At 66.8% G+C, this 56914-nt stretch carries 57 protein-coding genes and 1 riboswitch (1 of these 58 cut by a window edge); of the genes, 31 read left to right on the top strand and 26 right to left on the bottom strand.

Going from position 1 to position 56914, the window contains the following annotated elements:
* A protein-coding gene (locus tag KIT25_25350) for an ABC transporter substrate-binding protein (protein ID UYN95291.1) crosses the window boundary here: on the top strand, positions 1–486 show its 3' end. The gene continues 1413 nt to the left of window position 1, outside the view; the window shows 486 of its 1899 coding nt (coding positions 1414–1899); the start codon falls outside the window, past its left edge; its stop codon occupies positions 484–486.
* Between the two features lie 46 nt (positions 487–532).
* Here the strand turns inward: KIT25_25350 and KIT25_25345 are convergent, their stop codons facing one another.
* The 4 genes from KIT25_25345 to KIT25_25330 form a co-directional block, all read right to left on the bottom strand.
* Positions 533–904 carry a hypothetical protein gene (locus KIT25_25345; protein UYN95290.1) on the bottom strand — a complete coding sequence of 124 codons (372 nt, stop codon included), beginning with the start codon at positions 902–904 and terminating at the stop codon, positions 533–535.
* A gap of 120 nt (positions 905–1024) precedes the next feature.
* Complete coding sequence (locus tag KIT25_25340) at positions 1025–1906, bottom strand: TauD/TfdA family dioxygenase (protein ID UYN95289.1); 882 nt, start codon at positions 1904–1906, stop codon at positions 1025–1027.
* A 143-nt stretch (positions 1907–2049) separates the two neighbouring features.
* Positions 2050–3327 (bottom strand): OprD family outer membrane porin, encoded by a 1278-nt coding sequence (locus tag KIT25_25335; GenBank protein UYN95288.1) that lies wholly within the window; start codon positions 3325–3327, stop codon positions 2050–2052.
* Positions 3328–3467: 140 nt separating this feature from the next.
* Entirely contained in the window at positions 3468–4004 is a 537-nt protein-coding gene (locus KIT25_25330; GenBank protein UYN95287.1) for a hypothetical protein, read from the bottom strand.
* A gap of 514 nt (positions 4005–4518) precedes the next feature.
* Here KIT25_25330 and KIT25_25325 point away from each other — a divergent pair.
* Positions 4519–4986 (top strand): hypothetical protein, encoded by a 468-nt coding sequence (locus tag KIT25_25325; protein UYN95286.1) that lies wholly within the window; start codon positions 4519–4521, stop codon positions 4984–4986.
* Positions 4987–5200: 214 nt separating this feature from the next.
* On the opposite strand, the gene KIT25_25320 is transcribed toward KIT25_25325, so the two are convergent.
* Positions 5201–5473, bottom strand: a complete 273-nt coding sequence (locus tag KIT25_25320) for a DUF4242 domain-containing protein (GenBank protein ID UYN95285.1) — start codon at positions 5471–5473, stop codon at positions 5201–5203.
* Between the two features lie 48 nt (positions 5474–5521).
* Here KIT25_25320 and KIT25_25315 point away from each other — a divergent pair, with 48 nt between their 5' ends.
* A complete protein-coding gene (locus KIT25_25315; protein ID UYN95284.1) occupies positions 5522–6553 on the top strand; it encodes an AraC family transcriptional regulator in 1032 nt (343 codons plus the stop codon).
* Between the two features lie 203 nt (positions 6554–6756).
* On the opposite strand, the gene KIT25_25310 is transcribed toward KIT25_25315, so the two are convergent.
* The 6 genes from KIT25_25310 to KIT25_25285 all read right to left on the bottom strand — a co-directional run bounded on the left by KIT25_25310 (position 6757) and on the right by KIT25_25285 (position 15112).
* The gene (locus tag KIT25_25310) at positions 6757–9576 is read right to left on the bottom strand and encodes a DNA translocase FtsK 4TM domain-containing protein (protein ID UYN95283.1); all 2820 of its coding nucleotides are present in this window, start codon (positions 9574–9576) and stop codon (positions 6757–6759) included.
* Between the two features lie 7 nt (positions 9577–9583).
* On the bottom strand, positions 9584–10789 hold the full coding sequence (locus KIT25_25305) for an aminotransferase class I/II-fold pyridoxal phosphate-dependent enzyme (GenBank protein ID UYN95282.1): 1206 nt from the start codon (positions 10787–10789) through the stop codon (positions 9584–9586).
* 690 nt (positions 10790–11479) lie between these two features.
* Entirely contained in the window at positions 11480–12709 is a 1230-nt protein-coding gene (locus KIT25_25300) for an ammonium transporter (protein ID UYN98063.1), read from the bottom strand.
* 171 nt (positions 12710–12880) lie between these two features.
* On the bottom strand, positions 12881–13219 hold the full coding sequence (locus KIT25_25295) for a P-II family nitrogen regulator (GenBank protein ID UYN95281.1): 339 nt from the start codon (positions 13217–13219) through the stop codon (positions 12881–12883).
* 200 nt (positions 13220–13419) lie between these two features.
* On the bottom strand, positions 13420–14736 hold the full coding sequence (locus KIT25_25290) for an ammonium transporter (protein UYN95280.1): 1317 nt from the start codon (positions 14734–14736) through the stop codon (positions 13420–13422).
* A gap of 37 nt (positions 14737–14773) precedes the next feature.
* Entirely contained in the window at positions 14774–15112 is a 339-nt protein-coding gene (locus KIT25_25285) for a P-II family nitrogen regulator (GenBank protein UYN95279.1), read from the bottom strand.
* A 182-nt stretch (positions 15113–15294) separates the two neighbouring features.
* On the opposite strand from KIT25_25285, the gene KIT25_25280 reads away from it, so the two are divergent.
* Entirely contained in the window at positions 15295–16095 is an 801-nt protein-coding gene (locus KIT25_25280) for a TorF family putative porin (protein UYN95278.1), read from the top strand.
* A 43-nt stretch (positions 16096–16138) separates the two neighbouring features.
* Positions 16139–17398: a UbiH/UbiF/VisC/COQ6 family ubiquinone biosynthesis hydroxylase gene (locus tag KIT25_25275; protein UYN95277.1), complete on the top strand. Its 1260-nt coding sequence runs from the start codon at positions 16139–16141 to the stop codon at positions 17396–17398.
* Between the two features lie 4 nt (positions 17399–17402).
* Here the strand turns inward: KIT25_25275 and KIT25_25270 are convergent, their stop codons facing one another.
* Positions 17403–17813 (bottom strand): response regulator, encoded by a 411-nt coding sequence (locus KIT25_25270; GenBank protein UYN95276.1) that lies wholly within the window; start codon positions 17811–17813, stop codon positions 17403–17405.
* 115 nt (positions 17814–17928) lie between these two features.
* Between KIT25_25270 and KIT25_25265 the strand changes: the two genes are divergently transcribed.
* Positions 17929–18309: a response regulator gene (locus tag KIT25_25265; GenBank protein UYN95275.1), complete on the top strand. Its 381-nt coding sequence runs from the start codon at positions 17929–17931 to the stop codon at positions 18307–18309.
* A gap of 58 nt (positions 18310–18367) precedes the next feature.
* Here KIT25_25265 and KIT25_25260 read toward each other — a convergent pair whose 3' ends face one another.
* A complete protein-coding gene (locus KIT25_25260) occupies positions 18368–19336 on the bottom strand; it encodes an OmpA family protein (protein ID UYN95274.1) in 969 nt (322 codons plus the stop codon).
* Positions 19337–19516: 180 nt separating this feature from the next.
* Here KIT25_25260 and KIT25_25255 point away from each other — a divergent pair, with 180 nt between their 5' ends.
* The 7 genes from KIT25_25255 (at position 19517) to KIT25_25225 (ending at position 26035) form a co-directional block, all read left to right on the top strand.
* Positions 19517–20323: a porin family protein gene (locus KIT25_25255; protein ID UYN95273.1), complete on the top strand. Its 807-nt coding sequence runs from the start codon at positions 19517–19519 to the stop codon at positions 20321–20323.
* Complete coding sequence (guaD, locus tag KIT25_25250; protein UYN95272.1) at positions 20320–21663, top strand: guanine deaminase; 1344 nt, start codon at positions 20320–20322, stop codon at positions 21661–21663. Before KIT25_25255 ends, guaD begins: the two co-directional genes overlap by 4 nt.
* A gap of 237 nt (positions 21664–21900) precedes the next feature.
* Positions 21901–22623 (top strand): PhoH family protein, encoded by a 723-nt coding sequence (locus tag KIT25_25245; GenBank protein ID UYN95271.1) that lies wholly within the window; start codon positions 21901–21903, stop codon positions 22621–22623.
* Positions 22624–22913: 290 nt separating this feature from the next.
* Complete coding sequence (uvrC, locus tag KIT25_25240; GenBank protein ID UYN98062.1) at positions 22914–24743, top strand: excinuclease ABC subunit UvrC; 1830 nt, start codon at positions 22914–22916, stop codon at positions 24741–24743.
* A 10-nt stretch (positions 24744–24753) separates the two neighbouring features.
* Positions 24754–25311: a CDP-diacylglycerol--glycerol-3-phosphate 3-phosphatidyltransferase gene (gene pgsA / locus KIT25_25235; GenBank protein UYN95270.1), complete on the top strand. Its 558-nt coding sequence runs from the start codon at positions 24754–24756 to the stop codon at positions 25309–25311.
* Positions 25308–25559 carry a MoaD/ThiS family protein gene (locus KIT25_25230; GenBank protein ID UYN95269.1) on the top strand — a complete coding sequence of 84 codons (252 nt, stop codon included), beginning with the start codon at positions 25308–25310 and terminating at the stop codon, positions 25557–25559. Before pgsA ends, KIT25_25230 begins: the two co-directional genes overlap by 4 nt.
* Before the next feature lie 2 nt (positions 25560–25561).
* Positions 25562–26035 (top strand): molybdenum cofactor biosynthesis protein MoaE, encoded by a 474-nt coding sequence (locus KIT25_25225; GenBank protein UYN95268.1) that lies wholly within the window; start codon positions 25562–25564, stop codon positions 26033–26035.
* Positions 26036–26387: 352 nt separating this feature from the next.
* Here the strand turns inward: KIT25_25225 and KIT25_25220 are convergent, their stop codons facing one another.
* The 7 genes from KIT25_25220 to KIT25_25190 form a co-directional block, all read right to left on the bottom strand.
* A complete protein-coding gene (locus KIT25_25220; protein ID UYN95267.1) occupies positions 26388–27350 on the bottom strand; it encodes a HesA/MoeB/ThiF family protein in 963 nt (320 codons plus the stop codon).
* Complete coding sequence (locus tag KIT25_25215; protein ID UYN95266.1) at positions 27347–27958, bottom strand: thiamine phosphate synthase; 612 nt, start codon at positions 27956–27958, stop codon at positions 27347–27349. Before KIT25_25215 ends, KIT25_25220 begins: the two co-directional genes overlap by 4 nt.
* Positions 27955–28725 carry a thiazole synthase gene (locus KIT25_25210; GenBank protein UYN95265.1) on the bottom strand — a complete coding sequence of 257 codons (771 nt, stop codon included), beginning with the start codon at positions 28723–28725 and terminating at the stop codon, positions 27955–27957. The genes KIT25_25215 and KIT25_25210 overlap by 4 nt, the downstream gene beginning before the upstream one ends.
* A gap of 2 nt (positions 28726–28727) precedes the next feature.
* Positions 28728–28925 carry a sulfur carrier protein ThiS gene (gene thiS / locus KIT25_25205; GenBank protein ID UYN95264.1) on the bottom strand — a complete coding sequence of 66 codons (198 nt, stop codon included), beginning with the start codon at positions 28923–28925 and terminating at the stop codon, positions 28728–28730.
* Positions 28894–29871, bottom strand: coding sequence for an FAD-dependent oxidoreductase (locus KIT25_25200; GenBank protein UYN95263.1), 978 nt, complete (start codon positions 29869–29871; stop codon positions 28894–28896). Before KIT25_25200 ends, thiS begins: the two co-directional genes overlap by 32 nt.
* Positions 29868–29984, bottom strand: a riboswitch (TPP riboswitch). Its footprint overlaps the gene before it by 4 nt.
* Before the next feature lie 26 nt (positions 29985–30010).
* Positions 30011–30943, bottom strand: a complete 933-nt coding sequence (locus KIT25_25195; GenBank protein UYN95262.1) for a branched-chain amino acid transaminase — start codon at positions 30941–30943, stop codon at positions 30011–30013.
* A 108-nt stretch (positions 30944–31051) separates the two neighbouring features.
* On the bottom strand, positions 31052–31696 hold the full coding sequence (locus KIT25_25190) for a glutathione S-transferase (GenBank protein UYN95261.1): 645 nt from the start codon (positions 31694–31696) through the stop codon (positions 31052–31054).
* Positions 31697–31770: 74 nt separating this feature from the next.
* Here KIT25_25190 and KIT25_25185 point away from each other — a divergent pair, with 74 nt between their 5' ends.
* The 3 genes from KIT25_25185 to KIT25_25175 are packed head-to-tail and all read left to right on the top strand — an operon-like array spanning position 31771 to position 34320.
* Positions 31771–32271 carry a MarR family transcriptional regulator gene (locus tag KIT25_25185; GenBank protein UYN95260.1) on the top strand — a complete coding sequence of 167 codons (501 nt, stop codon included), beginning with the start codon at positions 31771–31773 and terminating at the stop codon, positions 32269–32271.
* On the top strand, positions 32271–32969 hold the full coding sequence (locus KIT25_25180; GenBank protein ID UYN95259.1) for a response regulator transcription factor: 699 nt from the start codon (positions 32271–32273) through the stop codon (positions 32967–32969). Before KIT25_25185 ends, KIT25_25180 begins: the two co-directional genes overlap by 1 nt.
* Before the next feature lies 1 nt (position 32970).
* Complete coding sequence (locus tag KIT25_25175; GenBank protein UYN95258.1) at positions 32971–34320, top strand: two-component sensor histidine kinase; 1350 nt, start codon at positions 32971–32973, stop codon at positions 34318–34320.
* Position 34321: 1 nt separating this feature from the next.
* On the opposite strand, the gene KIT25_25170 is transcribed toward KIT25_25175, so the two are convergent.
* The 5 genes from KIT25_25170 to KIT25_25150 all read right to left on the bottom strand — a co-directional run bounded on the left by KIT25_25170 (position 34322) and on the right by KIT25_25150 (position 37453).
* Positions 34322–34663 carry a tRNA-binding protein gene (locus tag KIT25_25170; GenBank protein UYN95257.1) on the bottom strand — a complete coding sequence of 114 codons (342 nt, stop codon included), beginning with the start codon at positions 34661–34663 and terminating at the stop codon, positions 34322–34324.
* 110 nt (positions 34664–34773) lie between these two features.
* A complete protein-coding gene (gene phaP / locus KIT25_25165) occupies positions 34774–35211 on the bottom strand; it encodes a TIGR01841 family phasin (protein ID UYN95256.1) in 438 nt (145 codons plus the stop codon).
* 124 nt (positions 35212–35335) lie between these two features.
* Positions 35336–35923 carry a TetR/AcrR family transcriptional regulator gene (locus tag KIT25_25160; GenBank protein UYN95255.1) on the bottom strand — a complete coding sequence of 196 codons (588 nt, stop codon included), beginning with the start codon at positions 35921–35923 and terminating at the stop codon, positions 35336–35338.
* Positions 35920–36717, bottom strand: a complete 798-nt coding sequence (locus KIT25_25155; protein ID UYN95254.1) for a pyrroline-5-carboxylate reductase — start codon at positions 36715–36717, stop codon at positions 35920–35922. The genes KIT25_25160 and KIT25_25155 overlap by 4 nt, the downstream gene beginning before the upstream one ends.
* Before the next feature lies 1 nt (position 36718).
* A complete protein-coding gene (locus tag KIT25_25150; GenBank protein UYN95253.1) occupies positions 36719–37453 on the bottom strand; it encodes an enoyl-CoA hydratase/isomerase family protein in 735 nt (244 codons plus the stop codon).
* Between the two features lie 79 nt (positions 37454–37532).
* Between KIT25_25150 and KIT25_25145 the strand changes: the two genes are divergently transcribed.
* From KIT25_25145 to KIT25_25075, 15 genes are all read left to right on the top strand, one after another.
* Complete coding sequence (locus KIT25_25145; protein ID UYN95252.1) at positions 37533–37790, top strand: accessory factor UbiK family protein; 258 nt, start codon at positions 37533–37535, stop codon at positions 37788–37790.
* Positions 37791–37793: 3 nt separating this feature from the next.
* Positions 37794–39797 (top strand): hydantoinase/oxoprolinase family protein, encoded by a 2004-nt coding sequence (locus tag KIT25_25140; GenBank protein ID UYN95251.1) that lies wholly within the window; start codon positions 37794–37796, stop codon positions 39795–39797.
* Positions 39794–41467 (top strand): hydantoinase B/oxoprolinase family protein, encoded by a 1674-nt coding sequence (locus tag KIT25_25135; GenBank protein UYN95250.1) that lies wholly within the window; start codon positions 39794–39796, stop codon positions 41465–41467. Before KIT25_25140 ends, KIT25_25135 begins: the two co-directional genes overlap by 4 nt.
* Before the next feature lie 336 nt (positions 41468–41803).
* Positions 41804–42313 (top strand): YbjN domain-containing protein, encoded by a 510-nt coding sequence (locus tag KIT25_25130; protein UYN98061.1) that lies wholly within the window; start codon positions 41804–41806, stop codon positions 42311–42313.
* A 173-nt stretch (positions 42314–42486) separates the two neighbouring features.
* Positions 42487–43293, top strand: a complete 807-nt coding sequence (gene lgt, locus KIT25_25125; GenBank protein UYN95249.1) for a prolipoprotein diacylglyceryl transferase — start codon at positions 42487–42489, stop codon at positions 43291–43293.
* Between the two features lie 68 nt (positions 43294–43361).
* Positions 43362–44363 (top strand): SAM-dependent methyltransferase, encoded by a 1002-nt coding sequence (locus KIT25_25120; protein UYN98060.1) that lies wholly within the window; start codon positions 43362–43364, stop codon positions 44361–44363.
* A complete protein-coding gene (pgeF, locus tag KIT25_25115; GenBank protein UYN95248.1) occupies positions 44360–45127 on the top strand; it encodes a peptidoglycan editing factor PgeF in 768 nt (255 codons plus the stop codon). The genes KIT25_25120 and pgeF overlap by 4 nt, the downstream gene beginning before the upstream one ends.
* Before the next feature lie 54 nt (positions 45128–45181).
* On the top strand, positions 45182–46150 hold the full coding sequence (locus tag KIT25_25110) for a hypothetical protein (protein UYN95247.1): 969 nt from the start codon (positions 45182–45184) through the stop codon (positions 46148–46150).
* Between the two features lie 112 nt (positions 46151–46262).
* Positions 46263–47855, top strand: a complete 1593-nt coding sequence (locus KIT25_25105) for an ABC transporter substrate-binding protein (GenBank protein ID UYN95246.1) — start codon at positions 46263–46265, stop codon at positions 47853–47855.
* Between the two features lie 73 nt (positions 47856–47928).
* Positions 47929–49509 (top strand): ABC transporter substrate-binding protein, encoded by a 1581-nt coding sequence (locus tag KIT25_25100; protein ID UYN95245.1) that lies wholly within the window; start codon positions 47929–47931, stop codon positions 49507–49509.
* A gap of 108 nt (positions 49510–49617) precedes the next feature.
* Positions 49618–50559, top strand: a complete 942-nt coding sequence (locus KIT25_25095; GenBank protein ID UYN95244.1) for an ABC transporter permease — start codon at positions 49618–49620, stop codon at positions 50557–50559.
* A gap of 5 nt (positions 50560–50564) precedes the next feature.
* On the top strand, positions 50565–51494 hold the full coding sequence (locus KIT25_25090; GenBank protein ID UYN98059.1) for an ABC transporter permease: 930 nt from the start codon (positions 50565–50567) through the stop codon (positions 51492–51494).
* 109 nt (positions 51495–51603) lie between these two features.
* Positions 51604–53235 carry an ABC transporter ATP-binding protein gene (locus KIT25_25085; GenBank protein UYN95243.1) on the top strand — a complete coding sequence of 544 codons (1632 nt, stop codon included), beginning with the start codon at positions 51604–51606 and terminating at the stop codon, positions 53233–53235.
* Between the two features lie 130 nt (positions 53236–53365).
* Positions 53366–53581 carry a dodecin domain-containing protein gene (locus KIT25_25080; GenBank protein ID UYN95242.1) on the top strand — a complete coding sequence of 72 codons (216 nt, stop codon included), beginning with the start codon at positions 53366–53368 and terminating at the stop codon, positions 53579–53581.
* Positions 53582–53649: 68 nt separating this feature from the next.
* Entirely contained in the window at positions 53650–55257 is a 1608-nt protein-coding gene (locus KIT25_25075; GenBank protein ID UYN95241.1) for an acyl-CoA dehydrogenase family protein, read from the top strand.
* Positions 55258–55300: 43 nt separating this feature from the next.
* Here KIT25_25075 and KIT25_25070 read toward each other — a convergent pair whose 3' ends face one another.
* Positions 55301–56638 (bottom strand): MATE family efflux transporter, encoded by a 1338-nt coding sequence (locus KIT25_25070; GenBank protein ID UYN95240.1) that lies wholly within the window; start codon positions 56636–56638, stop codon positions 55301–55303.
* Between the last annotated feature and the right edge of the window lie 276 nt (positions 56639–56914).

The following is a 56914-nucleotide window of genomic DNA, read 5'->3' as shown; positions in this document are numbered from 1 at the left end:
AAAGTCGGCATCAAGATGCTGACCAAGCCGCAGACTCGCGAGAATTTCCGGCTGAGGGCGTTCTCGGGCGAAGCGATCATGACAGCCTTCGCCGGAGTCGTGACCGCCGTGCCGACGGCGGACACCAGCCCCAAGGAATTCGCGCCGACCATGCAGGGCGGGTTGCAATGGTCGCGCTGGGGCATGTTCACCGAATCCAAGGGCACGAAAGGCGAGCAATGCGACCTGCCGTCGGCCTGCAAGCTGCTGGACTACGTGCACGAATGGGAGACCGCCGTCGACTCCGCGGCACGCCGCAAGGCCTGGGAAAAGATCCTCGCCACCAGCGCCGACGAGGTGTTCAGCATCGGGACGGTGAACGGGATTCGCCAGCCCATCGTCGTCGGACCGAAGATTCGCAACGTTCCCAAGCAGGGGTACCACGCCTGGGATCCGGGCGGGTACATCGGACTCTACCAGCCCGATACGTTCTGGATCAGCCCGTAGGGCCGCCCGTACCGTCGGGGCCTGGAGCTGGATGAGTTTGGGTCGGCTACTTCTTGGTGAGCGGGCCCTCGAAAAGGCAGTAGCCGTCGAGCATGATCGTCGAGGCGCCCTCCTTGAGGGAGCCGACGACGTCCATCCTGTTGCCGCCGCCGACGATGGCCGTCGTCTTGAACTTCATATCGGCACCCAGCGTCGCCTTGAAGTTCCGCTCGGGGCGGCCTTCCTGCTGGAAGCGTCCCTGCACGTCCGTGCCGACGACCGTGACGTCGATGGTCATCTTGTAGCCTGGGCACTTGCCGCTTCCGGGGACGTTCAGGCCATATCCTGTCCAGGTGAAAATAGCCGGCTCGGCCAGCGCCAGCCCGACAGGGAGGAAGGTTGCCAGGGTGGCTGCGGCTACTCTTTTCAGCATCGACATTCCCCCAATAGAACGAAATTCCCACCGGGCATCGCAGTAAGCGCCCAGCGCTCGACCGACTGCGCGCCAAGGCACCGTATCCGCATTGAGCACTGCACGTCCATCCCCTCACGCCGCCCCTCAGAAGGGACGGTCGCCGCGCACCAGCATCCGATAGAGCCGGCGATGCTGGCTGTGATCGTAATCGAAGCCGGCCTTATGCAACGAGGCGCGGTCGTCGATGATCAGCAGGTCGCCCTTCTTGTACTCGTGCGCGTAGCAGAATTGCGGCTGGGTGATCCGGTCGGTCAGATTCTGCAGAAAATCCTGGGTCTCCTCGGGCGACAGACCGGTGACGGTCTCGGTCTTGGCCTTGTGAAACCACACGGCCTTGGTGCCGGTCTCCGGGTGGGTGCGGACCAGGGGATGGATCGTCGGCGGGTTTGTTGACTCGCGTTGGGCCTTCACGATGTCCGGATTGCCGGTCGTCATGCGCGCACTGCTGATCAACGTATTCTCGGTTTTCGCGTCGGCGATCTTGCGTTTCACGTCGTCCGGAAGCGCTTCGTAGGCCGCACGCGCGTTGCAGACCGATGTCGCGCCGCCCCTGTCCGGCACAGCGACCGCATAGAGCATGGTGAACTTGGGCGGCAATTCCTGGTTGGTGTGGTCGGTGTGCCAGGTGGCATTGGCACCGACTTTTGCCGGCTGGCCCTTGCTGTCCAGGTGACGGTTGTCGAGCACGCTGATCAACGGAAACCCGTCGACCAGATAGCGCCGGTTCTGGTCCTCCATCAGCTCGCCGAACAGTTCGCCAGCGGCCTGCAACTGGGCCGGGGTGAGATGCTCCTGGCCGCGAATCACGAGGACCACGTTTTCGACGACAGCGTCGTAGAGCTTCTTGTGCGTCGCGCCGTCGACGGGTTGCGCAAGGTCGATGCCCGTGACGATGGCACCGATGTGCTCCTTGACCTTCTCGATCTTCAGGGTCTGGGTGGGTATCGTCGACGCGCCAGCGCTCATGATCCGGCTCCTCAGGCTTTTGCGTATTCCAGGCGGAAGCCTTCGCCCCAGCGCTTGATATGGCCGACCGAGGGCGAGGGGAAGTGCATCGTGCAGCACAGCGTGTCGGTGTCGCAATAGCGCTCGAGGAAATTCCGGCGCCATCAGTGTCGGCCTCGCCCTTTCCACGTCAGCTCGTAATTCAGGATCAGTCGATATTCGGTGTACGAGTTTACGTATTGCGCGAAGTAGCGATCGATAAAGGCCGCACGACCACGCAGCTGCAGAGGTTGCAGCCATTCGGGCAGGGGGAGCCTGTCTGCCCGGAACTGCAGGTCAAGATTGTATTCCCAGTCCTCGCGAAGGAGCCCGCCAGTACCCGGTATCAATGCATTGTCGCCGTAGGTGGCCGACGCCATGAGGGTGAGGCCAGCAAGGCCGACTGCGGCAAAGTCGTAGCCGGCACCAATCTGCCAGGCGCGTTCGCCGGCACGATCGAAATCGAGCACCTGGCGCTTGTTGTAGCCGATCCAGACGCCGTAGGGCGAACGCCAACGGGCCGCGGTGCCCACTTGCGTGTAGGCCAGCCTCAATGACAGCGGCCCCCAAAGCAAATCCGCCTGCCCGCCCGCCCAGAACGTGCTGAAAGGCTCGCCGGTGAGGAGATTGGCACCAGTGCTGCCTTGTACCGCAACCTGTCCCTGGAGCCTGAGCGTGAGGTCGTCGGTGAGAGCGATGGTTCCACCGGCATCTCCATAGCTCGACCACATGATGTCGGGCACGACATAGGCCGCCGCACGCAGTCGAAGCTTCGAGAGATCGCCGTATTTCAGGCTGCCCAGCAGCATGCCGGCATTGACGTTGGGCGCGCCGGCGACCTCGGCCATGTTCGCGAAACCCGATTCGTCGCGTGGCTTCATGGCGGCAACGTAGCCGGCGAAATAGCTGAAATCGTCGCCGAGCTTGCCACGCAGGGCATAGGCCTCGAAGGTGTTGGGGATCATCCGGTTGTCTCGAGGATTGACCTCGAGCTCGTCGATCCGCTGGCGATACACGGTCGCGACCTGATTGCTCCAGCGCACGGAGGCATAGGCCTCGCCCAAGGAAAAGAAGCCATAGCCACCGCGCTTCAGAAGCCTCGTTCCGTCGGAGGTCTCGTAAGGGCCGCGCGGTGCCCAAATCGGCTGCGTCGTATACCCCACCGCCCCGAGCTGAAGTACATCGTAGAACCAGCCGCTCTGCAGGCCTACCCATCCACCTCCCGCCATGCTGGCAAAATGAGGCATGGTCGGGCGGCGCCGATCGAAAAGGTAGCTGCGTAGATGCAGGGTTGCGGCGGCGTCGTCGTGCAGGAAACGCTTCAACTCGAGCGCCAGGCTCTGCCCTGCCGCCGGCTGGCCCAGGCAGACCCCCAATGCCGTAGCCACCAGAAGCCATCTCATATTGGTGCCCCCCTTGGCCCCTCTCGGACGGCAACTACACGCTTGGCAACGGCGTCGGAACCGCGGCCGAGCTCCCAATCGCATGTCAGGACCCGCGCCAGGCAACAGAGGTTTCTATGAGGGTAATACCGGCAGGTTTTCTAGGTCACGGGCTCGACGGCGCCGTTGAGCTCCATGATGCCCAACTCGACAACGAGCTTGGGATGGCGCTTCAGCGTCTCGACACGATACTGGTGCAAGACCTCAGTGTGCATCCTGGTCTCGAAGGCCCGATCGCTCTTGATGCGGTCGCCGTAGGCGACGGCGGCGGCGCCGCAGTCGCGATGCGTGATGGCGACCACGCGCTTGACGTTGTGGAGCTGGACGGAAATCTGGAGGTTGTCCCAGAAGGCCTTGTGCCAGTCCTTGAAGGCCGGCGCGACGACGCCGATGGGGCCGCCTGCGATGCTGAACTGGCTGTAGAGGTTCTGCCAGCCGCGGCTTGCCATGTAGGCCCAGGCGTTGGTGGTGAAGCGCGGATCCATGCACTTCAGCAGCATGGCCTCGTAGCCTTTGTTGACGGCAAGCGCCGGTTGCGCTGCCGCGACAGCGGCTACCCCCAATCCCAGACCAAACAAGCTCCTGCGACCGAGTATGGCGAGACAGCCGCAATCCTGAGTGTGAACGTGCGATTTCATTTGACGGTTACTCCCCTTGTTGTGCCACGCCGCGCTTGTCGTTGTGATTCACATAGCGGGCGATCTATCGGACTCGTGTCTCCCCCGCGGTCAGCAGTGCACCCGCGAAAGACAGTGAAAGAGCGCGAATCCGAAGCCCCTACTCATTTTGCCGGCGTTCGAGCGGCGCGCCAAGAAATTTGCAGCATGCCTCAACGTCCGCCTGCAATAGGCAGGCACGCCGTTCAGTCTCTGCGTTCATTGAGCTTGGCTTGGTCCGACGGCACTGGGCGATGATCGGACTCTTGTCCGCCGGCCAACAAGAGTCCTGCGCCGATAGGCATCGACTCTCGCGAGAAGCTGCGCGACATCGCCGAGCGGTTCTGCAAGGAAATGCTGGTGAGCCGGGCCGAGGCGGAGGGTAGCCACGCCATTTTCCAGCGCATACGACATGCCACTCGCCTGACAGCGTTTGAGACTACGTAATTGGTCGGGGAACTTCCCGCGCCGGAGGCTGTAGACTCATCGTTCGACGATGAGATCGCGCGACCTCACCCTCGCCCTGTTCGCCGCCCTGATGTCGACGGCCCTCGCCTTGGCGCCGGCACTCGCCCATCTGCTCGAGCTGCCCAACAAGATCAGCCTGCCGCGTACAGACTACTTCACCGTCCAGCAGATCTACCGCGGCTGGAGCATGCTCGGCTGGCTTCTGCTGGTCGAGCTCGTCTCGATCGTCGCAGTCATCGTGCTGGCGCGGGGCGAGCGTCCGCTGCGGATCGCCGGGATCGTCGCCCTCTTCGGCCTGCTCGCCGCCCAGGCGCTGTTCTGGACCTTCACCTGGCCTGCCAATCAGGCGACGGCGAACTGGACGCAGCAGCCCGAGAACTGGGAGCTGCTGCGTCGGCAGTGGGAGTATTCGCATGCCGGCGGCGCATTGTTGCAACTCGCGACCCTGACGGCGCTGATCATCGGGGTGCTGGGCCGGCCACGATCCATGCCTTGATCCGGTCCACCGTCTGCCGCTCGATGCCGTTGCAACCATGATGGGAGAAATCCTCGCAGTATCGTCGCCGATGACGAGGCGCCTATGACCAGGCCAACGGCCAACGGATGCCGCCGTCCCCGTCCGAGCCATGCTTCCGGACCGTGCATGGCTCGGCCGTCAAGGAGGCGTCAGCGGCGGATTTCTCCCTACCGGCACGAGCCGGAAGCCGCGATCACTCGGCGGTCGCCGGCTCGATGACGTTGCGCACCTGAGAGATGCGATTGGCAGGGAAGCCGGACTGCGTGGCGTGATCGCGAATCATCGCCTCGCTCTCGGCGAGATAGACGCAGTAGATCCTGTCGTCGGTGACATAGCTGTGAATCCACTGGATCCCGGAACCGAGCTTGCCCAGCACGGCGCACGACTTCTGCGACGCGGCCTTGAGGTCGGCCGGGCCGGATTTGCCGACGCCCGGCATGTCGCGTTCGATGACGAATTTGGGCATGATGTTCCTCCTTGGTTGATGGCGACAGCATCGGCGGAGCCGCTTCAGATGACCATGATCCAGACGCCGAGAGATGTGACCGAGACGCCGCCGATAGCGCCAGACCCGACGGAGCTGCTGTCGGACGTGCTCGCGCGGATCCGGCTTTCCGGGGCCATCTTCCTGCGTGGCGAGTATTCGGCGCCGTGGGCATTCGATTCACCCGAGTCACGCGATCTGATCCAGCTCCTCGCGCCCGACGCCCAGCGCCTCATCCTGTTCCACATCATGCGACGGGGACGTGCCTGGGCCAGCGCGAATGGGCAACGGGTGGAGGTGAAGGCGGGGGACCTCGTGGTGCTGCCCCACGCCCACCGCCATCTGATGGGCAGCATGACACCCGTGAGGCCGATTCCGATCGCGGAGCTGCTGCCACCGCCGCCGTGGGAGGGAGTGCCGGTCTGCCGCTTCGATGGCGGCGGCGAGGATACCGAAGTCGTCTGCGGCTATCTTCGGTGCGAGGAGCCTCTCTTCAATTCCTTCCTGCGCCAATTGCCCCCCATCTTCCGCGTGAGACCGCCCCTCGGCCCGACGACGGAATGGATCCAGGCCTGCATCAACTACGCGCTCGACGAGCGCAGGCATTCGCGCCAGGGCGGCGCGGCGCTCCTGGCCCGACTGCCCGAACTGATGTTCACCGAAGCGCTGCGTCTGCACTACGAGGAGTCTCCTCCCGATACCGGCTGGCTTGCGGCCATCAACGACCCGGTCGTCGGGCGGGCGCTGGCGCTGCTGCACACGGAGCCGGCGCGCAAATGGACCGTCGAGAGCCTGGCCCGGCGCGCCGCGACCTCCCGATCGGTGCTCGACGAGCGCTTCCGGACCCTGCTGGGGCAGCCACCCATTCGCTACCTGGCCGAATGGCGCATGCAGCTCGCGGCCGACCTGCTCCGGACGACGCGGCTGAAGCTCGACGCCGTCGCCGAGAAGGCGGGCTACGGCTCCGAGCAGGCGTTCAGCCGGGCTTTCCAGCGCCATGTCGGGCGCTCGCCCGCGGACTGGCGCGAAGCGGCTGCTACGCCGTCGAGCGGGGCGGATTGAGGCCGGGGAAGGGCGGACGACAGGCACGGTGCTTGCTCCCGCCCTTCGTGACGGTCGCTTAGGCCGCTTTCGTCGCTATCGCGACGAAAGGGCGATGCGCCCTCCTCGTCAGGATGAGGCGATATCGAGAATGGCCTCCGCGGGTCGGGTAACCCCGACCCCTGTGTCGCGCGTCTTCACAACGCAGAAGATGACAATGGGCGCTACCGCGCCCGATCATCGATGTCGCGGGCGAGCACCTCGCGCTTGCCGACGTGGTTGGCCTGCGAGACGACGCCCTCGCGCTCCATGCGCTCGACGATGCGGGCAGCGCGGTTGTAGCCGATCTGCAGGTAGCGCTGGATGAAGGAGGTGCTGCACTTGCGCTCGCGCGCCACCAGGGCCACGGCCTGGTCGTAGAGCTGATCGCTCTCGCTGTCCTCGCCGTCGCCTGGCAGTCCGGCGCCGCCCTCCTCGCCGTCCGGATCGTCGGTCACCGACTCGATGTAGGCCGGCTGGCCCTGGGCGCGCAGATGGCGCACCACCTCCTCGACCTCGGTGTCGGAGACGAACGGGCCGTGGACGCGGGCGATCTTGCCGCCGCCCGCCATGTAGAGCATGTCGCCCTGGCCGAGGAGCTGCTCGCCGCCCTGCTCGCCGAGGATGGTGCGGCTGTCGATCTTCGACGTCACCTGGAAGGAGATGCGGGTCGGGAAGTTGGCCTTGATGGTGCCGGTGATGACGTCGACCGACGGCCGCTGCGTCGCCATCACGACGTGGATGCCGGCGGCGCGCGCCATCTGGGCGAGCCGCTGCACGGCCGCCTCGATCTCCTTGCCGGCGACCAGCATCAGGTCGGCCATCTCGTCGATGATGACGACAATGAAGGGCAGCGGTGTGGTGTCGATCTCCTCGTCCTCGAAGACCGGCCGGCGGGTCTCTGGATCGATGCCGGTCTGCACCTTGCGGGTGAGCGGCACGCCCTTCTTGTGCGACTCGGCGAGCTTCTCGTTGTAGCCGGCGATATTGCGCACGCCGACCGAGCTCATGGCGCGGTAGCGATCCTCCATCTCGCGCACCACCCACTTCAGCGCCACGATCGCCTTGCGCGGCTCGGTGACGACGGGGGTCAGCAGGTGCGGGATGTCCTGGTAGACGCTGAGCTCCAGCATCTTGGGATCGATCATGATGAAGCGGCAGCGATCCGGAGGCAGCCTGTAGAGAAGCGACAGGATCATGGTGTTGACCGCCACCGACTTGCCCGACCCCGTGGTGCCGCCGATCAGCAGGTGCGGCATGCGCGCGAGGTCGGCGATGACGGGATCGCCGCCGATGTCCTTGCCGAGTGCCAGCGGCAGGTTGAGGCGATTGTCCTCGTAATGCCGGGTCGACAGCAACTCGCGCAGGAATACCGTCTCGCGCCGCGCGTTGGGCAGCTCGATGCCGATCACGTTGCGGCCCGGCACGGTGGCGACGCGCGCCGACACCGCGCTCATCGAACGGGCGATGTCGTCGGCCAGCCCGATGACGCGGCTCGACTTGGTCCCCGGCGCGGGCTCGAGCTCGTAGAGGGTGACGACCGGGCCCGGCCGCACCTTCACGATCTGACCCTTGACGCCGAAATCGTCGAGCACGGTTTCGAGCAGGCGTGCGTTCTGCTCGAGCGCCTCCTCGTCGATCTTGGTCTCGGTGCTGACCCGCGACGGCAGGGCGAGGATGTCGAGCGGCGGCAGCCGGTATTCGCCGACCCCGAGATCGAGCTCGCGCTGGCCGGCCCTGGCCGCCCGCTTGCCCTGCGCGGCACCCTGCTTGCGCGGGATGATTTTGGGTCCGGCGGCCGGCGTCTCCGGCGATGCCTCGTCGATGTCCAGCAAGTCGGGCGTGAAGGGATTGTCGTCGGCCTCTTCGATCTCCCCGGCAGGCGCCTCGGTCGCGAGATCCGGCGATGCCTCCGGCTCCTGCCCGTCGAGCGTCGGGAGGGACGGCGACGGCGTGGAGAGGGGCTCGGGCCCGTCGCCGGCAGGCGACGGCGCGGAGGGACGGAGGCGCCCGAGGATGGGTTCGATGCGCGTGCCGGCGAGTCGATCGAACAGAGTGCGCTCGCGGATCGAGTCGGGCGGCGGCATCGGCGGCAGCGCCGGCTCGAGCGGCACGGGCGCATCGGGAATTTCCGGCGCCGGTCGCTCGATCGGCGCGTGCGGGGCGTCGACGAGCAGCGAATCGCGCGGCGGCAGCGGGGCGCCTTCGTCCGGGATTTCACCGAGGCGCGCCTCGAAGCGAGAGGGATCGTACTGGCTGGCATCGATCTCGCCGGGAATCTCGGCGTAGCCGATCGGCGGGGCCGGAGGCTCGGATTCCTCGTTCGCCCCCTGCGGCCGGCCGCGCCACAGGGAAACGCCGGCCTGGAACAGCCACAGGCTCCACAGGAACGGCGCGCGCAAGATGCGGAAGATCAGCGGCAGATCCGTGCGGTTCATACCGAGCGCCGGCGCCATGGCGATGAGGGAGAGCGCGACCGCCGCCGGCTCGATCAACGCCAGGCCGCCGCCGCTCGAGTGCGTGAGCAGCACATCGCGGAAGTAGCCGATCAGGGCGAGGCCGACCAATCCGCCGGCCCCGGCGTGCGTGGCGGCACCGCCGACGTCGCCCATGCCCACGCAACCCACGCTCATCAGCAGCAGGGCGAGCAGCAGCAACGACAGCCGCAACCCGAAGAAGCCCAAATGGTGCGTGCGCACCATGCGCACGCCCCAGGTGATGAAGGCGACGGGAACCAGGATGATCGCCAGCCCGAAGGTCTGCAGCAGGACGTCGGCGGCATAGGCGCCCGGCAGGCCCATCAGATTGTGCGGCGCGCTGCCGGTGGCGTGGTTGAGCGACGGGTCGGCCGGATTGTAGGTGAAGACCGCCATCAGCATCAGCACGCCGAGCGCCGCGACGGCCGCGCCCACCAGCTCCATCGCGCGGCGGCGCAGGAAGTCGCGCCCGCCCTCCGGCAGGATCGCCGTCTTGTGGGAAGAGAGATCGTTGCCGATCAGAGCCACGGCCGCCTCACAGCACCTCGGCGAGGCGACTCAGCCCCTCGCGCGTCGTCTTCTCGTCATGCACCAGCGCGACGCGGATGTAGCGATGCGCGGTGTTGACGCCGTTCGTCTCGCGGCAGGCATAGGCGCCAGGCAGCACCTTGACGTGCGCCTTGCCCCACAGCCGGCGCGTGGCCTCCTCGCCGTCGCCGACATCGAGCCACAGGAAGAAGCCGCCGCCCGGCGTGTAGTAACCGAACCGGTTGTGCAGGATCTGCTCGGCGACGCGGAAGTTGCGGCGATACCATTCGCGCGTCTCGAGCGGGTGCGTCTCCTCGCGCCACAGCGCCGCCGACGCCTTCTGGACGGCGATGGGGATCTGCGGGCCGCCATAGGTGCGCCAGCGCAAGATCATGGCGACCAGCCTGGGATCGCCCGCCACGAAGCCCGAGCGCAGGCCGGCCGCGTTGGAGCGCTTGCTGAGCGAGTGGAAGACGGTGAGGTTACGGAACGGGTCGGTGCCGCCCGTCTCGTCGATCTCGAGCGCCGCCTGCAGCGCGCCCGGCGGGGGCTCGGCGTTGTAGATTTCGGCGTAGCACTCGTCGATCGCCAGCACGACGTCGTGGCGACGGCACAGGCGCAGCAGGTTCTTCAGGTACTCCCTGTTCGCAATGGCGCCCTGCGGGTTGGCGGGCGAACAGAGATAGGCGACGGTCATGCGCTTCCACAGCGATTCGTCGAGGGAATCGTAGTCGGGCAGGAAGCCGGTCGAGGCTTCGGCGTTGACCAGCAACGGCTCGGCGCCGGACAGAACCGCACCGCCGAGGTAGGCTTGATAGAAGGGATTGGGCAGGGCGACGATCGGCTTCGCGCCAGCCTTCCGTTGCGGCGTCGCCACCGTCGAGATGATGTAGACGCCTTCCTTGCTGCCCGCCGTGGGATGAACGTGACGATTGGGATCGAGCAGCCCGGGCGGCAGCCGGTAGCGCCGCGTCAGCCATTCGCAGATCGCCAGATTGAGATCGGGCAGGCCCTGGTTGGGCGGATAGCGGTTCCAGCCGTCGACCTCGTCGGCCACGATCTTGCGGGCAAAGGCCGGCATGGCGCCCTGCGGCTCGCCGACCGACATGTTGATCGGCGACAGGTGCTGCGGCGGCGTGATCGGCGCCAGAAGAGTGTTCAGCCGCGCAAACGGAAAATCGGTCAGCGTCTCGGTGAGGCGCGGATTGAACATCGGTACCTTCCAATGGGCCGCCCCGAAATGCGCCCGAGGCGACCGGGCAACACGCCGTACCGGGCGAGAGGGATCGGCCGGATCGACTTGACGTGCATTCTATGAAATAAAATTATCAATAACAACAATGAATTAGAGCGCTTTCTTCAAGTTCTAGCGCCGATTTTTCAGGACAGCGCTAACCCTAGCGAAGGCCGGGCATGAAACGCGACAAGCGGGGTGAGACAGCAAAACCCCAAGGGGTGCAGTCCACTCCGACCCCCGTCGCGGAAATCGCGGAAATCGCGGAAATCGATCTCGGAAACCTCGGAAACCTCGCAAACCTCCGGCGGGGTGTCACCGGACAACCGACGTCGCGGGCACCCGCCCGAGATGCCTTCAGGGTGGTGTGCTTACTCTCTGCCGGAATGCGTTGCGCAAACTGCGGGAACTGCGGAAACCTCCTGTCACGTATCGGGAGGGCGGGTCGGCGGGCGATTGGCGAAACAGAACGTCGATACGGGAAATCCCGCGCGGCCCTCGCGGCCGGGTGTGGTCATGGTGCTCATGCACGCATTTTACCTCGACGCGCCCTTGAGGACCTAATCGGGTCGATGGATTCCGTCCGATGCCGATGGCGTCTGCATCGGAAGGCGATTCGACCCCCCGATTCCGGCGCCGGCCGCGAATCTGACTCTCTTCCGTGCCCCGCTACTGCACGCGCTCGCCGTGCAGGGCGGTGTCGAGACCTTCGGTTTCCTCGTCGCGGGTGACGCGCAGGCCGACCATGGCGTCGACGATCTTGAGGATCACCCAGGTCGCGACGGCGCAGAACACCGTGACGATCAGGACGGCGTAGATCTGGACGATGACCTGGCCGGCATTGCCATCGACCAGGCCGACGGCCTGGCCCTTGTTGACGTCGTTGATGACCTGGGTGGCGAAGACGCCGACCAGGATCGTGCCGATGATGCCGCCCACGCCATGGACGCCGAAGACATCGAGCGAATCGTCGTAGCCCAGCTTGTTCTTCAGGATGACCGAGGCCCAGTAGCAGACCGCGCCGGCGGCGATGCCGATGACCAGCGCCGCCCACGGCTCGACATAGCCGGCCGCGGGCGTGATGGTGCCGAGGCCGGCGATGGAGCCGGTCAGCATGCCCAGCACGGAGGGCTTGCCGCGGCTCGCCCATTCGATGGCCATCCAGACCAGCGCCGCCGTCGCCGCCGAGATGTGGGTGTTGAGCATGGCGCTGCCGGCCAGTTCGCCCGAGGACAGCGCGGAGCCGGCGTTGAAGCCGAACCAGCCGACCCAGAGCAGCGACGTGCCGATCAGGGTGAGCACGAGATTGTGCGGCGCCAGGTAGTCCTGGCCGTAGCCCAGCCGCCGGCCGAGCACGTAGGCGCACACCAGGGCGGCGACGCCGGCATTCAGGTGGACGACGAGGCCGCCGGCGAAATCGAGCACGCCCCACGAGCCGAGGAAGCCGCCGCCCCACACCCAGTGCGCCACCGGCACGTAGACGAACAGCAGCCACAGCGCCATGAACCACATCATCGCCGAGAACTTCATGCGCTCGGCAAAGGCGCCGGCGATGATGGCCGGCGTGATGATGGCGAAGGTCGCCTGGTACATCAGGAACACGTTCTCCGGCACGGTCCTGGCGAGATCGTGGGTCGAGCCGAGGAGCCCCGCGCCGAAGACCCGCGACAGGCCGCCGATCGCGCCGTCGAGGGCGCCGCCTGACGTGAAGGCCAGCGAATAGCCGACGACGAACCACATCACCGTGACCAGCGCGGCGACCGCGAAGGTCTGCACCGCGGTCGCCAGCACGTTCTTCTTGCGCACCATGCCGCAATAGAAGAGTGCGAGGCCGGGGATGCTCATCATCAGCACGAGCACCGTGGCCATCAGCAGCCATGCCGTGTCGCCTGTGTCGATCCTGGGAGCATCGGCGGCGAAGGCGCCGCGACAAAGCACGGTGGCGAGCGCCACCAGCGCGCCCGTGCGCGCGACCGTCCTGAGCATCCGTATCCCCGTGTCGTTCTTGTCGTTGTCCTGACGTCGCTTTGCGCGATCTGCGGGTATTTGTACGTCCGATGCCTGTGGAAGTTAAAGCGCGTTGGAGCCGGTTTCGCCGGTGCGGATGCGGACCGCCTGCTCGATCGGGGTGACGAAGATCTTGCCGTCGCCGATCTTGCCGGTGTGGGCGGCCTTCTGGATGGCCTCCACGGCGCGCTCGACCTGGCCGTCGTCGACCACGATCTCGATCTTCACCTTGGGCAGGAAACTCACCAGGTATTCGGCGCCGCGATAGATCTCGGTCTGGCCCTTCTGCCGGCCGAAGCCCTTGACCTCGCTCACCGTCAGGCCGGAGACGCCGATGCCGGTCAGCGCGTCGCGCACCTCGTCGAGCTTGAAGGGCTTGATGATCGCGGACACCAGTTTCATGCGTCGTCTCCTGCCGGCTGGGGCGTGACGACAGAGTGGCGCGCGCTGCGTTTCAGGTCAAACCCCGAGCGCGCCCGACGCAATTCCCGGCGCAAAAGAAGCGGCCCGACGGAGGACCGTCGGGCCGAGGCGCAACTGCCGCGACACGGCAGCGGCAGTCGAAGAACCGGAGGGAGGAGTCCGGTCCGGGGTCGAGACGGTCAGTGCACCGTCTCACCATGCAGGTTGATGTCGAGACCCTCGATCTCCTCCTCGGTGGTGACGCGCAGCCCGATCAGGGCATCGACGACCTTGAGGATGATGAAGGTGGCGATGGCGCACCAGGCGATGCAGACCAGCGATCCCCAGAGCTGGATCAGGATCTGGCCGGCGTTGCCGTCGATCAGGCCCTTCTTGCCCTCGCCGCCGATCGCCTCCATCGCGAACACACCCGTCAGGATGGCGCCGACGAAGCCGCCCACGCCGTGCACGCCGAACACGTCGAGCGAATCGTCGTAGCCCAGCGCCTTCTTCAGGCTGGTCGCCGCCCAGAAGCAGGCCACGCCCGCGACCAGGCCGATGACCAGCGCGCCGAAGGGATTGACGAAACCGGAGGCCGGGGTGATGGCGACCAGGCCGGCGACGGCGCCGGAGATAATGCCGAGTACCGACGGCTTGCCGCGCGTCATCCACTCCGCGAACATCCAGGCGAGCGCCGCCGCGGCGGTGGCGACCTGCGTCACCGCCATCGCCATGCCGGCGTTGGCGCTGGCGCCGACCGCCGAACCGGCGTTGAAGCCGAACCAGCCGACCCACAGCAACGCGGCGCCGATCACCGAGTAGACGAGGTTGTGTGGCGCCATGTTCTCGGTGCCGTAGCCCTTGCGCTTGCCGATCACCAGCGCGCAGACCAGCGCGGCGACGCCGGAGTTGATGTGCACCACGGTGCCGCCGGCGAAGTCGAGCACGCCCCAGTCGCCGAGGAACCCGCCGCCCCACACCCAGTGGGCGATCGGCGCGTAGACCACCAGCAGCCAGATGCCGACGAACCACATCATCGCCGAGAACTTCATGCGCTCGGCGAAGGCGCCGGCGATCAGCGCCGGGGTGATGATGGCGAAGGTCATCTGGAAGGTCATGAAGACCGATTCCGGAATGGTGGCGGCCAGCTCGTGCGTGGCGTCGAGCGCCATGCCGCTCAGGAAGACACGGCTCAGTCCACCCAGGATCTTGCTGCCCTCGGTGAGCGCGAGACTGTAGCCCACGACCATCCAGAGGATGGTGACGAGGCAGGTCACGGCGAAGCTCTGCATGACCGTGGCCAGCACGTTCTTCTTGCGCACCATGCCGCCGTAGAACAGCGCGATGCCGGGGATGGTCATCAGCAGCACCAGCGCCGTCGACGTCAGCATCCAGGCGGTGTCGCCGGTGTCGAGCTTCGGCGCCTCGGCGGCGGCTTGCGCCATCGCCAGCGCCGGCATGAGCAGGGTGCCGACCGCCCCGAGGCCGGTCACCAGTGAGCGAACTATGCGTGTCATCGTCTTCCCTCGAGTTTCTGTTGAAGTGTCGGCCGGACTACAACGCTTCGGTGCCGGACTCGCCGGTGCGGATGCGGATGGCCTGCTCGATCGGGAAGACGAAGATCTTGCCGTCGCCGATCTTGCCGCTGTTGGCCGCCTTGCGAATGGTCTCGACGGCGCGCTCGACCAGCCCGTCGTCGACGACCACCTCGATCTTGATCTTGGGCAGGAAGCTCACCGCGTACTCGGCGCCGCGATAGATCTCGGTCTGGCCCTTCTGCCGGCCGAAGCCCTTGACCTCGCTGACCGTCAATCCCTGGATGCCGAGCGCGGTCAAGGCGTCGCGCACGTCCTCCAGTTTGAACGGCTTGAAAATAGCCATCACCATCTTCATCCCGGTTCTCCCTCCACCGACGGCCACGCGCCGCCCCGATATGCTCGCCCCCTCGCGAGCAAAGGGCATGCCAAGAGCGCGAAACGGGCGACGGCCGGCGCCCGGGCGGGTCGGCGGACTCTGGCATGTCTCTTGCGGCCAACCCGGCACGGACAATCAACAAAGACGCGGGGATGACAAAAATGCTCAACAAAGTTGCCGCCACGTGCGTAACGGTGGCCACTATCTGTGCAGCGACGGTCGCGGGCGCACAGGAAGCGGAGACCTGGAACGGTCCGTTCGGCGGGACCTTCACCGCCGGCATCGCGGTGACCAACGACTACTCCTATCGCGGCATCTCGCAGACCCAGCGCCAATGGGCGGTGCAGCCGACCTTCATCTACGAGACCGCCACGGTCGCGGAGAGCGTGCCGATCAGCGCCTATGGCGGCTTCTGGGCGAGCAACGTGAGCTTCACCGGCGGCACCAATGTGTACGCCGAGGTCGACATCCTCGCCGGCCTGCGCGCCAAGGCACTCGACGGCAAGTTGACCGGCGACCTCGGCTACATCCGCTACAGCTATCTCGGCTCGGACGCCGCGCCGCTGTTCATGGACTTCAACGAGTTCGGCCTGGTGGTAGGCTACGATTTCGGCGTCGTCGCGCTGTCGGGCGCGGTGCGCTACAGCCCGAACTTCTTCGGCGACTCCGGACGCGCCTGGTACAAGTGGGCGCAGGCGACGGTGCCGCTGCCCTTCATCGACTTCAACGAGAACATCTCGTTCAAGGTATTCGGCACCCTGGCCAGCCAGTACGTCGAGAAAAACGCGAACTACGGCATCCCGAACAACGACTACTGGGACTGGTCGCTCGGCCTCACGGTCACGGTCTACGGCTTCGACCTGTCGATCGCCTACGTCGACACCAACATCGACGTGCCCGGCTGCCTCAACACTTACAATTGCGAAGCGCGGGCCATCTTTACCGTCAGCAAGACCTTCTGAGCGGCCCATTGCGGCACCGTCGACCGGCTGCCATGTATGAGACATGGACAGCCGGTTCGACATCGCCATCGTCGGCGCGGGCCTGAACGGCAGCCTGCTGGCGCTGGCCGCCGGCGAGGCGGGATTGCGAACGGCGCTGATCGACCGCGTGCCGCTGCGGTCGATGACCGACGCGGGCTTCGACGGCCGCACGACGGCGATCGCCTACACCAGCCAGCGCCTGTTCGAGGCGCTCGGCATATGGCGCGACGTTGCCGGCGAGGCCGAACCGATCCTCGACATTCGCATCTCCGATGCCGGCCACGACGGCAAGCCCAGCCCGCTCTTTCTGCATTTCGACCATCGCGAGGCGGCCGAGGACGATCGGCCGGCGCAGCCCATGGGCTGGATCGTCGAGAACCGCTTCCTGCGCGCGGCGATGCTGCGCCGGCTCGCGGACTCGGCCAACGTCGAGCTGGTGGCGCCCGAGGAAGTGGTCGAGACGCAGCGCGACCAGCATCGCGCCGGGATCGTGCTGAAGAGCGGCCGTCGTCTCGCCGCACGGTTGGTCGCCTCCGCCGAGGGCCGCTTCGGCACGGCCCGCGAGGAGGCCGGCATCGGCACCAGCGCGGCGTGGTCGTACGGGCAAATCGCCATCGTGCTGGTGGCGCGCCACGAGCGGCCGCATCGCGGTGTCGCGCACGAGAAGTTCCTTCCCGGCGGGCCGTTCGCCATCCTGCCGATGACGGACGAGCCCGGCCCCGGACACCGTTCGTCGATCGTGTGGACGGAACGGGCGGAAACCGCGCGCCGCCTGCTCGAGCTCGATGCGGCCCGCTTTCAGGCGGAGTTCGCGCGGCGCTTCGGCGACTTTCTCGGGCGTGTCGAGCCCGTCGGGCCGCGCTGGTGGCATCCGCTGCACCTGATGCATGCCGAGCGCTATGTCGAGCAGCGGCTGGTCCTGGTGGGCGACGCCGCGCACGGCATCCATCCCATCGCGGGCCAGGGCTACAATCTCGGCGTGCGCGACGTCGCCGCGCTGGTGGAGGTGCTGGTCGAGGCCCGGCGACTTGGACTCGACATCGGCGCCGCCGACGTGCTCGAGCGTTACGCCCGCTGGCGCCGCACCGACAATCTCTCGATGGTCGCCGGCACCGACCTGCTGGTGCGGCTGTTCTCGAACGACATCGCGCCGCTGCGCCTGCTGCGCGATGTGGGCATCGCCGCCGTCAACCGCGTGCCGCCGCTGCGCCGCTTCTTCGTGCGCCATGCCATGGGAATGGTCGGCGACCTGCCCAGGTTGATGCGCGGGCAGCGGCCGTAGCCGGCTATTCGAGGAGACGCTCGATCAGGCGCACCAGCTCGGCGTGGTCGTAGGGTTTGGCGACGAAGATCGAGCTGCCGTTGCTGGCGCGGCGTCCGCCCGAGGTGGTGATGACCTTGATGGACGGATGGGCCTGCAGGATCCATCGTGCCAGGCCGTTGCCATCCATCGCGCCCGGCATGTTGATGTCGGAGAAGACGAGATCGACCCGCTCGCCGGCGCCGATCAACCGAACCGCCTCGTCGGTCGTCCCGGCCTCGACGACGACGAAGCCCGAATCCCGCAAATGGAGGGACACGGCGTAGCGAACCATCACCTCGTGCTCGACGACGAGGATCACGGCCGAGCGCCTGCGCCGCGGCTCGACCTGGGACTCGCGCTTTCGTTCGCTGGTCACGCCTGGCGTACCCTTCACTCGGCGGAACTCATCCCCACGACGCGGCACCGCCGGTCATTAACAGGTCGGCGGCGTCAAAGTTCCCCCGTCGACGATATCGCAACGTTCGCGGCCGGTCTTCCGTTCTTGCGCGATGAACGCCCGAGCCGCGCCGCCCGCGATCCTGGTGGTCGAGAGCAATGCCGTCGTCCGCGCGGCCATCGGGGCCTACCTGCGAGACTGCGGCCTGACGGTCGTGGAGGCGATCGACGGGCGCGAGGCGAGGACGATCGCTTCCTCCGGCATGGCGATCGACGTCGCCTTCATCGACCTCGCCCCACCGGGCGAACTGCAGGGGTTCGAACTCGCCCACTGGCTGCGGCGCCACCGTCCCGACGTGAAGATCGTCCTGACGTCCGGCATCTCGAAGACGGCGCGCGAGGCCCACGAACTCTGCGGCGAGGGATCGGCGCTCAACGCCCCCTTCTCGCCGCGCGAGCTCGAGCAGAAGATCCGCTGGTTGCTGGCGCAATAGGGAACGGCCGGGGTGTCGGCCCGGCCGTTCCTCGTCGACGATGGACGATGTCCTCGCCTTACTGGATGACGATCTCGACGCGCCGGTTCTGTGGCTCGCGCACCCCGTCGGCGGTTTGCACCAGGGGCTGCGCCTCACCGCGGCCGACGACGGAGATGTCGGTGGCCGGCACGCCCTCGCGCACCAGCACGTCCTTGACCGCGTTGGCGCGGCGCAGGGACAGCGCCATGTTGTAGCTGTCCGGTCCCGACTTGTCGGTGTGGCCGGTGGCGACGATGCGGGCGTTGCCGCGCGAGCGGAACGACTGCACCGCCTGACGGATGGTGTTCATGGCCTGCGGCGTGATGTCGGCGCGATCCCAGTCGAAGAAGACCATGAAGGACGGCGCCTGCGGCTGGGCCGGGGCGGGCGCCGGCGCGGCCGGCACGGGCGCGCGCTCGCCGAACTTGTAGGTCAGCCCGAGCATCACGCTGATGTTGTCGTTGGAGTACTGGCCGGGGTTGGTGGTGGCGTAGTAGCGGCCGTCGAGGTTGACGCGGAAGTTCTGGTCGACGTTCCAGCCGAGGCCGAGGATGCCCTGGTAGGCGAACTGCGTGCTGCACATGCTGCAACCCGGAGACAGCGACGGATCGACGAAGGCGATACCGGCGCCGGCGCCGACATAGGGCGTGATCATGCCGCCCGGCGCGAAGTCGTAGAGCAGGTTGGCCATGGCGGAGATCTGATGGATCCTGCCGCTGGTATAGGCGGTGCCGCCGGGGAAATTGACGAAGCCGCGGCCGTTGTTCTCGCGGTACATGCCTTCCAGCTCGATGCGCGGGCCGACGAAGTCGTAGCCCATGACGCCGCCGATCGCCCAGCCCATGTCCATGTCGTAGCTGCCGTTGTTCAACAGCCAGTTCAGGCCGCCCTGTGGCCCGAGGTAGAAGCCGGGCGAGGACTGGCCCGATTCGAACCAGGAAGATTGTGCCTGGGCCGTGACCGGCAGCAGTGCGAGCGCAGCGACCGCCGCGATGGCTTTCCTCATTCGTGTTCTCCTGTCCGCTAGGGTTGCCAACGGGGAACGGAGGGCCGGCGGGAGGCGTTGCCGTGCGGGGCGGGAGATGGCCGATTTGTGCCGCCGCTGTGGCGGGCCTGCAACACTTCACCGTCGGGCGACGTCGTAAGCGAGTTTCCTTTTGGCGGGTTTCGATGCGAACCTAGCAGCATGGCCCCGCTCGCTCGATGCCTGCGTCTCGCGATCGTACTGTTGGCGCTGCCGTGGCTCGCCGCCGCGGCGCAGGCGGAGACGGCCGGCCGGCCGTGGCAGGGCTTCTATGCCGGGCTCGCCGGCGGCGGCCGCCTCGCCGCCGTGGAATGGATGACCACCGGCGTCTGTCCGACCTCACGGCTGTGCGCGGGCGGGCCGGGCCTCGACGATCGCCAGCAGGGCTTCGACAGCGCGGCCCTGCGGGTCGGCGGGTTCGCCGGCCACAACTGGGCGGTTGCGGCGCGCTGGGTCGCCGGCCTCGAGGCCGATATCGGCTGGGCGAACAACCGGAACACTAGGGGGCCGATCCCGGGCACGGCCAACAGCGGCGGCATCCCGGCCGTGACCAACGGCGACACCGCCTCGGTCAACCTGAGCTGGGACGCGAGCCTGCGCGCGCGCGCCGGCAACCTCGTCCTGCCCGGCACCCTGCTGTTCGCGACCTTCGGTCTCGCCGTGCAACGCATCGAGGCGGTGGCGACCTGCAACAACGACGGCGCCAACACCTACTGCACGTCGCCGCCGGGCTCGCCGCACGACGAATCGATCCGCCGCTTCCTGCTCGGCTGGACGGTCGGCGCCGGCATCGAGCATCAGATCGGCGCGCGCTGGCTGGTGCGGCTCGAGTATCGCTATGCCGATTTCGGCAACGCGGGCCTCGCCTTCTTCTCGCAGAATGTCGGTGTCGGCGGCGACGACCGCATCTGGGCCAACGTCCATGTGCGCACCCACACCGCCGGCATCGGCATGGCGTACCGGTTTTGACCGCGACGCCGGCGACCTCGGGGGCGCTCCCGACCGCGATCCGGGGGCCGGCGCTCACCTTCACCGGCGATCCGTTCCGCGACGGCCTCGAGGCGACGATGCGGCACATTCCCGACGCCATCGTCGTCATGGCCGATGGCCGCATCACCCATTTCGGGCCGGCCGACCGGATCGCGGCGGAGCTGCCGGCCGGAATGGAGCCGCGGCGCTACGGTGCCGACGCGCTGATCTCCGCCGGCTTCGTCGACACGCACGTCCATTTCCCGCAGACGCCGATGATCGGCTCGCATGGCCATCAGCTGCTCGACTGGCTGGAGCGCTACACCTTCCCCACCGAGCTGCGGTTCGCCGATCCGACCTTCGCCCGCACGGTGACCCGGCTGTTCCTGCAGGAAAATCTGCGCAACGGCATCACCACCTCCTGCGTCTATTGCACGGTCCATCCGCATTCGGTCGACATCCTGTTCGAGGAAGCCGAGGCGCTCGGCCTGCGGCTCGCGGCGGGCAAGGTGCTGATGGATCGCAACGCGCCGGCGGCGCTGCTCGACACCGCGCAGTCGGGCTACGACCAGTCCGCCGCGCTGATCGCCAGGTGGCACGGCCGCGGCCGGCTGCTCTACGCCATCACGCCGCGCTTCGCCGGCACCAGCACGGCCGGACAGCTCGAGGCCGCCGGCGCGCTGTGGCGGCAACATCCCGATTGCCTGATGCAGACGCACATCTCCGAGAGTCGCCAGGAAGTGGCGTGGATGCGCGAGCTCTTTCCCGATCACCCGAACTATCTCGACATCTACGACCATCACGGCCTGTGCGGGCCGCGCGCGGTGTTCGGCCACGGCATCTGGCTCGAAGAGGAGGAGCTGCAACGGCTTCACGCCTGCGACGGCGCGATCGCGCATTGTCCGACGTCGAACTTCTTCCTGGGCAGCGGCGCGTTCGACGTGTTTCGCGCCGCCGATGCACGCCGGCCCGTGCGGGTCGGGCTGGGAACCGATATCGGCGCCGGTACCAGCTTCTCGATGCTCGCCACGCTGGGCGAGGCCTACAAGGCGGCGCAACTCAACCGGAGTTCGCTGTCGGCGGGCCACGCCTACTACCTCGCCACGCGCGGTGCGGCGCGGGCGCTGCAACTCGAGGACAGGATCGGCAGCCTCGGCGTCGGCATGGAAGCCGACCTGGTCGTGCTCGACATGCGCTCCACGCCGCTGATCGCCTTCCGCATGGATCAGGCGCGTGACTTCGCCGAGCAGCTCTTCGTGCAGATGACGCTCGGCGACGACCGGGCGGTGCGAGCGACCTACGTCGCCGGACGCCCGGTCTTCGAACGCGCCGGCACATGAATTTTCGGTTTCGACGCATAAATCTAGTGGCCCGACCTGCCGATTGAGGATACCCTTGGTATCGGTAGCTGAAGGAGGTGCTCATCCGTCCGAGGTCATGGTGCCCCGACGGAGTCCCGCTCGCCGATGGGTTTTCCATCGTGCGCCGTGTCAGCCGCACCTTTCCGTCCGCCGATCGTGAACGCCTCCGCTTGCGGGGGCGTTTTTGTTTCTCCCCAGAGCCCCCGGAGTACGCCTATGGCCAAACGCGCCGCCCGTCGCGCCAAGCTTCACGCCATCGATAGCGCTCGCGTCCACAACATCTTCGACCACGCTCCGGCCAACGATCGAGACCAAAGCTACCTCCGCAAGATACGTCCCCGCTCCGACAACCAGCGCCTGCTGATGGAAGCCATCGAGGCGCGGCCCCTGACACTCGCCGTCGGACCGGCGGGCACCGGCAAGACCTACCTCGCCATCTCGGCCGCCGTGGAGGCGCTGGAGGGCGGCTCGGTGACGCGCATTGTGCTGTCGCGTCCGGCGGTGGAGGCCGGCGAGAATCTCGGCTTCCTGCCCGGCGACATGCGCGAGAAGCTCGATCCCTACCTGCGGCCGCTCTACGACGCGCTGAACGACCGGCTCGGCCCCAAGCGCCTGCGCCAGCACCTCGACGACGGAACGATCGAGATCGCCCCCGTCGCCTTCATGCGCGGCCGCACGCTCAACAACAGCTTCGTGCTGATCGACGAGGCGCAGAACTGCACTTACGGCCAGCTCAAGATGCTGCTGACCCGGCTCGGCTGGCATTCCACCATGGTCATCACCGGCGACCCCGACCAGACCGACCTGCTGCCCGAGCTGTCGGGCCTGAGCGGCATCGCCCAGCGGCTCGAAGGCTTCGACGACGTCGCCGTCGTGCGGCTGACCGACAAGGACGTGGTCCGCCATCCCCTGGTCGGCCGGATGCTGTCGGTGCTGTAAAGCGACCGAATATATCCACAGATCGAAGCGCGACAGACGATCGGAACAAATAGAGAATATCAGCCGATGCACGAGCATTCTGCGTGCGTCGGCGGCCGCGAATTATTCAGCACGCACAATGCACTAGCTTCCGGGTGGCGGGCGCCTGCCACCCTGCCTACATTGAGTCAATACGGTGACACCGCCGAAGCAGTGTGTAGGCGTACGACTTCTTCACAGACTTCCCCACACCCGTGAACGAAACAGCCGACATCGAACAGACACCGGGCGAGGGCTCGCTGGCGGAAGGCATGCGGGCGATCGGCGAGTTCGTCCGCACGCTGCCGCGCAAGCCCGGCGTCTACCGCATGATCGCAGCCGACGGCGAAGTGCTCTATGTCGGCAAGGCGCGCTCGCTCAGGAATCGCGTCGCCGCCTACACCCAGCCGACGCGGCTGGCGACGCGGCTGGTTCGCATGGTCTCGGCGACCCGGACCATGGAGTTCGCGGTAACCGGCAGCGAGGCCGAGGCGCTGCTTCTCGAGAACAACCTCATCAAGCGCTTCCGGCCGCGCTTCAACGTGCTGCTGCGCGACGACAAGTCGTTCCCCTACATCGTCATACGCCGCGACACCGACTGGCCGCAGCTCGCCAAGCATCGCGGCACGCGCGAACCGGACAACGAATATTTCGGCCCCTTCGCCTCGGCCACCGCGGTCAACCGCACGCTCTACGCCCTGCAGCGCGCCTTTCCGCTGCGCTCGTGCTCGGACGGGGTCTTCTCGGCCCGTACCCGGCCCTGCCTGCAGTACCAGATCAAGCGCTGCACGGCGCCCTGCGTCGGCCGGATCGACAAGGCGGAATACGGCGCGATCGTCGACGAGGTGCGCGGCTTCCTCGGCGGCCGCAACCGCGAGGTGCAGCAGTCGCTCGGCGCGCGCATGGAGCAGGCCTCGGCCAATCTCGAGTTCGAGCGCGCCGCCGTGCTGCGCGACCGCATCAAGGCGCTGGCCCACATCCAGTCGCACCAGGCGATCGAGATCCACGACATCGACGAGGCCGACATCTTCGCCGCCCACGCCGAGGGCGGCCAGGTCTGCGTGCAGGTCTTCTTTCTGCGCGCCGGACAGAATCTCGGCAACCGCGCCTATTTCCCGAGCCACGCCAGGGAGCTCGATCCGCCCGAGGTGTTGTCGGCCTTCATCGGCCAGTTCTACGAGGCGCGGCCCGCGCCGAAGCTCGTCCTGGCGAGCCACGATCTGGCGAAGGCCGGCCTGCTGGAAAGCGCCCTGGCGCTGAGCAGCGGCCACAAGATCGAGATCCGCAACCCCAGGCGCGGCGAGCTGAAAGACGTGCTCGATCAAGCCGTGCTGAATGCACGCGAGGCGCTGGCGCGACGGCTGGCCGAGCGCGGCACGCAGCGCCAGCTGCTCGAGGGCGTGGCGCGCGTGTTCGGCCTCGACGCGCCGCCGGAACGCATCGAGATCTACGACAACAGCCACATCCAGGGCAGCGCGCCGATCGGCGCCATGGTGATGGCGGGGCCGGACGGCTTCGCCAAGAACGCCTACCGCAAGTTCAACATCCGGACCGAGGGCGCGGCGGGCGACGACTTCGCGATGATGCGCGAGGTGCTGAGCCGCCGCTTCGCCCGGGCGCTCAAGGAGAATCCCGATCGCGACGACGAGCATTGGCCCGATCTCCTGCTCGTCGACGGCGGGCAGGGGCAGCTCGAGGCCGCACGGCAGGTTCTCGCCGAGCTCGGCCTCGACGATGTCGCCGTGGTCGGCATCGCCAAGGGGCCCGACCGCGACGCCGGCCGCGAGCGCTTCTTCATGGCCGGCAAGCCGGCCTTCTCCCTCGAACCGCGCGACCCGGTGCTGTACTTCCTGCAGCGCCTGCGCGACGAGGCGCATCGCTTCGCCATCGGCACGCACCGCACGCGCCGCGCCGCCGACATGACGCGTTCGACGCTGGACGAAGTGCCGGGCATCGGCGCCACGCGCAAGCGCGCGCTGCTGCACCATTTCGGCAGCGCGCGTGCCGTGGCCGGCGCGACATTGGAGGACATCAAGTCGGTTCCGGGCATTTCGGGAGCGCTCGCCCAGAAAATTCATGACCACTTCAGGGGCGGTCGTTAAGTTGGGTCCAATGCTCAATTTGCCCAACATTCTGACGCTCTCGCGCATCGTGGCGATCCCCCTCGTCGTCGCCTGCTTCTGGCTGGAACGCGGCTGGGCGCAGTGGCTGTCGGCGATCCTGTTCGTCGCCGCCTGCGTGACCGACTGGTTCGACGGCTATTTCGCGCGACGCTACCATCAGATCTCGCGCTTCGGCCGCTTCCTCGACCCGATCGCCGACAAGCTGCTGGTCGCGGCGGCTCTCGTCATGCTGGTCGACAACGGCCAGCTGCGCGGCCTGCACGTGCTGGCCGCGCTGATCATCCTGGCCCGCGAGATCCTCGTCTCCGGCCTGCGCGAATTCCTGGCGGAGTTGCGCGTCGGCATGCCGGTGAGCCACCTCGCCAAGTGGAAGACCGGCGCGCAGATGGTCGCCATCGCCGTGCTGCTGCTCGGTGAGGCGGTGCCGAGCTGGATCACCCAGGTCGGGCTCGTCCTCATCTGGGGCGCCGCGGCGCTGACGCTCATCACCGGCTACGACTATTTGCGCACCGGCCTTCGTCACATGGCGGAGGACGCCAAGCCATGAAGGTCCGCTACTTCGCGTGGATGAAGCGGACGGTCGGCCTGGCGGAGGAAGACGTATCGCCGCCCGAGGGCGTGCGGACGGTGGGCGAGCTCGTGACCTGGCTGCGCGCGCGCAGTCCGGCGCACGCCGAGGCGCTGGCCGAGGGTGCCGCCTTCGGCGCGGCGGTGGACCAGCGCACGGCGCCCTTCGACACCTCGATCGTCGGCGCGCGTGAAGTCGCGTTCTTCCCCCCCTTCACCGGCGGCTGACCATGACGGTGCGCGTGCAGGAACAGGATTTCGACGTCGGCGCCGAGCTCGAACAGCTCACCGGCGGCAACAAGCGCATCGGCGGCCTTGCCGTTTTCGTCGGCTTGGTCCGCGAGGTGCACGTGCGCGAGGGCCTGCACCGCGACCCCATCGACGCCCTGACGCTCGAGCACTATCCCGGCATGACGGAAAAGGCCCTGGAGGAGATCGAGGCGGAAGCCGTCCGGCGCTGGCCGCTGGAGGCGACCCTGATCGTCCATCGCCATGGCCGACTCGAGGCGGGCAACCGCATCGTGCTGGTCGCGGTCGGCTCGGCGCATCGCGAAGCCGCCTTCGAGGCCTGCGAATTCCTCGTCGACTGGCTCAAGACCAGGGCGCCTTTCTGGAAACTCGAGGAGACGCCGGCGGGCGACAAATGGGTGGCCGCGCACGAAGGCGACGACCGGGCCGCCGCGCGCTGGGAGAAGGATCGTTAGCTGCTTCCCGGCAAAATTCGACGCACCGCGAGGCCCCGGGAATTCTTGGCGATTTTGGCAGGCATCGGCGGGCACCCGCTCGATGTCCCAGTGAGACATTGGCCAGTATATCCAATCGGATCAATGGCTTGAAATGTCTCACCGGGTGAGACATCGGTGAGACACTGGCCTGTGGATGAGTGGACGCCGAGGACTGCAGGGGACTGTGTGGATTCGTGGACGAATCGCCTCGGATGCCGATGCCATCGGCATCGAAGCCGTCCACGCCGGTGTGGACTCGCCCGCGGACGACGCCGATGTCCAAGCCACGGCACGAGCGAAGACCGGCGGGCTTCCGTTCCGTTGGAAGGTCCTAACCCAGTGCCACGAGCGCGAGGTTGGTCACGCCTGCCGCCTGCAGGCGGTCGGCTGCCGCGAGCGAGCGTTGGCCGCTGCGACAGCACAGCACGACGCGCTGCCCCCGATGCGGCCGCAGACGCGTGACATTGTCGACATCGAGGCGGTGCGCATTGGCAAAGGGCGAAACAGGCGCCTCGTCGAGGCCGCGCAGATCCACGACGACGTCGTCGGCCCGTATGGCATCGGCCTCTATGAAGGGGACGAAGGAAGCAGGCTCGGGACTGTCGGCGAAGCCGAAGCCGCCGAAGCTCGACCGCCCGGCATCGAAAGTCAGGACCCGCCCGAGCACGCTGGGTTCGAGACCGAGCAGGAGATGCAGCGCCAGGTGCGCCTGCAATCCGCCGAGCACGGCCACGGCGGTGCCGAGCACGCCGACCGTGGCGCAGGTGCCGCCATCGACCGAGACGTCGGGAAAGACCGCGCGATAGCTCGGGCCGCCGCCGCAAAAGGCCCCCGCATAGCCCGTCATGCCGATGACGGACGCGCTGACCAGCGGCTTGCCGGCGCCGTGGCAGACGTCGCTCAGGATATAGGTCACGGCGAAGCTGTCGGCGGCGTCGACCACGAGGTCCGCGCCGGCAACGAGACCCGACGCGTTCTGGGGCGTCAGTCGCTCGACCGCCGCCTCGATCGTCGTGTCGGGATTGAAGCGGCGGAGCCGGTTCCGCGCCGCCGCCGCCTTCGGCGCGCCGACATCGTCCATGCCATAGAGAGGTTGGCGGTGCAGGTTGGTCTCCTCGACGACGTCGTGATCGACGATCGTCAGGCGGCCGACACCGGCGCCCGCCAGGTACTGGAGGACCGGGCAGCCGAGCCCGCCGGCACCGACGACCAGGACGGACGCGGCCGCAAGACGCGCCTGCCCCGCCTCGCCGATCTCCGGCAACACGATCTGGCGGGCGTAGCGCGCAGTCATGCCGCCGTCCCGCGGGTCGCGGCGATCCACGCCGTCGCCTGGCCGATCGGATCGGCATGATTCACGACGTCGCCGACGACGGCCGCCACGTCGGCGCCGGCCGCGAGGCACTGCAGCGCCCGATCGAGGGTCAATCCGCCGATCGCCACCAGCGGCCGGTCGCCGATCAGCCGCTTCCATTCGGCGATGCGCGCCAGCCCCTGGGGCGCCCACGGCATCTTCTTGAGCTGCGTCGGCCAGATCGGCCCGAGGGCGACATAGTCGGGATCGATCGCCAGCCCCTTGTCCAGCTCGGCGTGGTCGTGCGTGCTGACCCCGATGCGGATGCCGGCGCGGCGAAGCGCCGCGATGTCGGCGTCGAGCAGGTCCTCCTGGCCGAGATGGACGAAGTCGCACGCCTCGGCGATCGCCACTCGCCAGTGGTCGTTGACGATGAGTTGCGCGCCATGGCGCGCGCAGGCGTCCCTGGCCTCGCGAACCTGCCGATGCAGCTCGGCATCGGTTCGATCCTTGACACGCAACTGAACGAGGCGCGTTCCCGCCGACACGAGCCGTGCGACCCACATCGAATCGGGCACCACGGGATAGAAGGGATCGAGCGCGATCATGCCAGGGTTGCCTTGCCGAACACCGGCGTCGAGGGAACGGCCATGTCGCGCGGTTCCATGGGGCGGGCGAGGAATGCCGCGCGACCGGCTTCGACGGCGAGCGCGAAGGCGCGGGCCATGGCTGCCGGATCGCCCGCCTCGGCGATCGCCGTGTTGAGCAGCACGGCGTCGCAGCCGAGCTCCATGGCCGCCGCCGCGTGCGAGGGCACGCCGAGGCCGGCATCGACGACGAGCGGAACATCGGGGAAGTGAGCGCGCAGCGACTTCAAGCCGTAGACATTGTTGAGGCCGCGCGCCGAGCCGATCGGGGCACCCCAGGGCATCAGCACACGGCAGCCCGCCTCGACCAACTTGTCGGCCACGGCGAGATCCTCGGTCGTGTAGGGGAAGACCTCGAAACCCTCCTCCACCAGGATGCGCGCCGCCTCGACCAGGCCATAGACCTCGGGCTGCAGGGTTTCGTCGTCGCGAATCACCTCGAGCTTGAGCCACGGCGTGTCGAACAGCTCGCGCGCCATGTGCGCCGTCGTCACCGCTTCCTTGACGGTGTGACAACCCGCCGTGTTGGGCAGGACACGCACGTTCTGCCGGCGGATGAACGACCAGAAGCCCTGGCCGCTCCGCTCGCCACCGGCTTCGCGCCGCAGCGACACCGTGACGACTTCGGCGCCCGACGCCCCGATGGCGGCCTCGAGCACGGCGGGTGATGGATAGCGCGCCGTGCCGAGCAGCAGGCGCGACGACAGCTCCACGCCGTAGAACGACATGATCAGCCTCCCTGCATGGGCGCGACGACCTCGACCTGATCGCCCTCGGCGAGCCTGACGCCCTGCCGCGCCGCCTGGGGAACGAAGCGGCCGTTCACCGCCGTTGCGATCTTCTTCCCGCCATAGCCCAGCGCCACGAGCGCCAGGGCAAGCGTCTCGGAATCGACCTCATGCCGATCGCCGTTGACGAATATCCGCATGTCTTGCCTCCAGATCGTCGGCGACGCGTCGCGCGAGGGCGGGCGCCAGCAGGAATCCGTGCCGGTACAGGCCATTCACGAACCAGGTCGATCCGATGCGCCGCACCGTCGGAATGTTGTCGGGAAAAGCCGGCCTGAGGTCGGCTGCCATCTCGAGGATTTCGGCCTCGGCGAACGCCGGATGGAGCGTGTAGGCCGCGTTCAGGAGCTCTACGGCCGAGCGCACCGATACACCCGCACGCGTCTCGCTCTCGATCGTCGTCGCGCCGATCATGAACACGCCATCGCCGCGGGGAACGATGTAGAGCGGAATGCGCGGGTGCAGCAGCCGCACGGGCCGCGACAAGGTCATCTCGCGCGAGCGCACCACCACCATTTCGCCGCGCACGCCGCGCAAATCCTCGAGCGTGTCGCGTGCGGCAAGGCCCCGGCAATCGACGACCGTGTGGCCCGGCGCCTCAGTGAATTCGGCACCGAAGCGGATCGGCATGCCCTGCGCCAGCGCGGCCATGGCGCGACGCGGATCGAGATGAGCTTCGTCGGCGAAGAACAATGCCTGCCGGAAACGACCGGCAAGGTCGGGTTCGAGCGCCGCCAGACGGTCGCCGTCGAGCCATTCGAAGCGCTCGGTGCGCTCGGCGAAGCGCGACAGTTCGGCGCGATCCCGGGGCGGCGCGATCACCAGGCTGCCCCTGCGGACCGTTCCGGGAAAGTGACGCATCCACCAGTCGATCGATGGCGCGCCGAGCGTGGCCACGACCGGTTCGGTCGTCGCGCGCTCGCACCAGGGCGCCAGCATGCCGCCCGCCTTCCACGAACAGCTCTCCGCACCCAGCGTTACACCGCGCTCCGCCACGTCGACGGCGAGACCGCGCTCGACCAGCTCGCGCGCCACGACCAGACCCGCGATGCCGGCACCGACGACAATGATTGTGGAGTGGCTCACCTGCAGACTCCCGTTCCTTCGCCGGCATCACCCGGATCAGGTTCAAAGGGTTCAGCCGCTCCGGCTGTCTCAGACCGGCTCCTTGCGGAAGCCGGACACCCCTCGGATGTCGTCAAAAGACTGCCGCGGGCCCCGCCTGTCAAGCGGCGGCCGAGGTCTCCAACTCCCGCAAGTGGACCGCCTCACCGAAGCCTTCGCAATCCGCTTGGCGGACCAGTTCCCGGAAGTCCGCGATCAGGGCGCGCGCAACGGGGCCCGCCTGGTAGTGATGGCCGTCGATCGAACCCACGGGAACGATCTCCGCCGCCGTACCGCAGAGGAACACCTCGCTCGCCAGGGCCAGTTCGTGCGGCCGCACCTTGCGGTCCTGGACGTCCCAGCCGCGTCGTCTCGCCAGCTCCATCACCGCGCGACGCGTGATGCCGTCGAGGAAATTCTCCGGCGTCGGTGTCACCAGCCTGCCTTCGATCACCAGGAAAATGTTGGCGCCCGTCGATTCGGCGAGATTGCCGTCACCGTCGAGCATCAGGGCATCGTCGAAACCCGCCTTCAGGGCACGATCCTTCTCGATGCCGCAGATGACGTAGAGGCCGGCGACCTTTGCCTGACCGGGCGCGAAGGCCGCCGGAGGACGACGGTATCGGGCCATCGTCACGTCGATGCCGGCATCGCGCGCCTCGACGGACAGCCGGCCGTCCTGGGCCCACGGTGCGATGGCGAGATGGACGGACGTGCCGATCGCCGACACTCCCATCACCTCCGAGCCGCGCCAGGCGATCGGCCGGATGTAACCCGACGTCAGGTTGTTGGCTTCGACGACGGCGCGCGTCGCCGCATCGATCTGCTCGCGCGTCCAGGGGATCTCGTAATCGAGCAGACGGGCGGAATTGATTAGGCGCGCGCTGTGCGCCGACAGCCTGAAGATCCGTCCCTCATAGATGCGCTCGCCTTCGAACACGGCCGAGCCGTAGTGGAGGGCGTGCGTCAGGACGTGGGTGGTCACGTTTCGCCACGGCACGATGCGACCGTCGAACCAGATGAACCCGTCGCGGTTGGCCATTGATTCAGACATTGCGATATCTCCCTCGAATGATTCCGAAAGCGTCTCGTAGACGCTCCAAAACGCAATCTTCAGGCGATATAAGTCAGTAATACTGATATTGTCAATATTATTGACATATTAGGTCAACAGAGGCGTCAAATCCGGATCGCCCTTGCGCATGGCGCGTCGATAGGCGTCCCGCTCTCCGATCCGCTGCAGGTAGGCGCGGATGGCGGGATAGGGCGCGAGATCGAAGGGCAGGAACAGCCGCATCGTGGTCAACGAGAAGACGCTCATGATGTCGGCGGTCGTGAACTCGGCGCCGGCGAGATGGTCGACCGCGGCGAGCCGTGCCTCGATCGAACGCAACACCAGATCGAACCGACCCTTCATGGCACGCAGGACGGCGTTGTCCGCCTCGAGATCGAGGCGCGCGAGGATCATGTTGCGGCCGGTGGCAGGTTGCAGCGTGCCGTTGGCGAAGTGAAACCAATAGAGGAACTGCGCGTAGTCGGGATGCTCCGGCGCCAAGACTAGCCGGCCATGTCCGTATCGGGCGACGATGTAGTCGACGATGGCCGCCGACTCCGCCAGGACCAGGTCGCCGTCGGCGATCACGGGCGCCGCACCCAGGGGATGCAAGGCCTTGTATTCCGGCGGAGCCAGCCGCGTGACCTTGTCGCGGTCGTAGACCTTCAACTCGTAGGGTATCGCCAGCTCCTCACACAGCCAGACGATGCGCTCCGACTGGGATTTGCCGAGATGATGGACGGTCAGCGGCATGAGGCCCTCCAGGGTGTCAATGTGGCGAGTCCGCTCTATAGTCGCCGCCGGGCCAACACGCCTCAATGTAAGACATGGTTGAATCCAGGACCCCCGCCAACCCGCTGTTTCTGCGCGAGGAGGAGCTTCGCCAGGGCATCGAGCTCATGTTCTATGCCTATCGCGACTTCACCTTCGAATCGGATCAGCAACTCAAGCGCTACCAGCTTGGGCGCGCGCATCACCGCGCCCTGTATTTCATCGGCCGACACCCCGGCCAGACCGTCGGCCACCTGCTCTCCATCCTCAAGGTGACCAAGCAGTCGATCAGCCGCGTCCTCAAGGACCTGCTGGAGCAAGGCTATGTCGAGCAGAAGAGCGGCCCGCGCGACCGGCGCGAGCGCCGGTTATGGTTGACCGAGCGCGGCGTCAAGCTCGAGCGCGACCTCACCGAACGGCAGAGCCAGCGCTTTGCCCGGGCGTATCGTGAAACCGGCGCCGAGGCCGTCGAGGGATTCCGCAAAGTACTGCTCGGCCTCCTCGATCCGGCCGAGCGCGCCGAGGTCGACGGGCGGGTGCGCAGCGGCGGACGCTGATGGACGCCGCGACCGACAAGCCGCACATACTGGTGGTCGACGACGACACGCGCCTGCGCGAGTTGCTGAAATCCTTCCTGTCGCGCAACGGCTTTCGCGTCACCACGGCAGGTCATGCCGCCGAGGCGCGTCAGCGGCTCGACGGCATCGGCTTCGACCTGATCGTGCTTGACGTCATGATGCCCGGACAAAGCGGGCTCGAATTCGCCGGCGAGTTGCGTGCTACCGACGACGTACCGATCCTGATGCTGACGGCGATGGGAGAACCCAAGGACCGCATCGCCGGCCTGGAGAAGGGAGTGGACGATTATCTCGCCAAGCCGTTCGAGCCGCGCGAGCTGCTGTTGCGCATCCAGAGCATCCTGCGCCGCGGCCGCCCCACGGAGCCGCCTCCAGAGGGTCAGCAGGTCGTGAACTTCGGCCCCATGCAGTTCGACCGCGAGCTCGGCGAGCTGACCCAGGCCGGCAAGCGTTTGCCGTTGACCGACGCGGAAAGCGCGCTGCTGCGCGCCCTCGCCAGCCGGCTCGGCCAGGTGCTCAGTCGCGAGGCGTTGTGCAAGGCCGTCGGCAGCGACATCAACGAGCGCGCCATCGACGTGCAGGTCACGCGCCTTAGGCGCAAGATCGAACCGGATCCCGGCTTCCCGCGCTACCTCCGCACGGTGCGCGGCCAGGGCTACCGGCTGGTCGACGCCTGAGATGTCGCGGGCCGCCGATCTCTTCGAGAAAGTCGCCGCCTGGGCCGATCGCCATTCGCCTCAGACGCTCTTTGCGCGCGCGCTGATCATCATCGTCGTCCCGATGCTGCTCCTGCAGGCGTTGAGCGCCTGGTGGTTCTACAGCCAGCGCGGCGACAACATCACCAACCGGCTGGCGCTGCTTCTGGTGCGCGACCTGCGCATGCTGATCGCGCTGCGCGCCGACTTCCCGGACGAGGCTCACCGCGAATGGGTCCTGCGCCATGCCCGTTCGGACCTGCTGCTGTTCGTCGAGTTCCGCAAGGGAATCGTGCGCTCGTTCAAGACGCCGGAATACTTCGATATCGTGGCGCGCGAGGTCCAGGGCGCGCTCGATGCCGACCTCGGGCGGCCCTACTATCTCGACAACAGCATCGGTGGCGGCCAGATCCTGATCGAGATCCAGCTGTCAGACGGCGATCTCATGGAAGTGCTGGTGCCGCACGTGCGGCTCACTTTCGGGTCCAGCTTCGCCTACGTCCTGGCCCAAGTCGGCCTCGCGCTGGTGCTGTTCGGGCTCGCCATCTGGTTCATGCGTCGGGAGTTGGTGCCGATCGAGCACCTAGGGGTGGCGGCCGATGCGCTCGGCAAGGGTCGCGAGGTTCCGGACTTCGCCTTCTCCGGCGGCACGCGCGAGGTACGCAACGCCGCCACCGCGTTCCAGACCATGCGCATCCGGCTCCGCCGCTCTATCCAGCAGCGCACCGAGATGCTGGCCGGCGTGAGCCACGACCTGCGCACCCCGCTCACCCGCATGAAGCTGTCGCTGGCGCTGCTGCCCGACTCGGCCGAGACCAGTGAACTCGCCGCCGACGTCGCCGACATGGAGCGCATGATCGAGGGATACCTCGCCTTCGCCCGCGGCGAGGGCGATGAAGAGCCGGCACCGACCGATCTCGGGGACATCCTGGAGGATGTCGCCGCCGGCGCCCGCCGCGACAGCGCCGACGTCGCCGTGACGATCGACGGCGACATGAACGTCGAGTTGCGACCGCTTGCCATCAAGCGCTGCCTCACCAATCTCGTCTCGAATGCGCTGCGCCACGGCAGCAGGGTCGAGTTGCGCGCCGTCCGGGGCCGCACCTCGGTCGAAATCACGGTCGACGACGACGGGCCGGGCATTCCACCCGACAGATACGAGGACGTGTTCCGCCCGTTCTTTCGGCTCGACGAGTCGCGCAACGTCGACACCGGCGGCGTCGGCCTCGGTCTCACCATTGCCCGCGACGTCGCCCGCAGCCACGGCGGCGACGTGGCGCTGGCGTCGTCCCCTCTCGGCGGTCTGCGGGTGGCGGTGCGGCTGCCGATCTAACTCAGAACAGGCGCCCGCCGTTCGGCACGACCTGGTCGGGCGCAAACAGCACCACCGATCCATCGGCCGCCGGGAAGCCGAGAGTCAGCACCTCCGACATGAACTTGCCGATCTGGCGGGGCGGAAAATTGACCACGGCCGCGACCTGACGCCCGACCAGGCACTGGGGCGTGTAGTGCCCGGTGATCTGGGCCGACGACTTGCGGATGCCGATACCGGCGCCGAAGTCGATCAACAGCCGAATGGCCGGCTTACGCGCGCCCTCGAGCGGTGCGGCCTCGAGCACCGTGCCGACGCGAATGTCGATCTTGAGGAAGTCGTCGTAGGTGATCTCGGCCGTCATGGATGCGCACCGTAGTCGCACAGCCGCAAAAGGCCAGACGCAAAAAGAAAAGGGCCGCGCCCGAATACCGGGGCGGCCCTTCGTCGGATCGCCGGGAAGCTGGCGTCGCGTTACTGCTTGGCGATGACGGCCTTGACCTCGTCCGTCAATTCGGCGATGCGCGCGTTGATGGCGCCCAGCGTATCGGCCTGGCCCTTGGTGTAGAGGTCGGCCAGCTCCTTGCCGTTGGCCAGGGCGGCGTCGTAGCTCTTCTTGACGAAGTCGATCTGCTTGGCGGCCTTTTCCTCGACGGTGGCGGCGGCAAGCACTTCGCTGCCGTGCTTGGAGAAGTCCTCCATCGCCGCCCGCATCATGTCGGTCTGGCGCTGGGCGATCGTCTTCATCGACTCGACGGCGGTGGTCGACGCGGTGGTGAAGGCGGCGAAGTTCTTGCGGCCGGCTTCGACCATCGTCTCGACGTTGACGGTCGGGAGCTTGAACTCACCAGCGATCTTGGTGAAGTCGAAGTCGGCGAACGGATTCTTGAAGGCGGCGTTGCTGTAGGTCATGGCTGGGTCTCCTGGATGCGATACGGCGGGCAAAGTCGTTGGGTCCGCTATGCTGCGGTGCACAATGACAATTTAGAAGTGGCCGTCAGCAAGTCAAGGAGAATTTTGTGCGTCGCACAATGAGCTACGCCACGCTGCGATATATCGCATATTTTTCAATAAGTTGGACCCACCTTTCGGCGTCCTTCAAACGCCGATCCAGGGCCGCCATGGTCTTCGAAAGATCGACCGAGTCATCGTTCTCGAACGTCCGGCCGACCGCCAAATGGATGACGAGCAATCCCTTTTGCCGCAGCGCACCCATCGCCCCGTCACTGGGGATGCCGGCAGCCTCGATCATGGCGGACATGGATTTGCGCAGGACCGGAAGCAGGGCCGCGGCAAACAGAGGATCGCGCGCCGCCGCTCGCCACAGCGACCCCAGGACGGCGCGGTGCGACTTCAGCGCGTCGTAGCGGCGCATCATGGTGTCGAACAGACGATCGCGTGCCGTCTCCTCCGGGTCGACCGCGGAGGGAGTGCCGGCGAGCACCTGCGCATCGATGCGCGCCATGAAGGCCGCCAACAGAGAGACCTTGTTGGGGTGATTGCCATAGAGTTCCGCAAGCCCCAGCCCGCTTTCGCGCGCGACGTCGCGGAGCGTTACCTCGGCGAAGCCCTTCGACGCGACGAGGGCGAGGAAGGCATCGACCGGATCCTTCCCTGCACTCATCCGGCGAGCTCTCTGGATCGGCGTGACGCCGCGGCCAGCGCCTTGTCGAACGTCGGCTGGATCCCGTCGGCGGCCATCAGCACCTTCAGGGCCTCGGCCGTCGTGCCGCCCGGACTGGTGACGTTGACGCGCAACTGCGACGCCGGCTCGCTCGACTGCCGGAGCAGCTCGCCGCTGCCAGCGACCGTGGCACGCGCGAGCTGCATGGCCATGTCGGGCGCGAGCCCGAGCTTGGCGCCGGCCGCCGCCATCGCCTCGACGAGCAGGAAGACATAGGCCGGGCCGCTGCCCGACAGGGCCGTCACCGGGTCCATCAGCGTCTCGTCGTCGACCCACACCACTTGTCCGACCGCCTCCAGCAATTCGTGGCAGCGCTTCTTCTCGGCGGCAGCGACGCCCGGGGCGGCCGTCGCCACGGTGATGCCCTGGCGTACAGCCGCCGGCGTGTTGGGCATCGACCGCACGACCTTGGCGGCCGCGCCGAGATGGCTGGCGAAATACCGCAGTGTCTTGCCGGCGGCGATCGACAGGAACACCGAGCCCGTCTCGGCGAAACGCCTGAGATCGGGCAGCACCGCGTCCATGGTCTGTGGCTTGACCGCCAGAATCACGGTCTGCGGCGCGTCGCCGACCTCGGAGGTCGAAGCGACCACACGCAACCCGGATTGCCTCGGCCGGATCGCCTCGACAGGCTCGGCGACGACCACGTCGGCCACGGCGAGACCGCGCGCCAGCCAGCCTTCCAGCATGGCGCCGCCCATCTTGCCGCATCCGACCAGCAGCAGCTTGGTCATGTCATCGTCCCTTGAAGCGCGCCGGCCGCTTCTCGCGGAAGGCCGCGGCGCCCTCCTTGCGGTCGTCGCTGTTGGCAATGGTCTCGAGCTTGAAACGCTCGGGCACGAAGACCTCGGCCGGGCCGCGCGGCAGCGTCTGGTTGGCGAAATCGCGCAGGGTGCGGATGACGAGCGGCGCGGAGTCGGCGATCACCTTGGCCATGCGGCGCGCCTCCCTGCGCTCCTCGCCAAGCGGCACGACCTTGTTGACGAAGCCGACGTCGTAGGCGCGCATCACCGAAATCTCCTCGCCGAGCAACAGCAGTTCCATGGCGACCTTGTGTGGCATGCGCGAGACGATGCCCGGCATCAGCCCGCCGAACACGCCGACCTTGGCCTCGGGATACATGAACCTCGTGGTGTCGGCCGACACCATGAGGTCGCAGGTCATCACCATGCAGATGGCGCCGCCGATCACCCATCCCTGGGTCACGCCGATGACCGGCTTGCTGAGCTCGTGGCTGACATGGGGCACTGCCTTCCACATCGCGGCTGGCGGCTCCTTCAGATCGGCGCCCACGCAGAAGGCGGGGCCGTCGGCCTGCAACACGGCGACCTTGTCCGGGCCCGATTCGAACGCCTTGTAGGCCTCCCACAGGGCATCGCACAGCGCCTGATTCAGGGCGTTGCGCTTGTCGGCGCGCGTCATGGTGATGGTCGTGATTCCTTCGCTCGATTCGACTTTGACCAGGCTCACGGGGGTCCTCCGGTGGTTCTCGCGCGTTCTTGCTGGGAGGTTATCAGCCGACCATACTCGCCGCATCAGGAGTCACGTCATGCAGACCCGCAATCCCTTCATCGACGACCTCACCAAGATGGCCAACGGCGCCATGGGCGCACTGAGCGGCGTGAAGGACGAAGTCGAGGCCCGTGTCCGCGACCAGATCGCCAGGATCCTCGACGGCATGGACATTCCCCGCCGTGACGAGTTCGAGGCGGTGAAGGCCATGGCCGCCAAGGCGCGCGAGGAGAACGAGGAACTGAAGAAGCAGATCGCCGAGCTGCAGGCCCGGCTCATGAACACGGGGCCGTAGCCCGTGCGCGTCGGCGTCGAGGTCGGCGGCACCTTCACGGACCTCGTCGCCGTCGAGGGCGGCCGCGTCGTCGTCACCAAGGTGCCGAGCACGCCGCGTAGCCCCGATATCGGCGCCTTCGCGGCGCTCACCGACTCCGGCATCGATCTTTCCCGCATCGAGGACCTGGGTCACGGCTCGACCGTCGCGACCAACGCGGTGCTGGAGCGCAAGGGCGCGACCGTCGCGTTCGTGGCGACACGGGGATTCCGCGACTTGCTGTTCATGCAGCGGCACGACCGGCGCAACATCTACGACTTGTTCTATGCCAAGCCGGCGCCGCCGGTGCGCCGCAAGGATTGCTTCGAGGTGGTCGAACGCCTGCGCGCCGACGGCTCGATCGAGACGCCGCTCGACGAGACCGAGGCGAAGGCGTCGTTGCTCCCCAGGCTGAAGGACGGCGGTTATCGCGCCGTCGCGGTCTGCCTGCTCAACGCCTACGCCAATCCCGCGCACGAGCGGCTTCTCGCCAGGCTGATCACCGAAGCGCTGCCCGGCGTGCTCGTGACCTGCAGCCATCAGGTAGCGCGCGAGTTCCGCGAGTTCGAACGCGCTTCGACCACGCTGCTCTCGGCCTACGTCCAGCCGGTGATCGACGGCTACCTTCATCGCTTCGAAGGCAAGCTCGCCGAGGCGGGCTTCAAGGGCCGCTTCACCGTGATGCAGAGCAATGGCGGGCGCCTGCCCGCGGAGGCAATGCGCCAGAGCGCCATCACCGCGCTCTACTCCGGACCGGCCGCCGGCGTCGTCGGCGCGACGCGGCAGGCGGCCCGCTCGGGCTTCAAGGACCTGATCACCTTCGACATGGGCGGCACCTCGACCGACGTCTGCCTGGTGCAGGATGGCCGGCCGTCGCTCGCCTCGGAGAGCGAGATCGATGGCCTTCCGATCCGCACGCCGGTGCTCGACATCGTGTCGGTCGGCGCGGGCGGCGGCTCGATCGCCTGGGTCGACGACGGTGGCATGCTGCGTGTCGGTCCGCAAAGCGCCGGTGCAGATCCCGGTCCGGCCTGCTACGGCCGGGGCGGCACGGAGCCCGCCATCACCGATGCGCACATCGTGATCGGCACGATCCGCCCCGGTGCGTTCCTCGGCGGCAAGATGAAGCTCGATGGCGAGGCCGCACACAGGGTTTTCGAGCCGATCGCCCGGCGCTTCGGTCTTTCGGTCGAACAGGCAGCATCCTCGGCCCTGCAGCTCGCCGACGCCAACATCGTGCGCGCCATCCAGCTCGTCTCCACCGAGCGCGGCCGCGATCCGCGCGACTACGCGCTGGTGCCGTTCGGCGGCGCAGGCCCGCTGCACGCCGCGCGCATCGCCGAGGAGCTCGGCATCTCGACCATCGTCGTGCCACCCAACGCCGGCGTGATCTCGGCCTACGGCCTCGTCGCCTCGGACTACACCAAGTTCGACGCCGTCACGCGCAAGATGAAGCTCGACGAGGCCGCGGCGAAGGAGGCATCGAAGCTGTTCAGCGAGATGCGCCAGCGGCTCGCCGGGCAGTTCGCCGAGATGAAGCTTCCCGGCGAGCTCGCCTACGCGCACACGCTCGACATGCGCTTCGTTGGCCAGGCCTTCGAGGTCGGTGTCGAGATTCCGGCCGAACGTCTCGCCTCGCTCGACGCCGGGTATCTCGCCGAGCTGTTTGCCGACGCCCATCACCGCACCTTCATGCACGGCGCCACGCTCGAGCGGCCCGTCGAGATCGTGACCCTGCGCGTCGGCGCCACCCTGCCCATTGGCGCCGCACCGCGCCTCGACCGCGACAGGAAAGCAGCCCGCGCGCCCGAGCGGACAAGGATCTTCCACGGTGACGGCTGGATCGACTGTGCGCGCCACGATGCAGAGGCCGACCAGGTCGCTGGCCCTTCCGTCATCGAGGGCTACACTGCCACCACGTGGGTACCGCCCGGCTGGACGGCCACGCTCGATGCAGCCGACAATCTGATCCTGCGGAGATCGTCATGAGCGTGTCCCTCAATCCGATCGACTATGCCGTCATCAGCCAGGCGCTGATCGCCGCGGCGCGCGAGATGGGCGTCAAGCTCATCCGCTCGGCCTACTCGACCATCCTGCGTGAGGCGCGCGACGGGTCGGCCGGCCTGATGGACCGCTTCGGCAACACCGTGGCGCAGGCGGAACTGATCCCGATGCAGCTCGGCCCGATCGGCGAGACGCTGCGCGCCTGCCTCAAGCGGCATCCGGTCGAGACGCTCGAGGAGGGCGACTTCCTGATCAACAACGACCCGTTCGAGGGCGGCCAGCACATCCCCGACGTCTTCATCTTCACACCCGTGTTCGTCGGTGGCAGGGTTGTTGGCTTCGGCGCCTCGGTGGCGCACCACCTCGATCTCGGCGGCGGCGCGCCGGGTCTCAACATCCACGCCTCCGACGTCTACCAGGAAGGTTTGCGCTTCCCGCCCAGCAAGTACAGTTTCGCGCACGACTGGAACGGCGGCAGCTTCGAGCGGCTGGTGACGGCCAACGTGCGGGTCCCCGACCTCACCATCGGCGACTTCAACGCGCAGTTCGCCGCCAACGCGATCGGAGTCTTGCGCGTGAAGCAGCTCTGCGAGCGCTACGGCGTCGACAAGGTCGAAGCGGCGATGAAGGAAATGCAGGATTATTCCGAGCGCCGCGTGCGCGCGGCGATCGCCCAGGCCCCCAAGGGCACCTTCCATGGCGAGGACGCGATCGACGACGACGGCCTCTCCGAGGATCCGCTGGTCATCAAGGCTACGGTGACGATCGCCGACGATTCGGTCGAGATCGACTTCGACGGCACCTGCCCGCAGGTCAAGCGCAACCTCAACTGCCCCTATTCGAGCACGCTGTCGGCCGCGCTTTCCTGCGTGAAATCGGTGCTGACCAGCCCGGACATTCCCTACAACGAGGGCATGGCGCGGCCGATCCGCATCAAGGTGCCGTACGGGTCACTGCTCAATCCGCGACCGCCGGCGCCGGTCCGGGCGCGCATGATCCCCGCCTATCGCGTGTTCAATGCGGTGATGAAGGCGATGGCACAGGCACTGCCCGACAAGGTGATCGCGACAGGCTTCGATTGCACGACGGCGTTCTGCCTCAGCCATCTCGGAGAGAGGGGCTACAGCGTCTATCTCGAGATCTTCGGCGGCGGCTATGGCGGCTCGAAGAACGCCGACGGATGCGATGCCGTCGACTCGCCGCTCAGCAATTGCTCGAACGCGCCTGTCGAATCGCTCGACATCGACTACGATTTCTTCCGCATCGTCGGCTACGAGCTGGCGCCTGATTCGTTCGGCCTCGGCGCACGCCGCGGCGGCGCGGGCTTCTGGCGGCGTTGCGAAATCCTGAAGGACGACGTCCAGCTCGCGATCTATTCCGACCGGTTCCGGCTGGCGCCCGAGGGCCTGTTCGGCGGCGAACCCGGCCAGCGCGGCTATTGCCGCGTCCACCGCGCTGCGACCGGAAAGGTCGAGGAACTGCGCAGCAAGGCCGCAGTCGACCTCGCGCGAGGCGACCTGGTCGAGATGTTCGTCGGCGGCGGCGCGGGCTTCGGCCGCGTCTCCGAGCGACCCGATACCCTGATCGAGCGCGACCTCGCCGATGGGCTGCTCACGCGCGATCCCAGAGTCGCTCGCCGGATGGCAGCGGAGTGAGCGATCTCCTCCGATGATCGTCGGGCAGGAGCCTGACGTCTTGGGCATGGTGATTGCCCAAAAATAAAGCGGCCCGCCTAAGATGCCCCCTCAAGGAGCATGCTGGCCCGATTCGTATCGCGGAATTCTGCGATTCGAATCTGAGCGCTGGGGATTAAATTTTTGGAATCGCTGACTCTTTCGGGGAATCCGGAGTGATTTCTTATTGCGCGGCGAGTCACCCTTATGGCAGGCTACAGCTTGTGGGTTGTTGGGTACCCACCACGATATATCGACCACCCGTCTCAAGATTGGCCCGCGAGGGGCCGCAAGGCGGAATGGTTGGGGAGTGGGTCGATGGCGTTATCGCGACACGAGCGGGCCAGACACAAAGCCGATTTGAACCCGCTCGAGATGATCGAAAAGGTCGTCTCCGCCAATGACTGGCCTTTCGATCGGACCTCCGAACGCGAAATCGCCGTCGAGGTGGCCGGCCGCTGGTGCGACTACCGCATGTTCTTCAGCTGGCGCGACGACGTCGAAGCGCTGCATTTCACCTGCGCCTTCGACGTCCGCATCCCAAACGAGCGCCACACCGACATCCACGGCTTGCTGGCCCTGATCAACGAAAAGCTGTGGCTCGGCCACTTCGACCTGTGGTCCGAGGAAGGCCTGCCGATGTTCCGGCATTCCATCCCCCTGCGTGGCACCGAAGGTCTCCGGCCCGAGCAACTCAACGATCTGGTCGAAGTGGCGATTTCGGAAAGCGAGCGCTTCTACCCGGCCTTCCAATATGTCGTATGGGCCGGCAAGTCGCCCATCGACGCGCTGACGGCCTCCATCCTCGAGACGGTGGGCGAAGCCTGAACGACCCGACGACACTGCGGCAAAGGACCATCCGACGCCCCCTCTCCTGAAAACAGAAGAATATCTGTAGTTGGATAGTCCTCCAGCGGCGCCGGTCCCCCCAGGGCCGGCGCCGCGACCATTTCGGGGACCATTTTGGGGTCACGATTGCCCCGCTATAACGGCGCCCGCTCATGACCCTCCTCGCCATTCCCTATCCCCAGATCGACCCCGTCCTGGTCCAGCTCGGACCGTTCGCGATCCGCTGGTATGCGCTCGCCTACATCGCCGGACTGGTGATCGGCTGGCAGATCATGCGGCGCGTCTGCGAGCAGCCGCCTAAAGTCCTGTCGCCCGCGCGCATCGACGATTTCCTGCTGTGGGCGGCGCTCGGCGTGATGTTGGGCGGGCGGCTGGGCTACGTGCTCTTCTACAAGCCGTCCTTCTATCTCGCGCATCCGCTCTCGATCCTCACGCTTTGGGAGGGCGGCATGTCCTTCCATGGCGGGCTGCTCGGCATGGTCGCGGCGATGCTGATCTTCGCGCACCGCAACGCCATATCGCCGTTCCTGCTGTCGGATCTGGTCTCCCTGGTGACGCCCATCGGCTTGTTCTTCGGCCGGCTCGCCAACTTCATCAACGGCGAGCTTTGGGGCCGCGTGAGCGATGTGTCATGGGCCATGGTCTTCCCGCACGGCGGTCCGTTGCCACGTCATCCCAGCCAGCTCTACCAAGCCTTCTTCGAGGGCCTTCTTCTGTTCATCGTGCTTCTGCTGGTATGGCGCCTCGGCAGTGCGCGGCGCCGGCCGGGTCTGCTCACGGGAACTTTCTGTGCCGGCTACGGCATCGCCCGCATCGCAGGCGAAATCTTCCGCGAGCCCGACGCCTTCCTCGGCTTCCTGTGGGGCCCGGTCACCATGGGCATGCTGCTGTCGCTCCCCATGGTGCTGTTCGGTGTCTGGCTGATCGCGCGGGCGATACGGCGTCCCGCCGTGCCGTGACCACCGAGCTCGGACGCCTGATCGCCCGACGCATCGCGCTGACGGGGCCCTTGCCGTTGTCGGAGTTCATGGCTGAGGCACTCGGCCATCCACGGCTCGGCTACTATCGTCGCGCGATGCCGGTCGGGGCGGACGGCGATTTCACGACGGCGCCGGAGATTTCCCAGATGTTCGGCGAACTGATGGGCGCCTGGCTCGCCGACCGCTGGCAGGCGATCGGCGGACCGCGCACCGTGCGCCTCATCGAACTCGGACCGGGGCGGGGCACGCTGATGGCCGACGCATTGCGCGCGACACGGGGCGTTCCGGGCTTCCATGCCGCCCTGTCGTTGCATCTGGTGGAGATCAACGACGCGCTGCGCGCGCTCCAAGGTCGCTCGCTCGCCGACTACGGACCGATCTGGCACGAGCGCTTCGACGACATTCCCCCTGGTCCATGCCTGATCGTCGCCAACGAGTTCTTCGACGCCCTGCCCGTGCGGCAATTTCATCGAGCCGCGCAGGGCTGGGTCGAGCGCATGGTCGGCCTTGGCGACGACGGCCAGGGCCTGCGCCTGGCCCTGGCACCGGGCCCGACACCTTTCGCCCGCTTCCTGCCGGATGCGCCGGTGGGAGCGGAGGCCGAGCTCTGCGAATCGGGTCTCGCCCTCGCCGCCGCGATCGGCAGGCGGGTCCGTGAACACGGCGGCTGGGCACTGATCGTCGATTACGGTCGACAAGAAGGCGCGCTCGGCACTTCGCTGCAAGCCGTGCGCCGCCATCGCCGGGCTGGCATTCTCGACCGGCCCGGCGAAACCGACCTCAGCGCCCAAGTCGATTTCGCAGCGCTCGCAGCGGCGTCGACGACACGCACCTTCGGCCCGGTCGGCCAAGGCGACTTCCTGCGCCGGCTCGGCATCGAGCATCGCGCGGCCATCCTGAAGGCTCGCTCAACCGACACCCAGCGCGCAGCAATCGACGGCGCACTGGCCCGCTTGATCGAACCCGATCAAATGGGCACTTTGTTTCGCGTACTGGCCATCGGCGACAACACCAGCGCCGCGCCGGCCGGCTTCTCGGATGTGGCATGATCCAGGTTTCGACGCTTGCCGGTCTTGACGGCGTGCAGCATCGCTTTTTCACCCGGCGCGGTGGCGTCAGCGAGGGCCTCTATTCCTCGCTCAATTGCGGCTACGGTTCCGGCGATCGGCCGGAGAATGTCCGTGAGAACCGCCGCCGGGCCGCCGCCGAGTTCGAAGTCGGCGAGACCGATCTTCTCACGCTGCACCAGATCCACTCGACCGATGTGCTGACCGTCGCGACCGATCGCTGGACATCGCCCGGCGCACCGAAGGCCGATGGCCTCGTGACCGACCGACCCGGCGTGGTGCTGGGTGTGCTTGCCGCGGACTGTGCGCCGGTGTTGCTCGCCGACACTCAGGCGGGCGTGATCGGAGCGGCACATGCCGGTTGGAAAGGCGCGCTCGGCGGCATCGTCGAGGCCACCGTTTCCGTCATGGAGCGGCTGGGTGCGCGGCGCGAACGCCTGCATGTCGCCATCGGCCCCTGCATCGGACGCGATTCGTACGAGGTCGGTCCGGAGTTCCCTGCCCCGTTCCTCGTGCAGGCCGATGCCAACGCTTCCTTCTTCCGGCCCGCGCCGCGTGCCGGCCATTTCCTGTTCGATCTCGCCGGATACCTGGTCCAACGCCTGAGGCTGGCCGGCGTGACCGCAGTCGCCACGGGGCACGACACGCTGTCGTCGCGCGATGATTTCTTCAGCTACCGCCGCAACACCCTGAAGGGTGTGCGCGACTACGGACGTGGCCTGTCGGCCATCGCGCTCGAGAGTTGACGTGCCCTATCTGGTGATCCTGGTTTTCTGCTGCATGCTGGGCGCGATCGCGACATGCGCCTTGCTGTAGTTGCCTTGCTGGCCTTCCTCGCCGGCGCCTGTGCACCGCCGCCGAAGCCGTTCGAACACGACGGATCGATCGCAACGGTCTATCGTCCCAAGCAGGACAAGGCGGACGTGGCGATCAGCACGCCGGCCAACATGCCGCCCGAACTGGCGGAGCGCGTGACGGCCGCTATCGCCATCGAGCTGCAGGCCTACGGCGTGGTGGCCGCGATCCAGCCGGCGACCGCGCCGCTCAAGATCGCCGGCGCCATGAACACGCGCGACGCCGCGAACGGACCCGGCATCGAAATCGAAATCGAGTGGTTCCTGTTCGGCGCGCGCGGCGTGCAAGGCCCGGCGGTGAGCAGGACCGTCGCCCAAACCCAGGACTACGCCGACGCGACCGACCGGCTGGTCTCACGCATCGCCCAGCAGGCCGCGCCGCGCCTTGCCACCTTGATGGGCCGGCCGCCGAACTTCACGCCGCGTTCGCCGGGCCAAGTCGCAGCCGGCATCACCGTGCCCGAGACAATCACGCCGCCGCCGGCGGCGGCCACCGCCCCGGCGCCGGCGAGCGCCGCCGCCGCGGTCGCGACGGCGGCTCCAGCACCGCAGCTGAAGGTGATGGTCGCGCCGGTATCGGGCGCGCCGTCCGACGGCAACCGTCAGCTTTTTTCCGGCATGCGCCGCGCCCTCGGCTCCAGCCGCATCGTGATCGCGGACAAACCTGCCTCGGATGTGTTCACGGTGGTCGGCAGCGTCAAGTTGACGCCGATCGACGAGCGCACCACCAAGCTCGATCTCAAATGGGTGCTCAAGGATCCGTCGGGCAAGGACATCGGCAGCGTCGACCAGTCCAATCCCGTGCCGACCGCTGCGGCGCGCGGATCGTGGGCCGGATTCGGCGATATTGTCGCCGCCGCCGCATCGGAAGGCATCCTCGAGCTTCTGGAGAAGGCGGTGGGCGGGGGTCGCTAGAGCTGCACCGCGCCTGAATCACCTTGTCAGAGGGGGGTAATTGGCTGCTAGTGTTCCCGACAGCGGCTCGGTTTTTGCAAAGCAGAGCGCGGGTAAAGGGAGACTCACATCCATGATCCAATTCAGGAAATCGGCAGCGGCCCTGGTGGCGGCCGCGAGCATGGCCGGATTGTTGGCAGCGGCACCCGCTCCAGCATCGGCGCAAACGCTCAAGGTGGTGATGCACTCGGATCTCAAGATTCTCGATCCGATCTGGACGACCGCCTATATCGTGCGCAATCACGGCTATCTCGTCTGGGACACGCTGTTCGCGATGGACGAGAAGTTCGAGGTCAAGCCCCAGATGGTCGACAAGTACGACGTCTCGGCCGACAAACTGACCTGGACCTTCACCCTGCGCGACGGCCTCGAATGGCATGACGGCAAGCCGGTCACCGCCGAGGACTGCGTCGCGTCGATCAAGCGCTGGGGCGCCAAGGACTCGATGGGCCAGAAGCTCATGGGCGTCGTGGCCAGCCTGACGGCCGTCGACGCCAAGACCTTCAAGATGGTGCTGAAGGAACCCTACGGCTTGGTGCTGCAATCGCTCGGCAAGCCGTCGTCGAACGTGCCGTTCATGATGCCGGCGCGTGTCGCCGCCACCGATCCGAACACCCAGATCAAGCCCGAGGACGTGATCGGCTCCGGTCCCTTCATCTTCAAGCGCGAGGAATGGAAGCCGGGCGAGAAGGTCGTCTACGTCAAGAACCCGAAGTACAAGCCACGCAGCGAACCGGCCAACGGCCTCGCAGGCGGCAAGGTCGTCAAGCTCGACCGCGTCGAATGGATCGCCATGCCCGACGTGCAGACTTCGATGAACGCCCTGCTGGCGGGCGAGATCGACATGATCGAATCGCCCGGCCACGACCTTCTGCCGACGCTGGCCAAGGACAAGAACGTCAAGCTGTTCCTCTCCAACCCGACCGGCAACCAGTACACGTTCCGCTACAACACGCTCCACAAGCCGTTCGACAACCCGAAGATCCGCTATGCCGCCGCCGTGGCCTTCGCGCAGGAGCCGTTCCTGCAGGCGACGGTCGGCGATAAGCAGTACTACAAGCCCTGCAAGGCGATGTTCATCTGCGGCACGCCGCTGGAGACCACCGCCGGCATGGACGAGGTGCTGAACGGCAATTCGGCCAAGGCAGCCCAGCTCCTCAAGGAGGCGGGCTACGACGGTACGCCGGTCGTGCTCATGCAGTCGACCGACCTGCAGGTGCTGACCAACCTCGCCCCGGTCGCCAAGGCACAGCTCGAGAAGGCCGGCTTCAAGGTCGACATGCAGTCGATGGACTGGCAGACGCTGGTGGCGCGCCGCGCCAAGAAGGATCTGCCGGACAAGGGCGGCTGGAACGCCTTCCTCACCTCGTGGGTGGCGGCCGACATCCTGAACCCGGTGATGGCCGGCTTCTTCAACTCGTCGTGCGACAAGGCGATGTTCGGCTGGCCGTGCGATCCGGAGATCGAGAAGCTGCGTGACCAGTTCGCCAAGGAGGGCGATCCGGCCAAGCAGAAGGCCATCGTCGAAGCAGTCCAGAAGCGCTGGACGCAGTACCCGACCCACGTCCATCTCGGGCAGTGGCTCGCGCCGATGGCGCTGAGCACGAAGCTCGACGGCAACATGGTCGCGCCGGTGACCGTGTTCTGGAACATCTCGAAGAAGTAGAAGAAGCGAGGCGGGAGGACGGGCTGGGGGCCCGTCCTCCCTCACTCTTTTCGATCACGCAGAGGGGGCTTAGATGAAGACGATGCGACGCACACTGGCGGCCATGGCCGCAGGCGCGATCCTGGCGACAGCGGCAAGTCCCGTACTGGCGCAGAGCAAGACCCTCAAGGTCGTGCAGCACGGCAACCTGACGATCCTCGATCCGATCTGGACGACGGCCTACGTCACGCGCAACCACGGCTACCTGATCTACGACACGCTGTTCGCGATGGACGAGCAGAACGCCGTCAAGCCGCAGATGGTGGAGAAGTACGAGGTCTCTCCCGACAAGACAGTGTGGACCTTCACGCTCCGCGACGGGCTGGAATGGCACGACGGCAAGCCGGTGACATCGGCCGATTGCATTGCCTCGCTGCAGCGCTGGGGCAAGCGCGACGCCATGGGCCTGAAGCTCATGGACTTCGTGAAGGAATTCAAGGCGGTCGATGCCAAGACCTTCCAGATGGTGCTGAAGGAGCCCTACGGTCTGGTGCTCGACACGCTCGGCAAACCGTCGTCCAACGTGCCGTTCATGATGCCCAAGGCGGTGGCGGAGACCGACGCCTTCAAGCAGATCGACAGCCAGATCGGCTCCGGCCCGTTCATCTACCAGAAGAACGAGTCCAAACCAGGCGAGCGGCACGTCTATCTCAAGAATCCCAAGTACAAACCGCGCGGCGAGGCGCCGTCCGGACTGGCCGGCGGCAAGGTCGCGAAGGTCGACCGCGTCGAGATCGTGGAAATGCCCGACGTCCAGCAGCAGGTGAACGCCATCATCGCCGGCGAAGTCGACATCGTCGAGGCGCCGCCGCACGACCTGCTGCCGGTCCTGAAGAACGACAAGAACGTCGTGCTCGACGACTGGAACCCGCTCGGACACGTCTTCATTATCCGCTTCAATCACACGGTGAAGCCGTTCGACAATCCCAAGATCCGCCTGGCCGCCCTCTATGCCATCAACCAGGAGGACTACCTCAAGGCCACGATCGGCGATGCGGCCTACTACAAGGTCTGCGGCGCCGCCTTCATCTGCGGCACGCCGAATGCCACCGACAAGGGCTCGGAAATCCTGATCAAGTCGAACTTCGACAAGTCGAAGGAGCTGCTGAAGGAGGCGGGCTACGACGGCACGCCGATCGTGCTCATGCAATCGACGACGCTGCCGGTGCTGACCAACACCGCACCGGTCACCAAGTCGCTGCTCGAGAAGGGTGGCTTCAAGGTCGACATGCAGTCGATGGACTGGCAAACGCTGGTGACCCGTCGCACCAAGAAGGACCCGCCCAACGCCGGCGGCTGGAACGTCTTCCACACCTACTCGGTCTCGGCCGACGCGCTGAATCCGATCTCCAATTCCTACTTCGTCGCCGCCGGCGACAAGTCGTGGTTCGGTTGGCCGAACGACCCGGAGATGGAGAAGCTGCGCGACACCTACGCCAAGGAAACCGACCCGGCCAAGGCCAAGGCGCTGGCCGAGGCCATTCAACTGCGTGCACTCGAGAACGGGCAGTTCGGCTGGATCGGCCAGTGGTATGGCCCCGGCGCGCGCCGCAGCAACGTCACCGGCTGGCTCAAGGCGCCGATCCCGGTGTTCTGGAACATCGAGAAGAAGTGACGGCAGAGCCGCGCCTGGCGGCCATGCCGTCATCCTGAGCGAAGCGAAGGATCTTTCGGGATCCGCCAAGGACCTCTCGCTTCGCTCGGGGTGACAGATAGAGGAACAATGCTCGATTTCATTGCACGTCGCCTGGTCTCCATCGTCCCCGTGCTGGCGGTGGTGGCCGTTTTCGTCTTTCTCATGCTGCGGTTGACTCCCGGCGATCCGGCTGCAGTGATCGCCGGCGACAACGCCACTTCCGAGCAGATCGACGACATCCGAACGAAGCTCGGCCTCGACGAGCCGATTTGGCACCAGTTCTCGATATGGATCGGCAACGTCCTGCAGGGCAATTTCGGCGAGAGCTTCTTTTTCAAGAAGACCGTGGCCGAACTGATCGCCCAGCGCGTCGAACCGACCCTGGCGCTCGCCATCTGCACCCTGATCCTGGCAGTGAGCACCGCTGTGCCGCTCGGCGTGCTGGCTGCCTACCGGCACGGATCGCTCCTCGACCGCTTCGTCATGGGCTTTTCGGTGCTGGGCTTCTCCGTGCCGGTGTACGTGATCGGCTACTGCCTGATCTACGTCTTCGCCATCGAGCTCGGCTGGCTGCCGGTACAGGGCTACATACGCATCGGCGTCGATTTCTGGGGCTTCCTCGAGCGCATGGTGCTGCCCTCGATCACGCTTGCGGTGGTCTACATCGCCCTGGTCGCCCGCATCACCCGCGCCTCCGTGCTCGAGGTGCTGAACGAGGACTACATCCGCACCGCCCGCGCCAAGGGACTGAGCAATCGTGTGGTGCTGATGCGGCACGCCCTGCGCAATGCCGCCGTGCCGATCCTTACCGTGATCGGCATCGGCATTGCCCTGCTGATCGGCGGCGCGGTCGTGACGGAGAGCGTCTACGGCCTGCCCGGGCTCGGCCGCCTCACCGTCGAGGCCGTACTGAGCCGCGACTTTCCGACCATCCAGACCGTCATCCTTCTCTTCTCGGTGGTCTACGTGCTGATCAACCTCCTGATCGACATCGGCTACACCATTTTCGACCCGAGGATCCGCTATTGAGCGCGATAACCCCTGAAGACGTCGTCGACTCCGCGTCGATCGCAGCGGCCTCGACCAAGCGCAAGCCGCTGTGGCAGCTTGCCGCCCGCAACCCTGCCGTCATCTTCGGCGGCGTCATCCTGATCTTCATGACGGTGATAGCCATCCTGGCGCCGTTCCTCGGCACCGTCGATCCGACGCGCATCGATCCGGCGGCCCGCAACAAGAAGCCGGGCACCGAGATCACCATGCGGCTGGACGACGGCAAGGAAATCAAGCGTACGGCCATCATGGGCACCGACAGCCTCGGCCGCGACGTCTACAGCCGCGTCATTTACGGCACGCGGGTCTCGCTGGCGATCGGCCTCGCTGTGGCCGTCATTTCCGTAGCCATCGGCCTCGTGGTCGGGCTGATCTCGGGCTACGTGCGATGGCTCGATGGCATCATCATGCGCATCATGGATGGGCTGATGGCGATACCGGGCATATTGCTCGCCATCGCCCTGGTGTCGATCTGGCGGGCCGGCCTGATCACCGTGATCTTCGCCATCGTCGTGCCCGACGTGCCGCGCGTGGTACGACTCGTGCGTTCCGTCGTGTTGACGGTGCGCGAGGAACCCTATGTCGAGGGCGCGATTTCGGTCGGCACACCGACCTGGATCCTGATGTTCCGCCACATCCTGCCCAACACCGTGGCGCCGCTGATCGTGCAGGGCACCTTCATTGCCGCGGCGGCGATCCTCGCCGAAGCGATCCTGAGCTTCCTCGGCATCGGCATCCCGCCCGAGATCCCGAGCTGGGGCAACATCATGGCCGAGGGCCGCACGCTGTTCCGCGTGTTCCCTCACAACATCCTCTATCCCGCCATCTTCCTCGCCTTCACGGTGCTGGCGATCAACATCATGGGCGACGGTCTGCGCGACACGCTCGATCCGAAGATGAGCAAGAAGGTATGATGCGGAGCGTCACACCCCGAACGGAGCGAAGCAAGAAAGTGCCTGCGATCGAAGAAGGGCCTCTCGACTGCGCAAGGCGCGCAGCGCTTGGGGCGACGGTGGTGGAGTAATGTCCGAAGCGAAGAAGCCGGTCCTCGAAGTCCGCGACCTCACGGTCGACCTGCCACCCGGCGCCGACCGCCCCCATGCCGTCGAGAAGGTGAGCTTCACCGTCAATCCAGGTGAGATCGTCTGCCTCGTGGGCGAATCCGGCTCGGGCAAGTCGGTCATCGCCTTCACCATCATGGGATTGCTCGCCAAGGCGCTGAGGCCGAGCTCGGGCGAGATCCTGCTGGAGGGCGAGAACGTGCTCGCGGCGAGCGAGGAGCGGTTGCGCGACCTGCGCTGCACTCGCATGTCCATGATCTTCCAGGAGCCGATGACAGCGCTCAACCCGGTCATGACCTGCGGCCAACAGATCGACGAGGTGCTGGAGACACACACCAAGCTCGATCCGGCGGCGCGCAAGGCCAAGATCATCTCCATCCTGACGCGCGTGAAGCTGCCCGAGCCGGAGCGCATCTATGCGTCCTATCCGCACCAGCTCTCGGGCGGCCAGCGCCAGCGCATCATGATCGCGATGGCGCTTGTGCTCGACCCGGTGCTGCTGATCGCCGACGAGCCGACCACGGCACTCGACGTCACCACCCAGGCCGAGATCCTGAAGCTTGTCGCCGAATTGCAGGAGAGCCAGGGCACGGGCGTGCTGTTCATCACCCACGATTTCGGCGTCGTCGCCGAGATCGCCCATCGAGTGGCGGTGCTGCGTTGGGGCCAGCTCGTCGAAATGGGGCCGACCGAGCAAATCCTGGCACGCCCACAGCAGGGCTATACCAAGATGCTGATCTCGTCCGTGCCCTCCATCCACCCGGTGCATCGCGGCGTACGCAAGGCTGGCGAAACGGTCCTGCGCACCGAGAAGCTGGGCAAGACCTACACCGGCCACGGCTTCTTCCAGAAGGCGCGTGTCGTGAAGGCCGCGGTCGACGTCGACCTCGACATCCGCAAGGGCGAGACGCTCGGCATCGTCGGCGAATCGGGCTCCGGCAAGTCGACGGTAGCGCGCTGCATCGCCCGCCTGATCGACCCGACCGAAGGCAAGGTGTTCCTGGGCGACACGGAGATCGCCACGCTTTCGCCGGGACGGCTGCGCCCGCATCGACGTCGCGTGCAGATCGTGTTCCAGGACCCGTATCGTTCGCTCAATCCGCGCATCACCATCGGCGATTCGATCATCGAAGGACCTATGAACTTCGGCCTCAGCAGGGATCAGGCGCTTTCGCGTGCGCGCAAGCTGATGGAGACCGTGCGGCTCGATCCCAACTCGCTTGACCGCTATCCGCACCAGTTCTCGGGGGGCCAGCGCCAGCGCATCTGCATCGCCCGAGCGCTGGCCATGGAACCCGAGCTGCTGATCGCCGACGAGGCGGTGTCGGCGCTCGACGTGTCGGTGCAGAAGCAGGTGCTGGAGCTGCTCGACGAGATTCGCCAGCGTCTCAACCTCGCCGTCCTGTTCATCACGCACGATTTGCGTGTCGCCGCCCAGATCTGCGACTTCGTCGCCGTCATGAGCCAGGGCCGGGTTGTCGAATACGGAGCCGCCGAGGATGTCTTCGAGCGGCCCAAGCACGACTACACGAAGTCGCTGTTCGCCGCCGCCCCCGGCCGGAACTGGGAATTCGGCAAGTTCGAAGCGGCGTGATTAGGGGCGCCGCAAGGACCGTGATAGGCTTCCTCGTACGATAAGGAAAAGGCCCGCAAGGCAGCCGCTGCCGCGCCTCCCCCCGACCCGGCACCGGCCAAACCGCAGAACCGTGTCCAGGGAGGCTCACATGGCGGAGAGCGTCTACAAAGTGATTGAGTTGGTCGGCACCAGCAGCGAATCGTGGGAAAAGGCCGCCAAGGCGGCGGTGGATCGAGCGGCGAAGTCGCTGCGCGATCTCAGGGTCGCCGAAGTCGTCGAGCAGGACCTGGTGATCGAAAAAGGCAAGGTCTCGGCCTATCGCACCAAGCTGAAGCTGTCGTTCAAGTACGAAGGCGGCGGCTGAGCGGCCTCCTCGGGACGGGGTGAGGGAGTCGCCTCCCCAGCGAAGCCGGGGAGGAGTAGTCTCCACTCATGCCGGCCTTCCTCGAGGACGCCTCTTTCAACCAGTCGCCTTCGTTCGGCGATGTCGACTTGTTCGCCGCCGACCGGCCGCTCGCCGATGCCGCGGCGCGTTACGGTCTCGATCTTGAGGCGCTGTCGGCCTGCGGCCGCGATTATGGCGCGGCCGAGACGCTCGACCTTGGCCGCGTCGCCAACGAGGTCCTGCCTAGGCTCAGGACCACGGACGGCAAGGGCGACCGCATCGACTTCGTCGAGTTCCATCCCGCCTATCACGCCATGATGCAGAAGAGCATCGGCTGGGGCATCCACTGCTCGGCGCACGACGACAGCGAGCCGGCCGGACCGATGACGGCGCGCGCCATACGTCTCTATCTCGCGACCCAGGCCGAGAGCGGCCATCTCTGCCCGGTCACCATGACTCACGCTTGCGTCGGCGTGTTGCGCTCCGAACCTGACCTGCTTGCCAAGTGGCAGAAACGGCTCAACTCGCGCACCTACGATCCGGCGCCCAAGCCATGGTGGGAGAAGAAGGCCGTGACGCTCGGCATGGGCATGACCGAGCGCCAAGGCGGCACCGACGTGCGCGCCAACATCACCGAGGCGAAGAAGGTCGGCGATCATGTCGAGATCAGCGGCCACAAATGGTTCATGTCGGCGCCGATGTGCGACGCCTTCCTGGTGCTGGCCCAGGGCGAGGGCGGCCTCACCTGCTATCTGATGCCGCGCTATCGGCCGGACGGCGGCCAGAACGCGATCCGATTCCAGCGGCTCAAGGACAAGCTCGGCAACAAGTCGAATGCCTCGTCCGAGGTCGAGTTTCACGCCGCCTATGCCGAGCGCGTCGGCGCCGAGGGCGCGGGCGTGCGCACCATCATCGAGATGGTGAACCTGACGCGTATGGATTGCGCCTTCGCGTCGGCCGGCCAGATGCGCATCGCCTTGAGCCAGGCCATCCATCACATCCGCCACCGCTCGGTGTTCCAGCGGCGCCTCAGCGACCAGCCCGCCATGCGCGCCGTCGTCGCCGATCTCGCGCTCGAGCTCGAGGCGCAGGTGGCGCTGGTGATGCGGCTCGCCCATGCCGCGGACAGGAAGGACAGTGCCTACACCCGCCTGCTCACGCCGGCGGTTAAGTTCCTGGTGTGCAAGAGCGCGCCCGCCGTGATCTACGAGGCGCTCGAGTGCCTGGGCGGCAATGGCTACACCGAGGACCTCCCGATGGCGCGCTATTTCCGCGAATCGCCGCTCAACGCGATCTGGGAGGGCTCGGGCAACGTCATGGCGCTCGACGTGCTGCGCGCCGCCGGCCGCCAGCCCGACGAGGCGATGGCCACGGTGTCGGCCCTCGCCAAGACTGCCTCGGCCGCCTGTGACGTGCGGCCGCTCGTCGACACTCTCGGCCGGCTCCTGCGCTCGAGCGAAGCCGAACGCCGCGCCCGCTTCCTGTGCGAGGGCCTGGCCAGGATCGCCGCCCTGGCGGCACTGGTCGAGGCGAAGTCCGAGTTCGCCCAGCTCTACGGCGACACGCGGCTCAGCGGCGCCAAGTTCGCTCAGTTTGGGACGACGGACCTTGGCGCCGCCGAGGTCGCACTGATGGACCGGGCGCTGGCGACCTGATCCATCTCCTCCTCAGCGAAGCTGGGGGGGGAAACACGGTGCTTCAGCGCGCCCGCCATGGCCGCAGGAGCAGCGCGCCGCCCATCACGCCGCCGTACGCCACGACACCGGCGCCGATCGCCCAAAAGACGCCGTCCAGACCCAACCCCAGGACTTCGATCGCGAGCCATCCGCCGCCACTCGCCACGGCGAACCGCGCACTGATCGCCAGCATGGGCACCTTCATGCGGCCCGCGCCCTGGCTCGCGAAGTGCAGCGAGAGACCGAGTCCATAGAGGAACAGGAACGGCGCCACGCGCGTCAGGTAGGCGATCGAGGCGGCGACCACGTCGGCGTCGCTGGAAAAAAGGCGCGACCAGCTCCCCGCCAACAGGGCGATGGCAACGCCGACGGTGCCGATCGCAGCAGCGGCGATCAGGCTGCCGATCCACGCCACGCGCACGGCGCGCGCCCAGGCGCCGGCGCCGGCGGCAATGCCGATCAATGTCGTCATGCCGGTGCCGATGCCGTAGGCGATCGCACCCATCATGTTCTCCAGGCGCGCGCAGATGCTCATGGCCGCGAGCGCCGCCGTCGCGAACGGGCCGACGAGACCGGTCAGCACGATGGCGTTGAGGTTGCCGAGCAACGTCGCCACCGAGGCCGCAAGGCCGACTCCCAGGATCTCGCCGAACAGGCGGCGCTGAAACCCGACGCCGGCCAGCCCGGGCGTGAAGCCGAGCACTCCGCCCCACAGGGCCCGCAGCTGGAGCACCAGACAGAGGCTGGACGAAGTGAGACCCGCGATGGCGACGCCCATGAGGCCGAGCCCCGGCCACTGCCCCACGCCCAGCGTGAGCACGAAGGCGAGCGGCAAATAGACCAGCGTGCCCGCGAAGCCGATGCGCGCCGGCAGGGCCGCATTGCCGCCGCCACGCAGGACAGCCGACAGGAAATTGACACCCCACACCAGAACGACGCCGCTGAACCAGACGTCGCTGAAGTCACGGACGAGACGGAGCACGCTCCCCTCGCCGCCCAGCAGGCGATAGAGCTGAGGCGCCACGGTCCAGGCGAACAGCGTGCAGGCGGCGCCGAATCCCGCGGCAAGCACGACCGTGTGCAGGACTAGGGCACGCGCATCGTCCAGCCGGCCACTCCCCAGCGCGCGCGCCATCGCCGCGGCGACGGCGCCACCCAAGCCGCCCGAGGAGACGTTCATCACGAACACGATGAGAGGATAGGCGATGGCGAAAGCCGCCAGCGCTTCCCTGCCAAGCCGCGCGACCAGCCAGACCTCTGCCAGGACGACGAGGATCTGCACCACCATGAAGGCCGTGGTGGGACCTGCCAGCGTGAGCAGGCTTCGCCCGATGGGCGTCGTGAGCAAGGGGTGGGACAAGACGGACTCCGAAGGATCGACATGGGGCGGCAGCGCCCCAAAGCGGCGGTTAGAAGCGGTTGGCCGCTAAAGTCGATCCATGAAGAGGAGCCTCCAGAAGCGGCGCGACTATAGACGAGGATGCGCTGTGGGAATATCCCAACCGCCGCACAAGCGTGCTCGCGGCTGCCTGAACCATCCGTTGCTTGTGCCATCGGTATCCTTGGCCATTGGTCGCGAGTTCCATCGACCAAAGTAGGTGGATCCGGACGCGAGCGGTAAGATGCCGGCATGATC

The organism is Enhydrobacter sp. (assembly GCA_025808875.1).
GTDB lineage: Bacteria > Pseudomonadota > Alphaproteobacteria > Reyranellales > Reyranellaceae > Reyranella.
The sequence above is the reverse complement of the archived record's forward strand: the minus strand, read 5'-3'. Positions and strand labels throughout refer to the sequence as shown.

Excerpts from the sequence above, each read along its gene's own strand:
- KIT25_25345 (UYN95290.1), bottom strand. The coding sequence starts at position 904 with ATGTCGATGCTGAAAAGAGTAGCCGCAGCCACCCTGGCAACCTTCCTC.
- KIT25_25340 (UYN95289.1), bottom strand. The coding sequence starts at position 1,906 with ATGAGCGCTGGCGCGTCGACGATACCCACCCAGACCCTGAAGATCGAG.
- KIT25_25335 (UYN95288.1), bottom strand. The coding sequence starts at position 3,327 with ATGAGATGGCTTCTGGTGGCTACGGCATTGGGGGTCTGCCTGGGCCAG.
- KIT25_25330 (UYN95287.1), bottom strand. The coding sequence starts at position 4,004 with ATGAAATCGCACGTTCACACTCAGGATTGCGGCTGTCTCGCCATACTC.
- KIT25_25325 (UYN95286.1), top strand. The coding sequence starts at position 4,519 with ATGAGATCGCGCGACCTCACCCTCGCCCTGTTCGCCGCCCTGATGTCG.
- KIT25_25320 (UYN95285.1), bottom strand. The coding sequence starts at position 5,473 with ATGCCCAAATTCGTCATCGAACGCGACATGCCGGGCGTCGGCAAATCC.
- KIT25_25315 (UYN95284.1), top strand. The coding sequence starts at position 5,522 with ATGACCATGATCCAGACGCCGAGAGATGTGACCGAGACGCCGCCGATA.
- KIT25_25305 (UYN95282.1), bottom strand. The coding sequence starts at position 10,789 with ATGTTCAATCCGCGCCTCACCGAGACGCTGACCGATTTTCCGTTTGCG.
- KIT25_25295 (UYN95281.1), bottom strand. The coding sequence starts at position 13,219 with ATGAAACTGGTGTCCGCGATCATCAAGCCCTTCAAGCTCGACGAGGTG.
- KIT25_25290 (UYN95280.1), bottom strand. The coding sequence starts at position 14,736 with ATGACACGCATAGTTCGCTCACTGGTGACCGGCCTCGGGGCGGTCGGC.
- KIT25_25285 (UYN95279.1), bottom strand. The coding sequence starts at position 15,112 with ATGAAGATGGTGATGGCTATTTTCAAGCCGTTCAAACTGGAGGACGTG.
- KIT25_25280 (UYN95278.1), top strand. The coding sequence starts at position 15,295 with ATGCTCAACAAAGTTGCCGCCACGTGCGTAACGGTGGCCACTATCTGT.
- KIT25_25275 (UYN95277.1), top strand. The coding sequence starts at position 16,139 with ATGGACAGCCGGTTCGACATCGCCATCGTCGGCGCGGGCCTGAACGGC.
- KIT25_25265 (UYN95275.1), top strand. The coding sequence starts at position 17,929 with ATGAACGCCCGAGCCGCGCCGCCCGCGATCCTGGTGGTCGAGAGCAAT.
- KIT25_25260 (UYN95274.1), bottom strand. The coding sequence starts at position 19,336 with ATGAGGAAAGCCATCGCGGCGGTCGCTGCGCTCGCACTGCTGCCGGTC.
- KIT25_25255 (UYN95273.1), top strand. The coding sequence starts at position 19,517 with ATGGCCCCGCTCGCTCGATGCCTGCGTCTCGCGATCGTACTGTTGGCG.
- KIT25_25245 (UYN95271.1), top strand. The coding sequence starts at position 21,901 with ATGGCCAAACGCGCCGCCCGTCGCGCCAAGCTTCACGCCATCGATAGC.
- uvrC (UYN98062.1), top strand. The coding sequence starts at position 22,914 with ATGCGGGCGATCGGCGAGTTCGTCCGCACGCTGCCGCGCAAGCCCGGC.
- pgsA (UYN95270.1), top strand. The coding sequence starts at position 24,754 with ATGCTCAATTTGCCCAACATTCTGACGCTCTCGCGCATCGTGGCGATC.
- KIT25_25230 (UYN95269.1), top strand. The coding sequence starts at position 25,308 with ATGAAGGTCCGCTACTTCGCGTGGATGAAGCGGACGGTCGGCCTGGCG.
- KIT25_25225 (UYN95268.1), top strand. The coding sequence starts at position 25,562 with ATGACGGTGCGCGTGCAGGAACAGGATTTCGACGTCGGCGCCGAGCTC.
- KIT25_25220 (UYN95267.1), bottom strand. The coding sequence starts at position 27,350 with ATGACTGCGCGCTACGCCCGCCAGATCGTGTTGCCGGAGATCGGCGAG.
- KIT25_25215 (UYN95266.1), bottom strand. The coding sequence starts at position 27,958 with ATGATCGCGCTCGATCCCTTCTATCCCGTGGTGCCCGATTCGATGTGG.
- KIT25_25210 (UYN95265.1), bottom strand. The coding sequence starts at position 28,725 with ATGTCGTTCTACGGCGTGGAGCTGTCGTCGCGCCTGCTGCTCGGCACG.
- thiS (UYN95264.1), bottom strand. The coding sequence starts at position 28,925 with ATGCGGATATTCGTCAACGGCGATCGGCATGAGGTCGATTCCGAGACG.
- KIT25_25195 (UYN95262.1), bottom strand. The coding sequence starts at position 30,943 with ATGTCTGAATCAATGGCCAACCGCGACGGGTTCATCTGGTTCGACGGT.
- KIT25_25190 (UYN95261.1), bottom strand. The coding sequence starts at position 31,696 with ATGCCGCTGACCGTCCATCATCTCGGCAAATCCCAGTCGGAGCGCATC.
- KIT25_25185 (UYN95260.1), top strand. The coding sequence starts at position 31,771 with ATGGTTGAATCCAGGACCCCCGCCAACCCGCTGTTTCTGCGCGAGGAG.
- KIT25_25180 (UYN95259.1), top strand. The coding sequence starts at position 32,271 with ATGGACGCCGCGACCGACAAGCCGCACATACTGGTGGTCGACGACGAC.
- KIT25_25175 (UYN95258.1), top strand. The coding sequence starts at position 32,971 with ATGTCGCGGGCCGCCGATCTCTTCGAGAAAGTCGCCGCCTGGGCCGAT.
- KIT25_25170 (UYN95257.1), bottom strand. The coding sequence starts at position 34,663 with ATGACGGCCGAGATCACCTACGACGACTTCCTCAAGATCGACATTCGC.
- phaP (UYN95256.1), bottom strand. The coding sequence starts at position 35,211 with ATGACCTACAGCAACGCCGCCTTCAAGAATCCGTTCGCCGACTTCGAC.
- KIT25_25160 (UYN95255.1), bottom strand. The coding sequence starts at position 35,923 with ATGAGTGCAGGGAAGGATCCGGTCGATGCCTTCCTCGCCCTCGTCGCG.
- KIT25_25155 (UYN95254.1), bottom strand. The coding sequence starts at position 36,717 with ATGACCAAGCTGCTGCTGGTCGGATGCGGCAAGATGGGCGGCGCCATG.
- KIT25_25145 (UYN95252.1), top strand. The coding sequence starts at position 37,533 with ATGCAGACCCGCAATCCCTTCATCGACGACCTCACCAAGATGGCCAAC.
- KIT25_25135 (UYN95250.1), top strand. The coding sequence starts at position 39,794 with ATGAGCGTGTCCCTCAATCCGATCGACTATGCCGTCATCAGCCAGGCG.
- KIT25_25130 (UYN98061.1), top strand. The coding sequence starts at position 41,804 with ATGGCGTTATCGCGACACGAGCGGGCCAGACACAAAGCCGATTTGAAC.
- lgt (UYN95249.1), top strand. The coding sequence starts at position 42,487 with ATGACCCTCCTCGCCATTCCCTATCCCCAGATCGACCCCGTCCTGGTC.
- KIT25_25120 (UYN98060.1), top strand. The coding sequence starts at position 43,362 with ATGGCTGAGGCACTCGGCCATCCACGGCTCGGCTACTATCGTCGCGCG.
- pgeF (UYN95248.1), top strand. The coding sequence starts at position 44,360 with ATGATCCAGGTTTCGACGCTTGCCGGTCTTGACGGCGTGCAGCATCGC.
- KIT25_25110 (UYN95247.1), top strand. The coding sequence starts at position 45,182 with ATGCGCCTTGCTGTAGTTGCCTTGCTGGCCTTCCTCGCCGGCGCCTGT.
- KIT25_25105 (UYN95246.1), top strand. The coding sequence starts at position 46,263 with ATGATCCAATTCAGGAAATCGGCAGCGGCCCTGGTGGCGGCCGCGAGC.
- KIT25_25100 (UYN95245.1), top strand. The coding sequence starts at position 47,929 with ATGAAGACGATGCGACGCACACTGGCGGCCATGGCCGCAGGCGCGATC.
- KIT25_25095 (UYN95244.1), top strand. The coding sequence starts at position 49,618 with ATGCTCGATTTCATTGCACGTCGCCTGGTCTCCATCGTCCCCGTGCTG.
- KIT25_25085 (UYN95243.1), top strand. The coding sequence starts at position 51,604 with ATGTCCGAAGCGAAGAAGCCGGTCCTCGAAGTCCGCGACCTCACGGTC.
- KIT25_25080 (UYN95242.1), top strand. The coding sequence starts at position 53,366 with ATGGCGGAGAGCGTCTACAAAGTGATTGAGTTGGTCGGCACCAGCAGC.
- KIT25_25075 (UYN95241.1), top strand. The coding sequence starts at position 53,650 with ATGCCGGCCTTCCTCGAGGACGCCTCTTTCAACCAGTCGCCTTCGTTC.